The 57213-nt window shown below is 62.6% G+C and carries 54 protein-coding genes and 2 tRNA genes (2 of these 56 only partly in view); 40 read left to right on the top strand and 16 right to left on the bottom strand.

Annotated elements, in window-relative coordinates; genetic code table 11:
- Positions 1-78: the 5' portion of a glycosyltransferase gene (locus tag JV18_RS0103555; protein ID WP_033073442.1), read on the bottom strand. It extends 1089 nt beyond the left edge of the window; the window shows 78 of its 1167 coding nt (coding positions 1-78); it begins with the start codon at positions 76-78; the stop codon falls past the left edge of the window.
- Positions 75-962 (bottom strand): alpha/beta fold hydrolase, encoded by an 888-nt coding sequence (locus JV18_RS0103560; protein WP_144243937.1) that lies wholly within the window; start codon positions 960-962, stop codon positions 75-77. Before JV18_RS0103560 ends, JV18_RS0103555 begins: the two co-directional genes overlap by 4 nt.
- Positions 963-1152: 190 nt before the next feature.
- Here JV18_RS0103560 and astD point away from each other — a divergent pair, with 190 nt between their 5' ends.
- The 6 genes from astD to JV18_RS0103590 all read left to right on the top strand — a co-directional run bounded on the left by astD (position 1153) and on the right by JV18_RS0103590 (position 6634).
- Positions 1153-2604, top strand: coding sequence for a succinylglutamate-semialdehyde dehydrogenase (astD, locus tag JV18_RS0103565; RefSeq protein WP_033074901.1), 1452 nt, complete (start codon positions 1153-1155; stop codon positions 2602-2604).
- 92 nt (positions 2605-2696) lie between these two features.
- Positions 2697-3506, top strand: coding sequence for a uroporphyrinogen-III C-methyltransferase (gene cobA / locus JV18_RS0103570; RefSeq protein WP_052071704.1), 810 nt, complete (start codon positions 2697-2699; stop codon positions 3504-3506).
- Positions 3503-3799: a DUF2849 domain-containing protein gene (locus JV18_RS0103575; RefSeq protein WP_033073443.1), complete on the top strand. Its 297-nt coding sequence runs from the start codon at positions 3503-3505 to the stop codon at positions 3797-3799. Before cobA ends, JV18_RS0103575 begins: the two co-directional genes overlap by 4 nt.
- A gap of 1 nt (position 3800) precedes the next feature.
- Positions 3801-5432, top strand: coding sequence for a nitrite/sulfite reductase (locus tag JV18_RS0103580; RefSeq protein ID WP_033073444.1), 1632 nt, complete (start codon positions 3801-3803; stop codon positions 5430-5432).
- A complete protein-coding gene (locus JV18_RS0103585; protein WP_033073445.1) occupies positions 5425-5838 on the top strand; it encodes a DUF934 domain-containing protein in 414 nt (137 codons plus the stop codon). Before JV18_RS0103580 ends, JV18_RS0103585 begins: the two co-directional genes overlap by 8 nt.
- Positions 5831-6634 (top strand): phosphoadenylyl-sulfate reductase, encoded by an 804-nt coding sequence (locus JV18_RS0103590; protein WP_052071705.1) that lies wholly within the window; start codon positions 5831-5833, stop codon positions 6632-6634. The genes JV18_RS0103585 and JV18_RS0103590 overlap by 8 nt, the downstream gene beginning before the upstream one ends.
- A gap of 108 nt (positions 6635-6742) precedes the next feature.
- On the opposite strand, the gene JV18_RS0103595 is transcribed toward JV18_RS0103590, so the two are convergent.
- Entirely contained in the window at positions 6743-8254 is a 1512-nt protein-coding gene (locus tag JV18_RS0103595; protein ID WP_033074904.1) for a replicative DNA helicase, read from the bottom strand.
- Between the two features lie 152 nt (positions 8255-8406).
- Here JV18_RS0103595 and JV18_RS0103600 point away from each other — a divergent pair, with 152 nt between their 5' ends.
- Genes JV18_RS0103600 through dcd form a run of 4 tightly spaced genes read left to right on the top strand, consistent with a single transcriptional unit; the run spans position 8407 to position 10726 of the window.
- Positions 8407-8904: a UPF0262 family protein gene (locus JV18_RS0103600; RefSeq protein ID WP_033074905.1), complete on the top strand. Its 498-nt coding sequence runs from the start codon at positions 8407-8409 to the stop codon at positions 8902-8904.
- Positions 8904-9653: a GH25 family lysozyme gene (locus tag JV18_RS0103605; protein ID WP_081944665.1), complete on the top strand. Its 750-nt coding sequence runs from the start codon at positions 8904-8906 to the stop codon at positions 9651-9653. Before JV18_RS0103600 ends, JV18_RS0103605 begins: the two co-directional genes overlap by 1 nt.
- A complete protein-coding gene (locus tag JV18_RS0103610) occupies positions 9650-10132 on the top strand; it encodes a cytidine deaminase (protein ID WP_081944666.1) in 483 nt (160 codons plus the stop codon). Before JV18_RS0103605 ends, JV18_RS0103610 begins: the two co-directional genes overlap by 4 nt.
- 39 nt (positions 10133-10171) lie before the next feature.
- Positions 10172-10726 (top strand): dCTP deaminase, encoded by a 555-nt coding sequence (dcd, locus tag JV18_RS0103615; RefSeq protein WP_033073446.1) that lies wholly within the window; start codon positions 10172-10174, stop codon positions 10724-10726.
- 18 nt (positions 10727-10744) lie between these two features.
- On the opposite strand, the gene JV18_RS14570 is transcribed toward dcd, so the two are convergent.
- Entirely contained in the window at positions 10745-11200 is a 456-nt protein-coding gene (locus tag JV18_RS14570; protein WP_052071706.1) for an SRPBCC domain-containing protein, read from the bottom strand.
- A gap of 90 nt (positions 11201-11290) precedes the next feature.
- Between JV18_RS14570 and JV18_RS0103625 the strand changes: the two genes are divergently transcribed.
- Complete coding sequence (locus tag JV18_RS0103625) at positions 11291-12463, top strand: saccharopine dehydrogenase family protein (protein ID WP_033073447.1); 1173 nt, start codon at positions 11291-11293, stop codon at positions 12461-12463.
- A gap of 6 nt (positions 12464-12469) precedes the next feature.
- Positions 12470-13270 (top strand): acyl-CoA thioesterase, encoded by an 801-nt coding sequence (locus tag JV18_RS0103630; RefSeq protein WP_052071707.1) that lies wholly within the window; start codon positions 12470-12472, stop codon positions 13268-13270.
- A gap of 33 nt (positions 13271-13303) precedes the next feature.
- On the opposite strand, the gene JV18_RS0103635 is transcribed toward JV18_RS0103630, so the two are convergent.
- The 4 genes from JV18_RS0103635 to JV18_RS0103650 form a co-directional block, all read right to left on the bottom strand.
- A complete protein-coding gene (locus tag JV18_RS0103635) occupies positions 13304-14644 on the bottom strand; it encodes an ATP-binding protein (RefSeq protein WP_033073448.1) in 1341 nt (446 codons plus the stop codon).
- Positions 14641-15375 (bottom strand): response regulator, encoded by a 735-nt coding sequence (locus JV18_RS0103640; RefSeq protein WP_033073449.1) that lies wholly within the window; start codon positions 15373-15375, stop codon positions 14641-14643. Before JV18_RS0103640 ends, JV18_RS0103635 begins: the two co-directional genes overlap by 4 nt.
- Before the next feature lie 137 nt (positions 15376-15512).
- Positions 15513-16106 (bottom strand): EF-hand domain-containing protein, encoded by a 594-nt coding sequence (locus JV18_RS0103645; protein WP_052071708.1) that lies wholly within the window; start codon positions 16104-16106, stop codon positions 15513-15515.
- A gap of 178 nt (positions 16107-16284) precedes the next feature.
- A complete protein-coding gene (locus tag JV18_RS0103650) occupies positions 16285-17694 on the bottom strand; it encodes a hypothetical protein (protein WP_033073451.1) in 1410 nt (469 codons plus the stop codon).
- Positions 17695-17764: 70 nt separating this feature from the next.
- Here JV18_RS0103650 and JV18_RS15565 point away from each other — a divergent pair, with 70 nt between their 5' ends.
- Complete coding sequence (locus JV18_RS15565) at positions 17765-17998, top strand: hypothetical protein (protein WP_144243854.1); 234 nt, start codon at positions 17765-17767, stop codon at positions 17996-17998.
- Positions 17999-18554: 556 nt separating this feature from the next.
- On the opposite strand, the gene JV18_RS0103655 is transcribed toward JV18_RS15565, so the two are convergent.
- From JV18_RS0103655 to JV18_RS0103670, 4 genes are all read right to left on the bottom strand, one after another.
- Positions 18555-18631: transfer RNA gene (locus JV18_RS0103655), tRNA-Arg, on the bottom strand.
- Between the two features lie 55 nt (positions 18632-18686).
- Complete coding sequence (gene ppdK / locus JV18_RS0103660) at positions 18687-21344, bottom strand: pyruvate, phosphate dikinase (RefSeq protein WP_033073452.1); 2658 nt, start codon at positions 21342-21344, stop codon at positions 18687-18689.
- A gap of 148 nt (positions 21345-21492) precedes the next feature.
- Positions 21493-23760 carry a glycine--tRNA ligase subunit beta gene (gene glyS, locus JV18_RS0103665; RefSeq protein WP_033073453.1) on the bottom strand — a complete coding sequence of 756 codons (2268 nt, stop codon included), beginning with the start codon at positions 23758-23760 and terminating at the stop codon, positions 21493-21495.
- Between the two features lie 133 nt (positions 23761-23893).
- Positions 23894-24817: a glycine--tRNA ligase subunit alpha gene (locus JV18_RS0103670; RefSeq protein ID WP_033073454.1), complete on the bottom strand. Its 924-nt coding sequence runs from the start codon at positions 24815-24817 to the stop codon at positions 23894-23896.
- A 224-nt stretch (positions 24818-25041) separates the two neighbouring features.
- Here JV18_RS0103670 and JV18_RS0103675 point away from each other — a divergent pair, with 224 nt between their 5' ends.
- The 10 genes from JV18_RS0103675 to ychF all read left to right on the top strand — a co-directional run bounded on the left by JV18_RS0103675 (position 25042) and on the right by ychF (position 34216).
- On the top strand, positions 25042-25254 hold the full coding sequence (locus JV18_RS0103675) for a helix-turn-helix transcriptional regulator (protein WP_033073455.1): 213 nt from the start codon (positions 25042-25044) through the stop codon (positions 25252-25254).
- Complete coding sequence (locus JV18_RS0103680; protein ID WP_052071709.1) at positions 25247-25681, top strand: hypothetical protein; 435 nt, start codon at positions 25247-25249, stop codon at positions 25679-25681. Before JV18_RS0103675 ends, JV18_RS0103680 begins: the two co-directional genes overlap by 8 nt.
- Positions 25682-25765: 84 nt before the next feature.
- Positions 25766-26704 carry a TraB/GumN family protein gene (locus JV18_RS0103685; protein ID WP_144243855.1) on the top strand — a complete coding sequence of 313 codons (939 nt, stop codon included), beginning with the start codon at positions 25766-25768 and terminating at the stop codon, positions 26702-26704.
- Positions 26701-27603: a TraB/GumN family protein gene (locus JV18_RS0103690; RefSeq protein ID WP_235302839.1), complete on the top strand. Its 903-nt coding sequence runs from the start codon at positions 26701-26703 to the stop codon at positions 27601-27603. Before JV18_RS0103685 ends, JV18_RS0103690 begins: the two co-directional genes overlap by 4 nt.
- 575 nt (positions 27604-28178) lie before the next feature.
- The gene (locus JV18_RS0103695; protein ID WP_052071711.1) at positions 28179-28829 is read left to right on the top strand and encodes a 50S ribosomal protein L25/general stress protein Ctc; all 651 of its coding nucleotides are present in this window, start codon (positions 28179-28181) and stop codon (positions 28827-28829) included.
- A gap of 70 nt (positions 28830-28899) precedes the next feature.
- Complete coding sequence (gene pth, locus JV18_RS0103700; protein ID WP_033073456.1) at positions 28900-29469, top strand: aminoacyl-tRNA hydrolase; 570 nt, start codon at positions 28900-28902, stop codon at positions 29467-29469.
- Positions 29466-29879 (top strand): GNAT family acetyltransferase, encoded by a 414-nt coding sequence (locus JV18_RS0103705; protein ID WP_033073457.1) that lies wholly within the window; start codon positions 29466-29468, stop codon positions 29877-29879. The genes pth and JV18_RS0103705 overlap by 4 nt, the downstream gene beginning before the upstream one ends.
- A gap of 146 nt (positions 29880-30025) precedes the next feature.
- Positions 30026-31036, top strand: a complete 1011-nt coding sequence (locus JV18_RS0103710; RefSeq protein ID WP_033073458.1) for an SDR family oxidoreductase — start codon at positions 30026-30028, stop codon at positions 31034-31036.
- 159 nt (positions 31037-31195) lie between these two features.
- Positions 31196-33043, top strand: a complete 1848-nt coding sequence (locus tag JV18_RS0103715) for a PhoX family protein (protein ID WP_033073459.1) — start codon at positions 31196-31198, stop codon at positions 33041-33043.
- Positions 33044-33118: 75 nt separating this feature from the next.
- Entirely contained in the window at positions 33119-34216 is a 1098-nt protein-coding gene (gene ychF, locus JV18_RS0103720) for a redox-regulated ATPase YchF (protein ID WP_033073460.1), read from the top strand.
- Positions 34217-34348: 132 nt separating this feature from the next.
- Here the strand turns inward: ychF and JV18_RS0103725 are convergent, their stop codons facing one another.
- Positions 34349-34750 carry a MerR family transcriptional regulator gene (locus JV18_RS0103725; protein ID WP_200879065.1) on the bottom strand — a complete coding sequence of 134 codons (402 nt, stop codon included), beginning with the start codon at positions 34748-34750 and terminating at the stop codon, positions 34349-34351.
- A gap of 64 nt (positions 34751-34814) precedes the next feature.
- On the opposite strand from JV18_RS0103725, the gene JV18_RS0103730 reads away from it, so the two are divergent.
- The 4 genes from JV18_RS0103730 (at position 34815) to JV18_RS0103745 (ending at position 39156) form a co-directional block, all read left to right on the top strand.
- Complete coding sequence (locus JV18_RS0103730) at positions 34815-35552, top strand: MauE/DoxX family redox-associated membrane protein (protein WP_033073462.1); 738 nt, start codon at positions 34815-34817, stop codon at positions 35550-35552.
- Between the two features lie 70 nt (positions 35553-35622).
- Positions 35623-37188, top strand: coding sequence for an alkaline phosphatase D family protein (locus JV18_RS0103735; protein ID WP_033073463.1), 1566 nt, complete (start codon positions 35623-35625; stop codon positions 37186-37188).
- 96 nt (positions 37189-37284) lie between these two features.
- Positions 37285-38481, top strand: a complete 1197-nt coding sequence (locus JV18_RS0103740; RefSeq protein WP_033073464.1) for an alkaline phosphatase family protein — start codon at positions 37285-37287, stop codon at positions 38479-38481.
- Positions 38482-38640: 159 nt separating this feature from the next.
- On the top strand, positions 38641-39156 hold the full coding sequence (locus JV18_RS0103745; protein ID WP_033073465.1) for a DUF1993 domain-containing protein: 516 nt from the start codon (positions 38641-38643) through the stop codon (positions 39154-39156).
- 72 nt (positions 39157-39228) lie between these two features.
- Here the strand turns inward: JV18_RS0103745 and mutL are convergent, their stop codons facing one another.
- Positions 39229-41058, bottom strand: a complete 1830-nt coding sequence (gene mutL, locus JV18_RS0103750; protein WP_033073466.1) for a DNA mismatch repair endonuclease MutL — start codon at positions 41056-41058, stop codon at positions 39229-39231.
- 198 nt (positions 41059-41256) lie between these two features.
- Between mutL and JV18_RS0103755 the strand changes: the two genes are divergently transcribed.
- From JV18_RS0103755 to JV18_RS0103780, 6 genes are all read left to right on the top strand, one after another.
- The gene (locus JV18_RS0103755; RefSeq protein WP_033073467.1) at positions 41257-42303 is read left to right on the top strand and encodes a rod shape-determining protein; all 1047 of its coding nucleotides are present in this window, start codon (positions 41257-41259) and stop codon (positions 42301-42303) included.
- A 17-nt stretch (positions 42304-42320) separates the two neighbouring features.
- Positions 42321-43214: a rod shape-determining protein MreC gene (gene mreC, locus JV18_RS0103760; protein WP_052071712.1), complete on the top strand. Its 894-nt coding sequence runs from the start codon at positions 42321-42323 to the stop codon at positions 43212-43214.
- Positions 43211-43732 (top strand): hypothetical protein, encoded by a 522-nt coding sequence (locus JV18_RS0103765; protein ID WP_033073468.1) that lies wholly within the window; start codon positions 43211-43213, stop codon positions 43730-43732. The genes mreC and JV18_RS0103765 overlap by 4 nt, the downstream gene beginning before the upstream one ends.
- Positions 43733-43736: 4 nt before the next feature.
- The gene (gene mrdA / locus JV18_RS0103770; RefSeq protein ID WP_052071713.1) at positions 43737-45671 is read left to right on the top strand and encodes a penicillin-binding protein 2; all 1935 of its coding nucleotides are present in this window, start codon (positions 43737-43739) and stop codon (positions 45669-45671) included.
- A complete protein-coding gene (gene rodA, locus JV18_RS0103775; protein ID WP_033073469.1) occupies positions 45668-46774 on the top strand; it encodes a rod shape-determining protein RodA in 1107 nt (368 codons plus the stop codon). The genes mrdA and rodA overlap by 4 nt, the downstream gene beginning before the upstream one ends.
- 124 nt (positions 46775-46898) lie before the next feature.
- Positions 46899-46974, top strand: a tRNA-Lys gene (locus JV18_RS0103780).
- A gap of 85 nt (positions 46975-47059) precedes the next feature.
- On the opposite strand, the gene JV18_RS0103785 is transcribed toward JV18_RS0103780, so the two are convergent.
- On the bottom strand, positions 47060-48541 hold the full coding sequence (locus JV18_RS0103785) for an oligosaccharide flippase family protein (RefSeq protein ID WP_160174158.1): 1482 nt from the start codon (positions 48539-48541) through the stop codon (positions 47060-47062).
- 455 nt (positions 48542-48996) lie between these two features.
- On the opposite strand from JV18_RS0103785, the gene JV18_RS0103790 reads away from it, so the two are divergent.
- From JV18_RS0103790 to JV18_RS0103800, 3 genes are all read left to right on the top strand, one after another.
- Complete coding sequence (locus tag JV18_RS0103790; protein ID WP_144243856.1) at positions 48997-49413, top strand: hypothetical protein; 417 nt, start codon at positions 48997-48999, stop codon at positions 49411-49413.
- 46 nt (positions 49414-49459) lie between these two features.
- Positions 49460-50485 carry a GNAT family N-acetyltransferase gene (locus JV18_RS14575; RefSeq protein WP_081944667.1) on the top strand — a complete coding sequence of 342 codons (1026 nt, stop codon included), beginning with the start codon at positions 49460-49462 and terminating at the stop codon, positions 50483-50485.
- Positions 50486-50559: 74 nt separating this feature from the next.
- Positions 50560-51756, top strand: coding sequence for a carboxylate--amine ligase (locus tag JV18_RS0103800; protein ID WP_235303327.1), 1197 nt, complete (start codon positions 50560-50562; stop codon positions 51754-51756).
- A 317-nt stretch (positions 51757-52073) separates the two neighbouring features.
- Here the strand turns inward: JV18_RS0103800 and JV18_RS15570 are convergent, their stop codons facing one another.
- Positions 52074-53912, bottom strand: coding sequence for a tetratricopeptide repeat protein (locus JV18_RS15570; protein WP_081944668.1), 1839 nt, complete (start codon positions 53910-53912; stop codon positions 52074-52076).
- Between the two features lie 426 nt (positions 53913-54338).
- Between JV18_RS15570 and JV18_RS0103815 the strand changes: the two genes are divergently transcribed.
- The 4 genes from JV18_RS0103815 to JV18_RS0103830 form a co-directional block, all read left to right on the top strand.
- A complete protein-coding gene (locus JV18_RS0103815; protein WP_033073475.1) occupies positions 54339-55106 on the top strand; it encodes a hypothetical protein in 768 nt (255 codons plus the stop codon).
- Positions 55107-55355: 249 nt separating this feature from the next.
- Positions 55356-55811 carry a BglII/BstYI family type II restriction endonuclease gene (locus tag JV18_RS14810; RefSeq protein ID WP_081944669.1) on the top strand — a complete coding sequence of 152 codons (456 nt, stop codon included), beginning with the start codon at positions 55356-55358 and terminating at the stop codon, positions 55809-55811.
- Positions 55812-55813: 2 nt separating this feature from the next.
- On the top strand, positions 55814-57121 hold the full coding sequence (locus JV18_RS0103825; protein WP_144243857.1) for a hypothetical protein: 1308 nt from the start codon (positions 55814-55816) through the stop codon (positions 57119-57121).
- A protein-coding gene (locus JV18_RS0103830) for a DEAD/DEAH box helicase (protein ID WP_200879066.1) crosses the window boundary here: on the top strand, positions 57114-57213 show its start. Its footprint extends 1730 nt past the window's final position; only the first 100 of its 1830 coding nucleotides appear in the window; the start codon lies at positions 57114-57116; its stop codon lies beyond the right edge, outside the window. Before JV18_RS0103825 ends, JV18_RS0103830 begins: the two co-directional genes overlap by 8 nt.

Consider the following 57213-nt stretch of genomic DNA (forward strand, 5'->3'; position numbering starts at 1 on the left):
CCCGCCGAGAGAGAAGCTGGAATGCAGGTGGAGGATACGCACCGGACCCCCACGCTCCCTGTGGCCCGCGTCGTTCATGTCGCTGGCAGTTCCTTCACCCACAGGTCGAGCGCTGCCCGTGCTTCTGGTTCATCAAGCGTGGGGGCGTGTCCGACACCCGACACCTCGACAAGCCGCGCATGCAAAAGCTGGGCAACCATTTTTTCCGCCGCCTCGTGCGCCAGAATGTCGGACAATTGCCCCCGCAGCAGCAGGACGGGCACCTCGCCGAAAGCCCGGTAGGCCGGCCACAAATTGACTCCGTCATCCCCGCCGCTGGGCAGTCGCAGCGGCGCTGCGATCTGCTTGTCATAATCTGCGACGATCCGCCCCTCGGGCGTCAACCGGTGGGTGCGCTTTGTCAGGCGCAGCCAGTCGCGGATGCCATAGCCGGGATAAACCGCGGCATTAAGCTCGCCATAAGCGCGTGCGGCGTGCATCCACGTGGGCTGGCTGCCGCCTGCACCGATATAGTCGCGAATACGTTCCAGGCCGGCCGGCAGCAATTCGGGCCCAACATCATTCAGCGCAGCCCCGACGAGACGCCCCGAGATGCTCGCAGCCATCAGCATGGAGACGAGACCGCCTAGGGAAGTACCAAGCGTCGCAAAGCGATTGATTTTCAGATCGTCGAGCAAAGCCACCATATCCTGCACATAGGTTAGTGGCACATAGGTCATCGGATCCTTTGCATAGGCGCTGTCGCCGCGGCCGCGAAAATTGGCAACGATGACTCGGCGCCTTTTCGCAAGAAACGGCGCGACATCCTCAAAGTCGCGCGCATTTCGGGCAAGGCCCGGCATACAGAGAATGGGCGGCGCCCCGCGGCGGCTTTTCGGTCCGTCATAGATCCGGGCATGAAGGCGCACGCCGTCCGCCGACCACCAATAATGGTCCGACCATCTGCCCGTTTCTTCCTGGATCGAAATAGGGTATCCCCGGCTGTCTGATTGGCTGAACAATGGCGGCTTGGCGGTGACACGACCTTTCGCGAAACCGACACCGTCTATCGCAAAGGGCGAGTCCCGGCGCAAGCTGCGAGCGACAATCCATCGGCCGCTCCCTTACAGGCAGTTGCCGCCAAGCTTTTTCGCCGATATGAGGCGTTTGACCATGAGCGACAATCTGCTTTCCTTTGAGCCTGCAACCGGCGAGGAGTTGTGGCGCGGCCCGGTAAGCGACATTGACGCCGAGGTCGCCGCCGCGCGCGCCGCTTGGCCCGATTGGGCTTCAAAAGCCGTCACCTATCGGACCGAATCGCTGCGGCGTTTTGCCGACCGGGTCAAGGCCGAGGGCGAAGCGCTCGCCGACCTGATCGCCCGCGAAACCGGCAAGCCCCTGTGGGAAGCGCGCACCGAGGTGGAATCGGTCGCGAACAAGGTCGACATTTCGGTCAAGGCCTATGCCGAACGCACCCCTAACCGACGCAGCGAAGGTGCCATGGGACTGCGCACCGCCGTGCGGCACAAGCCGCATGGCGTGCTCGCCGTACTCGGCCCCTATAATTTCCCGGCACATCTGCCGAACGGGCATATCGTTCCCGCGCTGATCGCGGGCAATACGGTGGTGTTCAAACCATCGGAAAAGACCCCGGCGACCGGCGCAAGGCTCGTCGAGCTGTTCCACGAGGCCGGGGTGCCCGCCGACGCGTTGCGACTGGTGGTCGGCGGTCCCGAGGCGGGCAAGGCGCTCGCCGGCCATGCCGGGATCGACGGGCTCCTTTTTACCGGATCGGTCCGCGCCGGTATTGCGATCAACCGGCAATTTGCCAATAATCCGGGCAAGATCGTCGCGCTGGAAATGGGCGGCAACAATCCCGTCGTCGTATGGGATACGCCCGACATTCGCACTGCCGCGACATTGGTCGTCCAGTCCGCCTTTCTGAGCGCCGGGCAAAGGTGCAGTAATGCGCGGCGACTGATCGTCAAGCAGGATCTGGCCGAGCCGCTGCTGCAGGAAGTGCGCGCGCTTGCCAATCGGCTGATTGTCGATCATCCCCATGCCGACCCTGCGCCCTATATGGGGCCGGTGATCGACAATGAGGCTGCCGACGGGCTGACCGAAAGCTTCCTCATCCTGATGTCGAACGGCGGGCAGGTCATTCGACACATGACGCGGCCTGACCCCGACCGGCCGTTCCTGACCCCCGGCATCATCGACGTCACCGCCATGCCCGAAAGGCCCGATATCGAGCTGTTTGGTCCGCTGCTCCAGGTTGTGCGGGTCAACAGCTTCGAAGCCGCCATTGCCGAAGCGAACAACACCGCCTTTGGCCTGTCGGCGTCGCTGATCGGCGGGTCACCGCAGCTTTATGACCAATTCTGGGCCAATGTGCGCGCGGGCGTGATCAACTGGAACAAGCCGACCAACGGCGCTTCTTCCTCCGCCCCCTTTGGCGGGGTGGGCCTGTCGGGCAACCATCGCCCCAGCGCTTTTTATGCCGCCGATTATTGCGCCTATCCTGTGGCGAGTTCCGAAAGCGACGCCATCCGCGCGTCGATCGGTGTAGGGCTGCGCGACGACCCCGCCGATGCGCCCAAGCTGGTGCGCAAAGGCTTTCTGTAACGCGCTAGCGTAGCGCGCAGGAAATTTTACCTTCACCGCGGCCAAAAAAGCCTGTTTTGCGATTTTTCTCCGCTACGCTCATCTTGGCGGCCATGAAAGAACACGCATATCCTGCTGCTGACCCGACATCTACTGAGGGCAAATTGTGGCTCGTCGGCGCCGGGCCGGGCGACCCCGACCTGCTGACGCTGCGGGCGGCGCGGCTGCTGGAAAGCGCCGATCTGGTCGTGCACGACGGGCTGGTCGGTGACGGCGTGCTTGCGCTGATCCCGCCAGATGTCGAACGGATCAGTGTCGCCAAACAACGCAGCCGCCACACGATGAAGCAGGAACTGATCAACGAACTGCTCGTGCGCGAGGCGCGCGCCGGCAAGCAGGTCGTGCGACTGAAAGGCGGCGATCCGTTCATTTTCGGGCGCGGCGGTGAGGAACTTGACGCCGCGCGCGAAGCGGGGGTCGCGTGCGAGGTTGTCCCCGGCATTACGGCGGCGGCGGGCTGCGCGGCGCAGGCGGGCCTTCCCCTCACCCACCGCGAGGATGCGAGCGCGGTGAGCTTTGTTGCAGGCCAGTGCAAGGATTTGACCGACCAGGACTGGTCGGGCCTTGCGGGACATGGCCGCACGCTCGTCATCTATATGGGCCTCGCGACCGCATCGGCAATTGCCGACAAGCTGATTGCCGATGGTGTGTCGCCCGACCTGCCCGTTGCGGTGATCGAGCGCGGAACAACGGCGGACGCCCGCGTGCTCCGCACCTTGCTTACCGATCTTGGCGACCTGGTTGTGCGCGAACGGGTGGCGAGCCCGGCGCTGATCATCGTCGGCAAGGTCGCTGCGCGCGCCGACGCGCTCGATTGCCTCGGCGCGCCCGGCGTCGCCGAACAGATAAGGGGTTTTTCATGAAGCTATTGACGGGCAACGACCTGAAAACGGGCGCTGTCACCTGGTGGACGGGCAGCGACTGGTCGATCCATATCGAGGACGCCGCCGATGTCGGCGAACAGGGCGAGGCGATCTTGCACGCCGAGGAAGGCGCACGCCGCGTCAACGCGCCCTATATCATCGCGGGCGAAATGACCCCCGACGGCCCGCGCCCCGCGCATATCAAGGATCGTATCCGCGCGCTCGGCCCCACGGTGCGCCCCGACCTGACATTGAAACCCGCCGATCCCACGGCCGGCGACTGGGTGATCTGACATGTATAAATATGACCAATATGACCATGCGATGGTCGAAGCGCGCGTTGCGGAATTCAGTGACCAGGTTCGGCGCCGTTTGGCGGGCGAGATTACCGAGGATCAGTTCAAGCCGCTGCGGCTGATGAATGGCCTCTATCTCCAGCTGCACGCCTATATGCTGCGTGTCGCGGTGCCTTATGGCACGCTCGACAGCCGGCAGATGCGGATGCTCGCGCATATCGCGCGCAAATATGACCGCGATTATGGCCATTTCACCACGCGCCAGAATATCCAGTATAACTGGATCAAGCTGGAGGATGCGCCCGCGATCCTCGCCGACCTCGCGTCGGTCGAAATGCATGCGATCCAGACGAGCGGCAATTGCATCCGCAACATCAGTTCGGACCAGTGGGCGGGCGCCGCTGCCGACGAGATTACCGATCCGCGCCCCTGGGCCGAGCTGCTGCGCCAATGGTCAAGCTTTCACCCCGAATTCAGCTATTTGCCGCGCAAGTTCAAGATCGCGGTCATCGCTGCCGACGAAGATCGCGCCGCGATGCGCCTGCACGACATCGGCATCCAGATTGTCGAGAAGAACGGCGTCCACGGCGCGGCCTTTTATGTCGGCGGCGGCATGGGGCGTACGCCGATGATCGCGCCGCTGATCAAGGATTTCGTGCCGCTCGAGGACCTGCTCAGCTATACCGAGGCCTGCCTGCGCGTGTACAACCGCTATGGCCGGCGCGACAACATCTACAAGGCGCGGATCAAGATTCTGATCCACGAGCTGGGCGCGGAAGAATATGCGCGCCAGGTCGAGGAAGAATGGGCGCATGTGAAAACGCTGGGCATCGACCCGCCGCGCGCCGAATTCGACCGCATCGCCGCGCAATTTGCGCCGCCGCCGCTCGATGCTTCGGCGCCGGAGGACGTCGACCGGAGCGATCCCGATTTCGCCGTCTGGCTCGACCAGAATGTCGCCGCGCACAAGGTGCCGGGTCACGCGATCGTCAACATCAGCCTGAAGCCCGTCGGGGGTATCCCCGGCGACGCAAGCTCGGCGCAGATCGAGCTGATGGCCGATCTTGCCGAACGCTATAGCCACGACGAATTGCGGGTGACCCACGCGCAGAACATCGTGCTGCCGCACGTCCGCAAGGCTGACCTCTATGCCATCTGGCAAAAGCTGGACGAAGCGGGGCTGGCGACGCCGAACCTCGACCTGATCAGCGACATCATTGCCTGCCCCGGGCTCGATTATTGCAGCCTCGCCAATGCCCGTTCGATTCCGGTCGCGCAGAAGATCGCGACGCGCTTTGCCGACCTGGACCGCCAGAAGGAATTGGGCGAGCTCAAGCTCAAGATTTCGGGCTGCATCAATGCCTGCGGCCACCATCACGCGGGCCACATCGGCATCCTGGGCGTCGACCGCAAGGGTACCGAAAATTACCAGCTGCTGCTCGGTGGTTCGGGTGCAGAAGATGTGTCGCTCGGCGCGATCACCGGTCCCGGCTTCGACGAGGACGGAATCGTCGATGCGATCGAGCGCGTCACCGACAAATATCTCGCCGAACGCACCGAGGGCGAACGCTTCGTCGACACCTTCCGCCGCGTCGGCATGGCGCCGTTCAAGGAGGCGATCTATGGTTGAGCATCATCACAGCGACGGCGAAGAACCCTGCGTCACGCTCGACGCATTCCTGTCGCAGTCGAACGCGACCGCGGTGCGGCTCGAAAGCGACGAGGATGCACGCGCGCTCATCCCCTATCTCGACCGGCTCAAGCTGATCGAGATCGCCTTCCCCGCCTTTCGGGACGGACGCGGCTATTCGTCGGCGCGTATCCTGCGCGAGGCCGGATACACGGGCGAATTGCGCGCGCAGGGCGACGTCCTTGTGGACCAGATCGCCTATATGAAGCGCTGCGGGTTTGACAGTTTCGCTGCCGAAAAGCCGCTCAACCCGGCCGATGTCGAGGCGGCGCTGGCGCGCTGGCCCCATCATTACCAGGCCGCAGCCGACGCAGCGGTGCCGATATGGAAATTGAGGCATGGGTGACGTGACTGCCTCTCCCCAACGCAAGGGCGAAGACCGGACGCGCGACCGCATCGACGTCGCGCCGCGTTTCACCAACGCAGACGTCATCCGGCTCAACAACCTGTTTCGCGGTCAGGACGCCGCCGAGGTCGTCGCGAGCGTCATCGGCGCCGGGCTGATCGGCGATACTGCAATCGTGTCGAGCTTCGGCGCCGAAAGCGCAGTGCTGCTGCACCTCGTCACGCGCGTTGCGCCCGGCATGCCGGTGCTGTTCCTCGACACGGGCAAGCATTTCCCCGAAACCCTTGCCTATCGTGACGAACTGGCCGCGCGGCTTGGTCTCAACCTCGTCAACCTGGCCCCCGACGCCGAGGAGCTCGCCAAGAAGGACGCGACCGAACTGCGCTGGTCGTACGACCCCGACGGCTGCTGCGAAATCCGCAAGGTCAAGCCGCTCGAAAAGGCGCTCGCCGATTTCGACACGTCGATCACCGGGCGCAAGGGGTTCCAGTCATCGACGCGGCAGGGCCTGCCGCGCTTCGAACTCGACGGGTCGACCGGGCGGCTGAAGTTCAACCCGCTTGCCAACTGGACGCGCGCGATGCTCGACGATTATTTCGCCGAGCACGACCTGCCCCGCCACCCGCTCGAAGCCGAAGGCTATCCCTCGATCGGTTGCTCGCCGTGCACGTCAAAGGTCAAGCCGGGCGAAGACCCGCGCTCGGGCCGCTGGCGCGGCTGGGACAAGACCGAATGCGGTATCCATGAAGCGGTGACGCCGCTGGATGATGATCCGGCGAACGATCCGGCGTTTTGACCCATCGTCATTGCGAGCGAAGCGAAGCAATCCACCTCAGGTCGTACCAACTCCGGATTGCCGCGTCGCTTCGCTCCTCGCAATGACGACCTTATATAGTCGTAACCCTCACTCATAATCCTCATAGGCTTGGCTGTCATCGGCGAGGTCCTGGAACTTGGTGGTTTTGGCGTCAAAGTGCAGACGCACCTTGCCGGTCGAGCCATGACGCGATTTGGCGACGATCAGTTCGGCCAGGCCAAAGACGCGCTCCATTTCGGCGGCCCATTCTTCATGCGCCGCATGAATTTTGACATCATCACCTTCGACCGGGCGCTTGGGTTCGCGCGCCGCGACATAATAATCCTCGCGGAACACAAAGAGGACCATGTCGGCGTCCTGCTCGATCGAGCCGGATTCGCGAAGATCAGACAATTGTGGGCGTTTATCCTCGCGGCTCTCAACCTGACGGCTAAGCTGGGACAGCGCCATGACAGGGACGTTCAATTCCTTGGCAAGTGTCTTAAGTCCACGTGAAATTTCGGAAATTTCCTGCACGCGGTTATCGCCGCTCCGCGAGGACCCTTGCAGAAGTTGAAGATAGTCAACGATAATAAAGCCAATCCCATGCCGCCGCTGCAGGCGGCGCGCGCGGGTGCGCAAGCTGGCAATCGTCAGGCCCGGGGTATCGTCGATGAACAGCGGAAGTGTCTGCAGTTGCTGCGCGGCGCGCGAGAGTTGCTGAAATTGCTCCTTGCTGATCTTGCCCATTCGCAGCGCTTCGCCCGACACTCCCGATTGTTCGGCCAGCACGCGGGTCGCAAGCTGGTCGGCGGACATTTCGAGGCTGAAGAACGCGACCTTGGCGCCCATATTCTTTTCGGGCGGGATTCCATCTTCCTCGTCGCGGCGCCAGCGTTCGGCGGCATTAAAGGCAATGTTGGTGGCGAGCGAGGTCTTGCCCATGCCGGGACGCCCCGCGAGGATCATTAAGTCCGAATTGTGCATGCCGCCAATCTTGGCGTTCACGCTCGAAATACCCGTGGTGATCCCCGACAAATGCCCGCCCGAATTGAGGGCGCGTTCTGCGGCCTGCAAGGCGGTGAGGCTGGCGGCGTTGAAGCTTTTTACCGATCCCATTTCAGCTTCGCCCCCGGCGACGCGGTAGAGGGCAGTCTCGGCTTCTTCGATTTGTGCTTGCGGATCAACGCTTTCGCTGGTGTCGAGCGCGCCTTCGACCAGGCCGCGCCCCACCCCAACCAATTCGCGCAGCAGCGCGAGATCATAGATTTGTCGCGCAAAATCGCGTGCGCCGATCAAACCCGCGCCGCTGCCTGTCAATTGCGCCAGATAGCCGACACCGCCCACCGCCTTCATCGCCTCATCGGCTTCGAAATAGGGTTTCAGCGTCACCGGCGTTGCGATGCTGTTGCGCTCGATCAGCGCCATGGTCTGCGCGAAAATGCGGCCATGGAGCGGTTCGAAGAAATGCGCGGGCGTCAATTGTACCGGCAGATCCTCCACGACTCGATTGTCGATGAGAATCGCGCCCAGAAAGGCCGCCTCCGCCTCGATATTACGCGGTAACTGGCGCTCATCCCCGGCATTGGCGGGGGGCGAAAACAGGGCTACTTCCGGCATAGCCCCTTCATGCGACGAGGCGCCCTGGGTTGCAACGGTGGAAGCCATTCCGGCGATATATCCTGTGGATGATTTGGGGAAATATTTGCGTTCGGGAAAGAAACCTGACGCCCCTTGCGCCTGTGGCGCGCGCCTTTACAAGCAGCCGCATCATGGCCGACGCAGATCGCACCCTTCAACGGATTATCGCCGTAGAGCTGGACGAAGGCTCGATCGTCTGGCGCAGCCCCGATGTGGAGCAGGAGCGGCGGGTCGCGATTTTTGACCTGATCGAGCAAAATTATTTTGCCCCGCAACGCGTCCAGCCCGACGGTTATGCGGGGCCCTATCGCCTGACGTTGCGGGTCGAGGACGGGCGGCTGGTGTTCGATATCGGGCGCGAGGACGGCTCGCCGCTCGAATCGATCATATTGGGACTGGGCCGCTTCCGGCGACCCATTCGCGATTATTTCGCCATTTGCGACAGCTATTATCAGGCGATCAAGACCGCGACCGCGCAGCAGATTGAAACGGTCGACATGGCGCGGCGCGCGCTTCACAATGAAGCGGCAGAGATGCTGGTGGAACGGCTCGACGGCAAGATCGAGGTCGATTTCGATACTGCGCGGCGGCTCTTCACATTGATCTGCGTGCTGCATATCAAGGGCTGATGATGGCGAAACGGGGGATGACAAGCGGCGCGCCGCGCGATTGGCGCGCGAGCCTGTTGCGCTTGCTGCACCGGGTGGGGGCTGCCCTGGTCCTGCTTTTGCTGGGGATGGGCCTCGCGCTTTGGTGGGCGGCGCGTTGGACCCCCGATCGCGCCATCTATCCCACCCAGGGCGTTACCATCGATGCCCGAAATGGCGAGGTGCGCTGGGGCTCGATCAAGGCCGCTGGCGCTGACTTCGCTTATGTTATGGCGACATCGGGCAAGGATGGGCTCGACCCGGCTTTTGCCCGTAATCTGGCAGCTGCCCGTGAGGCTGGGGTGCAGGTGGGCGCCGTTCACCGATATAGCCTTTGCGAATTGGCGACCGATCAGGCGGCCAACTTCATCCGGCATGTGCCGCGCCGTACCGATGCTCTGCCTGCCGCGGTCTGGCTCGATTTTGACGATGATTGTCCCGACCGGCCGACGCGGGCGCTGCTCTTGTCGGAACTCGCGACCTTTCTCGCGCAGATCGAGGCGCATCTCGGCAAGCGCAGCCTGATCGCCCCCGGCCCCGCCTTTGAAGCCGAATATCGGGTGACGAGCGGGATTGCCCGGACCATCTGGCTGCGCCGCGATTTCTTCGAACCCGATTATGGCGCGCATGATTGGGCAATGTGGCAGGCCAATGACTATATCCGGCTGGCAGGCGCCGACGGCACTGTCGGCTGGAATGTGCTGCACGCGCCGCAAGGAGTGAGAGAGTGAGCGAAGTCAGGAACGGCAGCGAGCAGGCCGGAGAGGAACGCGAGCCGCTGATCGCGGCGGCGCGCGAGGCGGCGACGCGCGCCTATGCCCCCTATTCGGGATTTCATGTCGGCGCGGCGCTGCTCCTCAAAAATGGCGATATCGTCACCGGCGCCAATGTCGAAAATGCCAGCTATGGCCTGACGCTTTGCGCCGAAACCAGCGCCATCGCCAAAATCGCCAATGAAGGATGGATCGGCGAGCTGGTCGCGGTCGCCATTGTCGGCGGCCGTCCCGACGGGGACGCGCTGATCGGCAGCGATCCGGTGCATCCGTGCGGACGCTGCCGCCAGATATTGAACGAAGCCGCCGAACGGTCGCGGACCGATATTATCGTTCATTGTTCGTCGGGCGATGGCCGTTCGATTGCCTCCTACCGGCTGAGCGAGCTGCTGCCCGCCGCCTTTGGCCCGAAGGATCTGGGCCTGATAACCGACTGACCGCTTGCGCTGGGCGGCGCGCATCGACAAGGGAAATATATGGCCATTCTTTCCGATATCTGGATTCGCGAAGCCGCCCAAACGCAGGGCATGATCGAACCGTTCGTGGAGGCACAGCGACGCGACGGCTGTATCAGCTATGGCCTGTCTTCCTATGGCTATGATGCGCGGGTCGCGCCCGAGTTCAAGATTTTCACCAATGTCGACAGCGCCGTCGTCGACCCCAAGAATTTCGCGGCGAACAGCTTTGTCGACCGCGAAACCGATGTGTGCATCATCCCGCCGAACAGTTTTGCGCTGGCCCGCACGGTCGAATATTTTCGCATTCCGCGCGACGTGCTGGTTATTTGCCTTGGCAAATCCACCTATGCGCGCTGCGGCATCATCGTGAATGTCACCCCGCTGGAGCCGGGCTGGGAGGGGCATGTGACGCTGGAATTTTCCAACACCACCCCCCTACCCGCGAAAATTTACGCCAATGAGGGCGCGTGCCAGTTCCTTTTCCTGAAAGGCGAGCAGCCCTGCGAGACAAGCTATGCCGACCGCGCGGGCAAATATATGGGGCAGCAGGGCGTCACACTGCCGAAGCTGTAGGCGCCCCGCTTCCCTCGCTCAGTTGAGCGAAGTGGTAACGGCCAGCGCGGCAAGATTATCGAGCGCCGCCGACCAACCGTTGCTGTAATCCCCGAACAACTCTGGTCCGGCGAGGCTGGTGATCTGCAGGGTGACGCGCAGCGCACTGCCCTTTGCGCTGGGGGAAATTTCGTGGCTACAAAGCGATATGGAAATCAAATCCTGCCCGACCGTCAGCGTTTCGGTGAACGACAGAAACTCCGGCGTCACCACATGGAAATTCCCGCTGGTATGAAATTCGGGCGCTTCTTTCGGGCCGCACCGCGTCTTTTCATGCCCGCCGGGGCGGCAATCATATTCGTCAATGATGACGACCGCATCGTCACCGGGCGTGCTCCATTTCTGGCGCAGTTCGCGTTCGGTCATCACGCGGAAGAGATTTTCGGGCGAGCAGGCAATGTCGCGTTCCAGAACGAGGGTTTTATAATCAGGCATTCATCGCTCGCTGTTCCCCGCCATCGCCCCTTGGCACCCGGCATCATCTGCGCTAGCAATCACTTAACGTTTACGTAAAGGGAGGGGCTGATGGCCGAAGCACGCGAATATGACATCATCGTCTATGGCGCGACCGGGTTTACGGGTCGGCTCGTCGCCGAATATCTGGCCCATCATTATGCGGGCCGGGCCGATGCGCCCAAATGGGCGATGGCGGGGCGGAGCGAGGCGAAGCTTGCCGAGGTGCGCGACCTGATCGGTGCGCCGAAAGACACGCCGCTCGTAATCGCCGATGCGAGCGACCCGGCGAGCCTTGATGCGATGGCGGAGCGCAGCAAGGTCGTGCTGACCACCGTTGGTCCCTATCAGCTGTACGGGGCCGATCTGGTGGCGGCCTGCGTGCGCGCCGGAACCGCTTATGCCGATCTGTGCGGCGAGCCCGGCTGGATGCGCGAGATGATCGACGCGCATGAACAGGCCGCCAAGGCGTCGGGCGCGCGCATCACCTTTAGCTGCGGTTTTGATTCGACCCCCTTTGATTTGGGTGTCCTCTTTTTGCAGGCCGAAGCGGTGAAACGGCACGGCAAGCCCGCGCCGCGCGTCAAGGGCCGGGTTCGCAAGATGCAGGGCGGCGCTTCGGGCGGCACCGTCGCCAGCCTGACCGAAACATTGAAGGCGGTGGCGAAAAATCCCTCGCTTGCCTTGTTGCTTAGATCCTCCTTTGCGCTGACGCCCGGATTTGAAGGCCCCGCGCAGCCAACGGGGCTGGTGCCCGAATATGACAGCGCGACCGGAACCTGGACGGCCCCCTTCATCATGGCGCCGATCAACACCAAAAATGTCCATCGCACCAATATGTTGCTGGGGCACAAATGGGGCGCGGACCTTGTCTATGACGAGATGGTGATGACGACGATCGGCGAGGCCGGAAAAGCCATGGCCGAAGCGATGGCGAAGGCGAATCCCTTTGGCGAATCCAGGCTGAAGCCCGGCGAGGGGCCCAGCAAGGAAGAGCGCGAGGCGGGATTTTACGACATATTGTTCATCGGCGAATATCCCGATGGGACGACGATCCGCGCAAGCGTTCAAGGCGACCGCGATCCCGGCTATGGCTCGACGTCAAAGATGCTGGCGGAGACCGGCATGGCGTTGCTGGGCAATGAGGGCGCGGGCGGCATCTGGACGCCGGGCGCGCTGCTGGGCGACGCCCTGATCGAGCGGCTGACCGCGCACGCCGGCCTGACTTTCCAGATCGAGGAATAAGCGGGCATGGACAACAGGATGAGCGCGCTCGACCTTCTGCTCGCCAGCGTTGAGGTCGACGGCGATGGCGCGCGCGCGCATATTGACGAAGGCTGGATGCAGGGGCGCACCGCCTATGGCGGGATCAGTTCCGCCGTCGCGCTGGCCGCGACGATGAAGCTTCATCCGACCGAGACTCCGCTGCGCTATGCCCAGATCAGCTTTGTCGGCCCGGTGGGCGGCGATTGCCGGATCGCGACGCGCGAGCTGCGCCGATCAAAGTCGAGCCTGTTCATCGACGCGGGCGTTTCCAGCGAACAAGGGTTCGGCACGGCGGCGGTCTTTGCCTTTTCGCCCGACCGCAAAAGCCATGTCGACCATGACCGGCTGGCCATGCCCGACGCGCCCGACCCCGACAGTCTGGAGCCCGTGCCCGACCACCGGGTGCGCCCGCCCTTCACCCGTCATTTCGATATGCGGCCGACCAGCGGCCCGCGGTTCGACTGGAAAAGCGACGTCGGCGAATATCTGACCTGGGTGCGCTTTGCCCAAGAGCCCGCCTGTCACCCGATGATCGCGCTGCTCGCCATGGGCGATGCGTTGCCGCCCGCGGCGATGGCGCTGTTCCGTGAGTTTGGCCCGATCAGCTCGATGAACTGGACGGTGAATATGCTCACGGGCGCCCCGCAGACCGAGGATGGCTGGTGGCTGCTCTCGGCCAAGACCAGCTATGCGCGGGCGGGTTTTTCGGTTCAGGACATGATGATCTGGAACCGCGCGGGCGAGCCGGTGATGAGCGGCAGCCAGGGCATCGCCATCTACGCCTGAACTCACCGCCCTCCTCGCCCTTGGGGGCAGGACTCAGGGGCGGGGCAGCGCAATGATCGCGTCAAGTCCGCCGCCCGCGCGGTTGGCAAGGATGAGCGCTCCGCCCTCCCCCGCGGCGATTTCGCGGGCGATGGATAATCCAAGCCCCGCCCCGCCGGTCGCGCGATTGCGCGATTGTTCACCGCGCGCAAAGGGTTCGATCAACGTGTCGATCTGCTCCTCTGACAGGCCGGGGCCATCGTCGGAAACGACAAGCCGCACCCGCCCCTCTGCCATTTGCACCTGGAGGCGCGCGCGGTGGCCATAGGCAATGGCGTTGTCGATCAGGTTTCGCATGGCGCGGCGAAGCAGCATTGGCCGCGCCGCGACTGTCACATCCGCCACATCGGTCGCCAGCACGGCCTTGCCCTGCTCCTGGTAATCGGCGGCGAGCCGCTCGACAAAGGATGCGAGGGCGACCTGCTCCTGCGCTTCGGTGCCCGAGCCTGATCGAGCCAGCGCCAATATATCGGTCAGCATCGCGGTCATTTCCTCGATGCTGGCGATCATCTTTTCCCGCAGCGGCGCCTCTTCCACCTGTTCCACCCGCACGCGCAAGCTTGCCAGCGGGGTGCGAAGATCATGGCCGACCGCGCCCAGCATCCGGTCCTTGTCCGCAAGCATGGTCGCGATGCGGGCACGATAGCTGTTGAAGGCACGGATAAGCTCGCGCACGTCCGAAGGACCCTGCTCCTCCAGCGGAGGCGCATCGCGGCCGATCGGGTCGGCGCGGGCGGCGCGGGTCAAAGCGCGCAGCGAGGCAGCAGCGCGCCACGCGATAAGGATGACGGGCACCAAAAGAAGAAGGTAGAGCGATAGCGTCTGCCAGACCAGAAAGCCCTGAAGCCGGTCCCCCCCGGCGGGAATGCGCCCCTTTACCAGATAATGCCGGCTGCCGACCTGCGCGACGACGAGGACCGACTGGGTGGCGATTTTACCCTCTCCCACGGGCATGCGGCGAGGGACGGCCCAGGCGTCGACATGCTGAACCGGGACATCGGCTTCGTTCAGCAGATTGGCGACATAAGCGGAAAGTTCGGGCAGGCGCTTTCCCCCGACCGGCGGTGGAGGGGAATGATCCAATGCCCGGACGCGCTGGGACCGGTGCTGCTGGGGCCGCACATCGCGTCCCTGGGCATCAAATAAGCCGCGTCGGTCGCGGTCGATGGCATCAATGATGCGGGCGACCGCCATGCCCCCGCCATGGGCAAGAAGCTGTTGTTTCTGGCCGCGCACCAGCAAGGCGAAGTTGATCGCCTGCGCCAGGAAAAGCATCAAGGCGACAGCGACGACCAGTTGCCAGACAAGGCTGCGAGGCCAAAGGCGGAGCCTCATGCGCTCGCTCCGATCCGCTTTACCTCGCATGCGAGTGTATAGCCGCCGCCCCATACGGTCTTGACGATCTGGGGATGGGCGGGGTCGACCTCGATCTTCTTGCGAAGCCGGCTGACGAGATTGTCGATGGCGCGGTCGAAAATATCGGCCTCGCGCCCGCGCACGAGATCGAGCAGGCGGTCGCGGCTCATCACCTGGCGCGGATGGCGCACCAGCGCATGCAGCAGATGATATTCGCCCGAGGACAGGGCGACTTCCCGTCCCTCTCCATCCACCAATATCCGCTCCACCTCGCGCAGCACCCAGCCCGCAAAGGCATAGCTGGTCCCGCCGGGATCGAGCGCGCGTCCATTGCCCTGGGTGCGGCGCAGGACCGTCCGAATGCGGGCAACCAGTTCGCGTGGATTGAAGGGTTTGACGACATAATCATCGGCGCCGATTTCCAGTCCGATGATCCGTTCGGTGTCTTCCGCGCGTGCGGTAAGGAGGATGACGGGAATCTCGCTTGTTTCGCGAAGATGGCGGGTCAGCGACAAGCCGTCCTCACCCGGCATCATGATATCGCTGACGACCAGGTCGATCCCCTTGGCCTGCAGCACGGCGCGCGCTTCCGCGGCGCTCGCTGCGGCCATTACCGAAAACCCCTGCCCTTCCAGATATTCGGACAGGGGTTCGCGGATCGACGGTTCATCGTCGATCAGCAATATGCGGGGGGCATCGCGCTCGATCATCCATCATCCTTAAAAGGCATATTCGCCAGACAAGTTCGCCCACCGGCGTAAAGCCGGTGGGCGATTGCTGGCAGGCGGCGGCGACAAAGGCAATGCCAGGGAGGGGAGAGAACGACCTCAGACGCCGCCGGTGCCAATCAGTTGGAGGGGGCCATGCGCCCTGCACGATGCTTTCCGCGCATCGCGCTGCGTGCTGCCTCGCGCTCTTCCGCCGTGACCTGACCGTCCTTGTTCGCATCCATCTGGTCAAAGCGCGCCATGGCGGCGGCCCGGAATTCGGCAAGGCTGATCGCCTTGTCGCCATTGGTGTCGGCCTTCATCATCATGGCCGCGGCCATGCGGTGACCGCCGCGCTTTCCGAAATGACCGCGCTTGCCCTTGCGCTCGCCAGCGCCCGCCTTGTCGGACCCGGCGCGCTTCGCATCGCGGGCAGCGGCATGCTGATCCCACTCCGCCTGGCTGACCTGGCCATCCTTGTTGGCGTCGAGCCGTTCGAAACGCTTTTTCTGCATTTCCGCGCGGCGCGCTTCGCGATCGGTGGCGTCAAGCTTTCCGTCACCGTTCACATCCAGGCGCTGGAAACGCTGGGTGGCCGCAGCATCGGCTTCGGCGCGGGTGATCACGCCATTGCCATCGGCATCGGCGCTGGGGCGCTTGTCCCCGGGGGCGGCAAATGCGGGCGCAGCCATCAGCGCGGCGCCAAGCGTTAGAAGCATCATCTTGCTTTTCACGTCATAAACTCCTTCTTCGCGAAGCCGGGCAAAACGCCGCTGCTTCCGATGAGGCGCTTTTAGGAAGCCTTTGTCCCAAGGACGTGCCGCCTGAACGCAAAATTGTCGCAAAATGTCGCGAAAAGAAGCGCACGTTCATGGGCGCGCAAGCTTTCTGGCGCCGTACGTCCAATACGCTCTATCCATTGCAGGGGATGTTTGACGCACTTCTAAGAACATCCGAACGGCGCAGCGCGGCGAGATCGTCCGAACCCTGATTTTCCCAAATCCATTCGCAGGATAGCCTGAGACAAAAGCGAGCCAGTCCCTCTGCCATGCTTCGGGTTCCCTGCCAATCGTGGCCGTGACAGTCAGTTGAGCCATGAATGGCGCGACTTCGTGCGTCGCTATAGATTTCCTTCACAACCTCCCGCATGGTGCGTCCGCCCATCGTCAACGGATCACTGGGAGCAATCGAGAGCCGTGCACTCACGAGTTCCTGTATGCCGCGCATTCCGCCGCCGCCCGCCAATGCGTCCAGAGAGGCTGCGTATTTGACTATGGCAAACAGCGGGGCTTCCTCACGGCAAGCCTCATGAAACCACCACAAGCTCATGAAGAGCGCATTATTGATGCACGGACGTGAGGAGGTTTTATTGGGCTGGACGTAAGCGCTAAGTGCATCTCCGATCGGTCCGATGAGCCAATCGAGCGATGGCCACCGCAAAAGCCACTCGTCAGTCACGAACTGACCACCGATATGCGACACTTGTGTAAAGAGGCCGGACACATGTGTTGGCGCGAAACTTATTGCACGCTTCTTGTAGATCGGGCCATCAACCAGAAGGCCCATCCGGTCCAGCGCTCTGGAGGGGGTTTCCCATGACAAGGCCAGCGCAGTAAGCGCGAGGCGGGCCGCCAGCGGAGCCTTGTGCTTGGCGACCTTTTGCGAGAGGCCCTTCGTTACAATTGAGCAGACGGTCGAACAGTCTTCGACGGTATCGATAACCATTCGTTCCTTCTCATAGTCGAGAGACGTGACGCGGCGGGACAACGAACCGCCATTCCACTTCTTGCGGATACGCTTTGCGGAAATTTGAGAGATGCGCCCGAGTTCGGTCTCCCGTGCGAGCCAATTCTCGCGCGCCTCGATACGCACCGGGCCAATAGTCAAATCATCGGTCCCGGGACCGGTGAGCGCCCAGCAACCGAAGACAAATTCCTCTTCATGCTTTCCCGGCGCCAATTCCTTTTCCAGATACTCCTGGACCGCCTCCATGGTCCGGTCATGGACCTCCTCATCTGGTCGATCGATATCGACCGTCGCAAAAGCGCCGCCAAAGGCGCGTCCGACAATATGACTAATTTGCTCATCGGTGTGCGACAGAGCCAGCGCAGGATCGTTGCTCCGAAGGATGGTCCCATATGCCCAGATGTCCTGAAGAGCTGCCTTCGTGACCGGTATAAAGCGGCCATTCCCGACCGGAAGCTGCGGCGGAAAACTCAGCGGTAGCGTATCGTCGCACCGCTCAGCGAACGGGGTCGGTTGCCGCTGCTCGTTGAGCATGTCGGCAACGATACGGCGGGAAAGCTCATTCTTCGTTGTCATGCGTGGCCTTCGATTGCCAAGAAACCAGAAGTGTAAGCACTACGTCCGGCTGCTGCCAAGCGAGGTTCGAGTGAACAATGAGGAATATGTCAAAAGCCGTATTGGCCCGAAGTCCGACCGGGGCGTCAGCATGACCACGCCCGCAGTTCTCTCTTTTGTTCGGAAATGGCGCACCCGGAGCCGCCACTTTGCTGGCAATCTGCCATTTTTCGCTGATTTTTGGATCGTGCCAAACTGGCACGATCTAATGGCAATTCAGATGGCCCGATTTGGCACGAAAGGTACGCTAACAGAAGTGAATTGAGGCGCGATCGTGCCAACGAGTTTTTGTCACGGCCTATCGGTTGGGATTATCCCTCTCCGAAAGATCTTCCAAATGCATTGCAACTCGTTCAATCAACTTGCGGCCTTTCGGCGTCAGCCGAAGGAAAAACACGCGATTGTCGCTAGGATTTACCTCCCTACGAAGGAGGCCCAGTCCATTAGGATAGGCTTTGCACTTCTCCAGCAAAACTCGATAGGTTGAGTGAAGTGAACGGTCCAAGGTCTCACCTATCTCATTTCTTATCTGGCTGTATGTGGGTTGATGCCCCTTCAAATCCGCTGACGCTGCCGCAACGAAGAAGACCAACTGTGACGCAGTCATTCGCTTGGGCATGTCCTCACTCAGCAAGATTATTGCTTTAGCGAATGCGTCGAGCGATTTGACGTGGGCGTAAAGTCTAAATGGCAAGGCCCAATTAACTCACGAAAGCAACGGCGCATGATCCGTCATACGGAACCTTCGCGCCACTAGAACTATTCGTGCCAAAACAACTTTTGGCACGATCCACGAATCCCGCAGAAGTCCTCGAAAGAAATGGCGCACCCGGAACGATTCGAACGTCCGACCCCCAGATTCGTAGTCTGGTGCTCTATCCAGCTGAGCTACGGGTGCGTGGAGCGGTGCGTTTAGGGGGTAGCGCGGAGTCGCGCAACCCCCTTCTGCACGATTATTTTCGCAAGGCTGCCTGCGCTGCCGCCAGGCGTGCGATGGGCACGCGATAGGGCGAGGCGCTGACATAATCGAGCCCGGTTTTCTCGCAGAAATTGATGCTGGGCGCATCACCGCCATGCTCGCCGCAAATGCCGAGCTTAAGCCCGGCGCGGGCGGTGCGGCCACGATCGGCGGCGATTTCGATAAGCTGCCCCACCCCTTCGACATCAAGGCTGACGAAGGGGTCGGTGACGAAGATCCCCTTGTCGACATATTGGGTGAGGAATCGGCCCGCATCGTCGCGGCTGACCCCCAGCGTCGTCTGGGTGAGGTCATTGGTGCCGAAGCTGAAAAATTCAGCCGACTGGGCAATCTCGCCCGCCATCAGTGCGGCGCGCGGCAATTCGATCATCGTGCCGACCAGATAGGCGATTTCGCGCCCCTTTTCGGCAAAGACCGCCTTTGCCGCCTTGTCGACCACCGCCTTCATCAGATCAAATTCGCGGCGTGTGGCGACGAGGGGGATCATCACTTCCGGGATAGGCGCCGCACCGGTTTCCGCGGCGACATCGCAGGCCGCCTCAAAAATGGCGCGCGCCTGCATCTCGTAGATTTCGGGATAGGTCACCCCGAGGCGGCAGCCGCGATGGCCGAGCATCGGATTGAATTCATGCAGTTCGTTCGCGCGCGCCTTGAGCGCTTCCACACCGACACCCGCGGCCTCAGCGACGACGGCAAAATCCTCTTCGCGGGTGGGGAGAAATTCGTGAAGCGGCGGATCGAGCAGGCGGATGGTGACGGGAAGCCCGGCCATCACGCCGAAGATAGCCGCGAAATCGCCCCGCTGTTCGGGAAGCAGCTTGGCAAGCGCGGTGCGGCGACCCTCTTCATTGTCGGCGAGAATCATCTCGCGAACGGCGGCGATGCGCGCTGCGTCGAAAAACATATGTTCGGTGCGGCAAAGGCCAATGCCTTCCGCTCCGAAATCGCGCGCGACCTGTGCGTCGGCCGGGGTTTCGGCGTTGGTGCGCACCTTCATGCGGCGGACCTTGTCGGCCCAGACCATGAGCGTACCGAAATCGCCGACCAGTTCAGGCTGAAGCGTGGGAACTTCGCCCGCCATGACTTCGCCAGTCGAGCCGTCGAGAGTGATCACCTCCCCTTCCCGAAGCTCGCGCCCGCCGACGCGCAGCACACGCGCCTGACCGTCGATGGCGATGCCGCCCGCGCCCGAGACGCAAGGACGCCCCATGCCGCGCGCAACGACGGCGGCATGGCTGGTCATCCCGCCGCGTGCGGTCAATATCCCCTTGGCGGCGTGCATGCCGTGAATATCTTCGGGTGAGGTTTCGACGCGGACGAGGATCACCGGCTCGCCGCGTCCCGCCAGTTTCTCTGCGCTGTCGGCGTCGAACATGATCTTGCCCGATGCGGCGCCGGGGCTGGCGGGCAGTCCCTTGGTCAGCACATCGCGCGGCGCGTCGGGGTCAAGCGTCGGGTGGAGCAGCTGGTCGAGCGCGCCGGGGTCGATGCGGCAAACCGCTTCCTCTTCGGAGATCAGCCCTTCGGAGGCCATGTCGACGGCGATTTTCAGCGCCGCCTTGGCGGTGCGCTTGCCCGACCGGGTTTGCAGCATCCACAAGGTGCCGCGTTCCACGGTGAACTCGATATCCTGCATGTCGCGATAATGATTTTCGAGCGTATCGAACACGCGGCCCAGCTCGGCAAAGGTTTCAGGCATCGCCTCTTCCATGCTGAGCGGCTTTGCCCCGGCCTTTTCGCGCGCGGCTTTGGTCAGATATTGCGGGGTGCGAATGCCGGCGACGACATCCTCGCCCTGCGCGTTGATCAGCCATTCGCCATACCAGGCGCGCTCGCCGGTCGCGGGATCGCGGGTGAAGGCAACGCCCGTGGCCGAGGTGTCGCCCATATTGCCGAACACCATCGCCTGCACATTGACCGCGGTGCCCCATTCGCCGGGGATCGAGTTGAGGCGGCGATAGACTTTCGCCCGGTCGCTTTCCCAGCTGGCAAAGACGGCGCCGATCGCGCCCCAAAGCTGATCCTTCGGCTCCTGCGGGAAGGGCGCGCCGGTTTCGCGCTCGACGATCGCCTGATATTCGGCGACCAGCTTTTGCCAATCCTCTGCCGTCATCTCGGTATCGAGATAAAAGCCCTTGTCCTCCTTGGCGATTTCGAGGGCTTCCTCAAATTCGGCATGGTCGAGACCCATGACGACATCGGCATACATCTGGATGAAGCGGCGATAGCTGTCCCAGGCAAAGCGCGGATCGCCCGACGCTTCGGCCAGCCCCGCGACGGTCGCGTCGTTGAGGCCGAGGTTGAGCACCGTGTCCATCATGCCCGGCATCGATACGCGCGCACCCGAGCGGACCGAGACGAGCAGCGGATTGGCGGCATCGCCAAAGCTTTTGCCCGTGATCGCCTCGATATGGGTGATGCCCGCCGCGACTTCGGCGGCCAGGGCGGCGGGATATTCCTCCCCATTGGCATAATAAGCGGTGCAGACTTCGGTGGTGATCGTAAAGCCGGGAGGAACCGGCAGGCCGATCGAGGCCATTTCGGCAAGGTTCGCGCCCTTGCCCCCCAGCAATTCCTTCGAACGTTCAGCCGTGGTGGCTGCGCCGCCGAACAAATGCACCAACTTCGTCATGTCTCGCTCCTGCTGCCCCGGGGAGGCGGGTTTGCGGGGAATAATAATCTTGCCCTTTTGGGTCGATTCACTTTTGCTTTAGCGCGCTCAGCCGCTTCTACCTGTGCCATACGAATGCCGCTGCCGATTTTCGCGGGCGCGCCATGGATCAGCCCTCAATCTTCGAGAAATCGGCGACGCTGTGCACCGCATCGGTGAAGCGGGCGAGCAGGCCAAGGCGGAAGGCGCGCACCGCTTCGTCGGGGTCATTGACCATCACCCCTTCGAAGAAAGCATCAATGGGCGCGCGCAAACTGGCGAGCGCGACCATGGCGTCGGTAAAGCGTTCGTCGGCAACGGCGGCGGAGGCGGCAGGCTCGGCGCTGTCGAGCGCGGCGAGAAGCGCGCGATCCTCATCCGTCGCCCCCGCGAAGGCGGGGGGCGTTGGCGTGGGTGCGCCGTCTCCAGCGGCCCCCGCCTTCGCGGGGGCGACGGACATGTCCGCCTGCTTCAGGATATTCGCCGCGCGCTTGTAGCCTGCGAGCAGGTTGGCGCCGTCGTCGGTGGTCATAAAGGCTTGCAGCGCCTTCACCCGGTCGAGCAGGCGGACGAGATCATCCTCTCCGCCGAGGGCGAATACCGCGTCGATCAGGTCGTGACGGACGCCCGCTTCGCGTTGCTGGACTTTGAGGCGGTCGGCGAAGAAGTCGAGCAAGCCGTCAACCACCATTGGCAACGTCTCAAGCGGATCAGGGAAACGCTCGTGCGGGATGTCCCAGCGATACTCCTGATGAATTTCCGAGCGTGTCCGAGACCAAAATTTTTGCCTCACAATGGCGTACATGTCCGAGGAACCGCCGCTCAACATGATCTGGCCAGCGATGATTGGCCACAAAGGCAATCTGATCTCGTTAGCCTCAATAATGCGCGAGACGGCGATCGCAGCACGACGGAGAGCAAACGGATCCTTTGACCCTGTCGGCAATTCGCCGATTTCAAAGAATTTTGAGACTGTATCCAGCTTATCCGCCAGCGCCACAGCCACCGTCACCGGCGCTGTCGGCACGTCATCGCCCTGCCCGACCGGCTTGTAATGGTCGCGGATTGCGTCGGCGACGGCGTCGGGCAAGCCTTCGGCGCGGGCGTAATAGCCGCCCATCAAACCCTGAAGCTCGGGGAATTCGCCGACCATTTCGGTGACGAGGTCGGCCTTGCACAGGCGTGCGGCCAGTTCGGCCTGGTCGGCCAGTTCTGCTTTCGTCAGCGTTGGCGCATTGTCGCCCTGGGTTCCCGCCTGCGCGGGAACACTCGAGGATTTGACGACGCCTTCTTCCACCAGCCAGCGCGCGAGTTTCGCTACGCGTTCGACCTTGTCGGCGACACTGCCGAGCTTTTCATGGAAAGTGATGTTCGCCAGTTTTTCGGCATGCTGCTCCAGCGTCTTTTTCTGGTCCTGTTCCCAGAAGAAGCGCGCGTCGGAGAGGCGGGCGGCGAGGACTTTTTCATTGCCCGCGACAATCGCCGCGCCGCCGTCGCTGGCGGCGATATTGGCGGTGCAGACAAAGGCGTTGGCGAGCTTGCCGTCGCTGTCCTCGACGACGAAATATTTCTGGTTCACCCGCGCGGTAAGCTGGATGACTTCGGGCGGAACCTCCAGAAAGGCCGGATCGAAGCGCCCCAGCAGCGGCACCGGCCATTCGGTGAGACCGGCGTTTTCGACGACCAGCCCTTCATCCTCCACCAGCGTCAGACCGGCAGCAGCGGCGGCCTTGGCAGCGCCGTCGCGGATGATCGCCGCGCGTTCCTGATGATCGACGATGACATGGCAGGCGCGCAACTTTTCGGCATAGTCGGCCGCCGAACCGATAGTGATGTCGCCGGGGCAATGGAAGCGGTGGCCGCGCGTTGCGGTGGCCGCGCGGATGCCGTCGATTTCGCATTCGACCAGTTCGTCGCCAAACAGCGCGACGATGCCCGAGAGCGGGCGCACCCAGCGCAGGCTTTCGCTGCTGTAGCTGTCGCGGCCCCAGCGCATCGACTTGGGCCAGGAAAAGCCGCGAATGATGGCGGGAATCGCCTCGGCGAGCACATCGCGCGTTGCCCGCCCTGCCCGTTCGATCAGCGCGAACCAGATGCCATCGCGGTCCTCCAGCTGATCCTGCGTCAGCCCGGTCTTGCGAAGAAAGCCTTCGAGCGCCTGTGGCGGGGCGCTGGTGCGCGGGCCTTTAAGTTCCTCGCGCACCGCCTCGGTCGCGTCCGGAAGATCGCGGGCGATGAGCGCCAGGCGGCGCGGGGTGGACCAGATGCGGAGGTCGCCAGTGGCGAGCCCCGCCGCCTTCATCTGGGCGCTGAACAGCTTTTCCAGCTCGGCGCGGGCGCCGGCCTGCATCCGCGCGGGGATTTCTTCACAGCGCAGTTCGAGGAGGAAATCGGTCACAGCAAATTCTCCGAACCCCGAACCCCGCTCGCATCGAGCGAAGTCGAGATGCCACAAAGGATTGCGCTATTCCGCCGGGTGTCTCGACTTCGCTCGACACGAACGGACTGAAAGGAAATCACGGAACGGGCCATCACAGCGTCCACCCCGGATATTTGGCGGACCAGCTATCGGACTGGCTGTCGATCCACGCCTTGCAGCTTCCCTTGGCGAGATCGCGGACGCGGGCCATGTAATTGGCGCGTTCCTGCACGCTGATCACGCCGCGCGCTTGCAGCAGGTTAAACAAATGGCTGGCCTCGATCGCCTGATCATAGGCGGCGAGCGGAACCCCCGCTTCGATCGCGCGCTGGCATTCGGCCTCGGCGGCCTTGAAGCCCGCGAACAGGCTGTCGGTGTCGGCGACTTCGAAATTCCATTTCGAGAATTGCTTTTCATTCTCCAGAAACACATCGCCATAGCTGACCCCGGGAACATCGCCGACGGGGTCGGAAAAGCGCAGGTCATAAACGTTGTCGACGCCCTGAATATACATGGCGAGGCGTTCGAGACCGTAGGTGAGTTCGCCCGCGACGGGCTTGCAGTCGAAACCGCCCATTTGCTGGAAATAGGTGAACTGGGTGACTTCCATCCCGTCGCACCACACTTCCCACCCCAGCCCCCAGGCGCCGAGCGTCGGGCTTTCCCAGTCATCCTCGACAAAGCGGATGTCGTGGAGCAGCGGGTCGATGCCGATGGCGGCGAGGCTACCGAGATATTGTTCCTGAAGATCGGCGGGCGACGGCTTTAATATGACCTGATACTGATAATAATGCTGAAGGCGATTGGGGTTTTCGCCATAGCGGCCATCGGTCGGGCGGCGACTGGGCTGGACATAGGCGACATTCCAAGGCTCCGGCCCCAGGCTGCGCAGGGTGGTCGCTGGGTGGAATGTCCCGGCGCCGACGCGCATGTCATAGGGCTGCAGGATCGCACAGCCGCGCGCACCCCAATAGGCGTGGAGCGTCAATATGATGTCCTGAAAGCTGAGGGGTTTCTTTTCCGCCGCGTCCGCCACGCTTTTTCGCCCTTTATTCGCAGGTGCAACAAGTGTCGCCGCCCTTGGCGCAGCGGGGGCGCAGGGTCAAGGGCGGGGAAGCTGCCGAAGTTTGCGAAAGTGCCACGCAAAACAACATGGCTGGGTATTTTCGAGGTTGACAAGGTCATTGATGCGCGACATTTAGTCAATAACACCTGACATTTTGTCAGGGAGAGGTGGCTGATGCCCGCGATTGGAGTCGGATGAAGAACCAGCTGAAAGTGCTGCGTGCGATGCGAAGCTGGAGCCAGGCCGAACTGGCCGAACGGCTGGATGTGTCGCGCCAGGCGGTGAATGCGATCGAGACGGGCAAATATGACCCGTCGCTCCCTCTCGCCTTCAAGCTGGCACGGCTGTTCGACATGCCGATCGAGGAGATTTTTGACGATGGCTTTACAGGAGAGGCCGATGACTGAGCCCCATGATCCCCACAGCTCCGGCTCGCACGCCGGCCAAGCCCGGCCCCGCTGGTCGGCGCGCAAGAAGCTTTACTGGACCAGCCTGATCGGGGCGGGCCTGTTGGGGGTCGTCATCGGCGTCGTCAACCCGAGGCCATATCTGGACGCCGGCGCCCTTACGCAATCGAGCGCAATCGCGCTGTCGGCGGCCTGGATTGTCGGGCTTTTGCTGGTCATGGTCCTGTATCACCGCGCGGTCGATGACCATGAAGAGCGCGCCATGCTGTGGGCCAATAGCGCAAGCTGGTATTTTCTGTTCCTGGCGGCGCCCGTCTGGTGGCTGCTCCACCGGGGCGGTCTGGTGCCGCCGATTGATCTGGTGGCGCTGTTCTTCGCATCCATCATCGTCAACGCCGCGGTCTGGGCGTGGCTGAAATTCCGGTAAAGCGGCGCTTCATCCCCCCTTCCCTATCTTTCCTTCCTGTCCGCGCCGTCACCGGTTCGGCTTATCCAAGAGAGGCAAATTCCCGTGAAAAAATTCGTTAAAGCCCTTGCCCTGAGCTGTGCAGTGGTTCCCCTCGCGCAAGCCGCGCTCTTTTTGGGCAATCCGGCCTTTGCCGCAGAAGCCGCGGCGCCTGTTGCCGCGGCGCCCGTCACCGAAGCCAAGCCTGCCTTGTGGGCGGTGAAGGATGCGGACACGACCATCTATCTGTTTGGTACCATCCATGTGCTGAAGCCCGGCCTTGGCTGGTTCGACGAAGCGGTGAAGGATGCGTTTGACAAGTCGGACGAGCTGGTGCTCGAACTGGTTCTGCCGGAAAATCCGGCTGAAGTGGCACAGAAGATGATGCCACTTGCCATCGACCAGACGGGGACGCCGCTGTCGTCGCTGCTGAGCGACGAGGAGCGCGCCGCCTATGCAGCGATGCTCGCCAAATTCGGTGTCGCGCCGCAGCAGTTCGACATGTTCAAGCCGTGGTTCGTCGGCGTGACGCTGACGACGATGCCGCTGCCCCAATTGGGATATAATCCCGAAGAAGGGGTCGAGAAAAAGCTGACGGCTTTTGCCAAGAGCGCGGGGAAGCCGGTGAGCGGGCTGGAAACGGTCGAGGAGCAGCTTGGCTATTTCGACAATCTGCCGCAGGCCGACCAGCTGAGCTTTTTGAACGGCGTGGTCCGCGATCTTGATAAAATGGGGCCGATGCTCGACACGCTGGTCACCCAGTGGAGCGCGGGCGATCCCGAAGGACTGGCCGAGACGATGAACGAAAGCATGAAGGAATCGCCGAAGCTGACCGAAATTTTGCTGTGGAACCGCAATCATCGCTGGGCCGAGCAGATTGAGGAAAAGCTGGAACAGCCCGGCACCTTCTTTGTCGCCGTGGGCGCGGGCCATCTGGCGGGCGAGAAGAGCGTGCAGGATTATCTGGCCGAACGCGGGCTGACCGCCGAGCGGATCGACTATTGATCCGCGGCGCTTCCGTTCGCACGCCGGGGCGAGCCGGGTGGCGCGGGGCGGCGATCGCTGCCCTGCTACTGCTCGCCGCCTGTAGCCCCGGCGCGCCGGAGCGCGATGCGCGGCCCGCCATGTGGCTGGCGTCAGATGACGACACGAAAATCTATATTTTGGGGACGATGCACGCCCTGCCCGCGCGCACCGACTGGGCGGGCGGCAAAGTTGCGGGGGCCATCGCCGAGGCCGACGAGCTGGTGATGGAATTATCGCCCGCCGAATTGGCGCGCGCGGGCGAAATCTTCGCCGAACTCGCCCCGCGCAGCGCGCCGCTGGCGATGGAAAAACGGCTGAGCCCGGAAGAGCTGGCCGATTATCGCGCGCTGGAGGAGGGGCCGCATCCCGAGGCGGATCGGCTCGACGATTGGGCGATATTGGTGCTGATGGGACAAAGCGCCGCCCAGCGCGCGGGGCTGAAAGCGGCTTATGGCGTCGAGACGGGGCTGCGCGAGCGCTTTTCCGCCGCGGGCAAGCCGATGACGGGGCTGGAGAGTGCGCGCGCGCAACTGATGATGTTTGAGAATTTGGACGCGCGCACCCAGCGTGCGCTGTTGAAGGCCGCCGTCGCTGATGCGGATGAAGCCGTTAGCGAGGTGGAGGCGCTGACCGACGCCTGGGCAAAGGGCGATGTCGCAAAGCTGGCGGCGATGATCAATGAGGATATCGACGCGGTGCCTGCGGCGCGTGCGGCGATCATCACCGAACGCAACCGCCGCTGGGCGGCATGGGCGCGGCAACGGATGGAGGTGCCCGGAACGCTGCTGCTCGCCGTAGGTGCCGGGCATCTGGTGGGCGATGACGGCCTGCCTGCGCTGTTGGAGGCGCAAGGGGTGAAGGTGGTGCGGGTGCAGTGATCGGGCGGCGGTTGACTTGGCGGGGTGTGGGCAGAAATCCGGAAATTTAGCGGGCGTTGGCCGTGGCCCGCTTGGCCATGTTTTTGGATTCGCACAAAGACACGAAGACACAAAGGGGGGCCGGGGTTTGAGGTTTTGCGCGCCCTCTTCTTTTGGTTGAAGCCGCCACGCCCTTGAAATGGTTTCGCGCAGAGGCGCGCGGGGGATTGTGGAGCGCGGAGCGCATTTACTCCCCCTCCTCTGCATCCTGATGCCAAGGTTTGGGGAGGAAGCCGCTTCGCGGCAGGGGACTCTTCTTTGTGGCTTTGTGCCTTTGTGCGAAATAATTGGCACGGCGATCCGGTATTCGCGTCGTCGGCGTCAGGAGGCGGGCTGGCGATTGCTTCGCCCGGCTTTGCCGGGCTCGCAATGACGGGGATGGGTGGCGTGTGACATATGGGCCGCGCGGACCGGATCGACGCGCGCGAGCGGCATTGCTTGCATTTGGCTGCATTCCCCGCTATGCGCCCGCGCTTCCGTCATGGTCATCCCTGGAGGCGTGGCGGAACTGTGTAACTGTTTCTCGGAGAAATAATATGAGCGATCAGCTGACGCTGACGGCCGAGACGCGCGAACGTGCTGGCAAGGGAGCCTCACGTGAACTGCGTCGTAATGGCCGCGTCCCCGCCGTTATCTATGGCGGCAAAGAAGAACCCCAGATGATCCACGTCGAAGAAAAGCTGCTGATGAAGCAGCTGATGACGGGTCATTTCATGAACTCGGTCGTGATGATCGAAGTGGGCGGCAAGAAGGTCCGCACCCTGCCCAAGGACGTCGCGTTTCACCCGGTCAAGGATCGTCCGCTTCACGCCGACTTCCTGCGCATCACCAAGGATGCCAAGGTGCAGGTCGCGGTTCCGGTCGTGTTCGAAAATGAAGAGCTGTCGCCCGGCCTGAAGCGCGGCGGCGTTCTGAACGTCGTGCGCCACGAGCTGGAACTGATCTGCGACGCGGACAAGATGCCCGACCAGATCGTTATCGATGCGGCCGGCTATGACGTCGGCGACTCGATCCACATCAGCAATGTCACCCTGCCCACCGGCAGCGAAAGCGCGATCACCGACCGCGACTTCACCATTGCGACGATCGTCGCCCCCTCGGCGCTGAAGTCGAGCGATGGCGACACGACCAAGGATGAGGGCGAAGCCGCCGAAGGCGAAGACGCCAAGGGCGAAGGCGAAGCCTGATCCCGATCAACGGATAGCCCCCTTCGCGCCCATGCGAAGGGGGTCGTCCCAACCCGGAAAAGGCAGGATCATGCAGCTCTGGGTCGGCCTCGGCAATCCCGGGCCCCAATATGCGATGCATCGCCACAATGTCGGCTTTATGGTCGCCGATGTCCTCGCCGATGTTCACGACTTTTCCCCGCCTGCGAAGAAATTTCAGGGCTGGGTGCAGGATGGCCGCATCGGATCCGAGCGCGTCCTGCTGCTCAAACCCGCGACATTTATGAATGAAAGCGGCCGCAGCGTGCGCGCCGCGATGGATTTTTACAAGCTGACGAGCCGCGACGTCACGGTATTTTACGACGAGCTGGATCTCGCCCCGACGAAGGTGAAGGTCAAACAGGGCGGCGGGGCGGCGGGCCATAATGGCATTCGCAGCATGATCGCGCATATCGGCGAGGATTTCCGCCGCGTCCGCATCGGCATCGGCCACCCCGGCAGCAAGGCGCGGGTGACAGGCCATGTGCTGGGCAATTATGCCAAGAGCGAGATGGAGCCGCTGGCCGACCTGCTGGGCGCGATTGCCGCCGAGGCAAGCTGGCTGGCCGACGGCGATGATGTGCGCTTTGTGAGCGACCTTGCACTGCGGTTGCAGGGGTGACGGCGATCCGCCCGGCGCGCGCGGCCGACCGCGATGCGGTGATTGCGCTGTGGCACGGCTGCGGGCTGACGCGACCCTGGAATGACCCGGTTGCCGATTTCGAGCGCGCGCTTGGCTATGCTGCCTCCACGATCTTTGTTGCCGAAAATGACGCGGTGATTGTCGGGACGGTGATGGCCGGCTTTGATGGGCATCGCGGCTGGATCTATTATCTGGCCACCGACCCCGCCCGCCGCGGACGTGGGCTGGGGCGACAGCTGCTCGATGCCGCGTGCGACTGGCTGCGCGGCGAGGGCTGCCCCAAGGTCGAGCTGATGGTGCGCGACGATAATGAGGCGGCGGATTTTTACGCGCATCTGGAGTGGGAAAAGCAGGCGGTTGCGGTGTTTGCGCGGCGGTTGCAGGGGTGAACCTCCCTCTGGCGACGCCTCAGCATTGAGGGCGGGTCATGGATTCCGGATCAAGTCCGGAATGACGATAAGAGAAGAGCGACAAGGGGGATTGGCGGCGGGCTTTTGTTGAGTCATGTTCCGGCCCCGAAAGGAGCCTTGCCATCATGACTGACTTTCCTGCCCCGAGCCGCCGTGACCTTTTGGCGGGAGCCGCCGCGCTGACCGCTGCTGCCCCATCCCTCCTCCGTGCCGCCGAGGCGACTGCGCCGCTCGGCGCCGATGCGCTGAAAGGGCGGACGGTGCTGATCACCGGCTGTTCGAGCGGGTTCGGGCGATTGGGCGCGCTCCACTATGCCCGGCTGGGCGCGAAGGTGATTGCGACGATGCGCAATATGCCGCGCGCCGAAGCGACGAGCCTGGCGGAAGAGGCCGCGAAGGAAAAGCTCGACCTGCAAATCGCCGAGATTGACGTGACCAGCGATGCCTCGGTTGAAAGCGGCACGGCGAAGGCGCTGGAACTGGCGGGCGGGCGGATCGACACGCTGGTCAATAACGCCGGGATCGGCATCACGGGGCCGGTCGAAGTGCAGGATATGGAAGCGACGCGCGCTATCTTTGAAACCAATATATTGGGTATCCAGCGGATGCTGCGCGCGCTGCTGCCGCAAATGCGCGAAGGCAAGGGCGGGCAGATTTTCAACATCTCCTCGCAGCTGGGCCGGGTGATTGCGCCCGGAAGCGGCCATTATTCGGCGACCAAATTCGCGGTCGAGGCCTTGTCCGAGCAAATGGCCTATGAACTGGTGCCGCATGGCATCGACGTGACGATCATCCAGCCCGGCGGCTATCCCACCAAGGTCTGGGTCAATCGCAATGTTTATACCGGCGCGCTGAAGGAACGGAGCGATCCCGCGCTGCTCGCGGCCTATGAGCCCTTTACCAAGGGCATGGGCACGGAAGATGGCAGTGGGCGGAGCGCCGACCCGATGGACGTGCCGCGCGCCATTGCCGAGATCATGGCGATGCCCGCCGGGCAGCGCCCGCTGCGCTGCGCGGTGCATCCGGGACCCAAGCCGCAGGAAGCGATCAACCGCGTGTCGGCGGAAGTGCAACTGGCCTGGCTGGGCAGTTCGCGGCTGGGGCCGCTGGTGAAGGCGGTGCATGGGGCGGGATAGGGCGCACGCCCCCGCTCCCTGCAACATATTCGTCATCGACAATCTTCATTCTGACGCCATAGCGCAACAGGCGTGACACCCTGCCCTGCGAAGGGGCTGGTCGACCGCATCGGACGATGATCCGGGCGGAGACCAACCCCAAAGGGAAAAGGGACCTGCATGTCACATCTGACCGACGAAGCGCGCGCGCCCTATCGCCGCGCCACCGACGACCTTAATGGACCGAACAGCCTGGAAGCGCTGGTCGGTGAAAATCCTTCGCGCCGGTCGATCCTGCGCAATGGGCTCTTCGGCCTGTCGGTCCTGCCCGCCGCCGCGCTCGCCGCCTGTTCGGACGATGATGGCGGCCCCGTCGTGACCGTTCCCCCGCCGACGCCGACCCCCACCCCGACCCCGACGCCCCCGCCGGTGAGCTATGCCATCGCTTTCACCCCCGTTGCCGCCAATCAGGCCGACCGCGTCACCGTGCCCGAAGGCTACACGGTCGATGTCCTGCTGAAAGCCGGCGATTCGATCGAAAGCGGCACGCCCTGGTCGGGCAGCTTTCCCACGGCCGATCAGGCCGAAAAATGGGCGGGCGGCAATCATGACGGGATGGAATATTTCCCCCTGCCCAACACCGATCCCAATGTCGGCGGCCTGCTCGCGATCAATTTCGAGTATCCCGATTTCAATATATTGATGAACGGCAGCTATAATGCCGCCACCGCGACCGCCGAGCAGAAGGCGCTCGCTCTCTCCGCCGTCGGCATCGGTGTCGTCGAAGTGGCCAAGGGCAGCGACGGCAAATGGGCGGTGAAAGCCGGTTCGAGCTATAACAAGCGCTATACGGGCAACAGCAGCTATCGCGCGGGCGGCCCCGCTGCAGGCCTGCTGTCGGGTTCGATCAAGGGGATGCTTAATAACTGCGCCAGCGGCCGCACCCCCTGGAACACTTATCTCACCTGCGAGGAAACGACCGACAATTACCTCGACCCGACGCAGCCCGAGCAAAATTACGGTTGGGTGGTCGAGATCGACCCGCTGCGCGAACTGGCGCCGCCGACCAAGCGCACTGCCATGGGGCGTTTCAGCCACGAAAATGTCGCCTACATGGCCAATTCCGACCGCCGCGTCGCCTTTTACATGGGCGATGACTCGACGCCGGGCTGTATCTATAAATTCGTGCCTGACCGGGCGTTCAGCACCTCGAACCGTGCGGCGAACACCGACCTGCTCGATTATGGCACGCTCTATGTGGCGCGCTTCAACGCCGATGGTACGGGGGAATGGCGCGCACTGGTCGTCGGGCAGAATGGCTTGACTGCAGGCGCGCAGGACCCCGGCAATGTCAGCCAGAGCACGACGCCCCCTGCGCCCACCACGGTCAATTTCAACAATCAGGCCGATGTGCTGATCAATTGCCAGTCGGCAGCGCGCGTCGCGGGCGGCACGGTGATGGATCGCCCCGAATGGCTGACCGTCGCACCCGACAATAGCGCTGTTTACTGCACGCTGACCAACAACAGCCGCCGTCAGGTCACCGACCCTGCCAACCCGCGCAAGACCAATTTGCACGGCCACATCGTCAAATTTGTCGAAGATGGCAATTCGCCGCTGGCCACCAAGTTCAAATGGGACATCTTCCTGCTGGGCGGAAGCCCCACCCTGGCCGAAGAGCATTTGAAGGGCGATATCAAGGGCGACCCCTTCTCCAGCCCCGATGGCCTGCGGATCGACCCGCAGGGCCGCCTGTGGGTGCAGACCGATGCGAGCACCAGCAGCTCCACCACATCGGTGTTCGGCAATAATTCCATGTATTATGTCGATCAGGTGACGAAGGAATCGAAACGCTTCCTCGTCGGCCCGGTGGGATGCGAAATCACCGGCCTTGCCTATACGCAGGATCTGAAGACCTTCTTCATCAATATCCAGCACCCCACGGGCGACTGGCCGGTTGCAGGGCAAAAGCCCCGCTCCTCCACCATCGTCGTCAGCCGCACCGACGGAAAGCCTGTCGGCGCCTGATAAGTCATCGCATCTGGAAAAGGCCCGCTCCTGCCGCTAAGGGGCGGGCCTGTTTCCAGATGATCGGATTTATTCATGGGTTTCAAATGCGGGATCGTCGGGCTGCCCAATGTCGGCAAGTCCACCCTGTTCAACGCGCTGACCGAGACGCAGGCAGCGCAGGCGGCCAATTATCCTTTTTGCACGATCGAGCCGAATGTCGGCAATGTCGCGGTTCCCGATGAACGGCTCGACAAGCTGGCGGCAATTGCGGGCAGCGCGAAGATCATTCCGACGCAGCTTGCCTTTGTCGATATTGCCGGGCTGGTGCGCGGCGCGTCGAAGGGCGAAGGGCTGGGCAACCAGTTCCTCGGCAATATCCGCGAGGTCGATGCCATCGTCCATGTGCTGCGCTGTTTCGAAGATGACGATATCCAGCATGTCGAAAACAAGGTCGATCCGGTAGCGGATGCCGAAACGGTCGAGACCGAATTGCTGCTCGCCGATCTGGAAAGCCTCGAAAAGCGGGTTCCGGCCTTTCAGAAGAAGGCGACCGGCGGCGACAAGGAAGCCAAGGTTGCAGCATCAGTGCTGGGACAGGCGCTGGAACTGCTGCGCAGCGGCAAGCCCGCGCGGCTGACCGAGCCCAAGGACGCCGAGGAAGAGCGGGTGCTGAAGCAGGCGCAATTGCTGACCAGCAAGCCCGTGCTTTATGTCTGCAATGTCGAGGAAGCCAATGCGGCGACCGGCAACGCGCATAGCGCCGCGGTCTTTGCCCGCGCCGAAGCGGAAGGCGCGCAGGCGGTGATCGTATCGGCGGCGATCGAGGCCGAGCTGGTCGGGATGGACAGCGAGGAACGGATGCTGTTCCTTGAAGAACTGGGGCTGAAAGAGACCGGCCTCGCCCGCGTGATCCGTGCGGGATATGAGCTGCTGCACCTGCTGACTTTCTTCACCGTCGGGCCGAAGGAAGCGCGCGCCTGGACCGTGCACAAGGGCGCGAGCGCGCCCGAAGCGGCGGGGGAAATCCACAGCGATTTCCAGAAAGGCTTTATCCGCGCCGAGACCATCGCCTTTGACGATTATGTCGCGCTGGGCGGCGAGGCCAAAGCCCGCGAAGCCGGCAAGCTGCGCGCCGAGGGCAAGGCCTATGTCGTGCAGGACGGCGATGTGATGCACTTCCTGCATAGCTGAGGGGGCGGGGGCACCTTTGGCAGGCCGCCCCCCTTCGTCATTCCGGACCTGATCCGGAATCCCTGGTCGCGCCGAAGTCGTGGATCCCGGATCAAGTCCGGGATGACGAGGGTTGCGACTTATGTGCTCCGCCTAGCCTTCGAAGGCCGACAGGATCGGGCATGGGCCCTGGTCGCTCGTGGCGCATTGGTGGGCGAGGCGCGCGAGGGCGGTGCGGCTTTGGGTCAGTTCGGCGATTTTTTGGTCGAGGGCGTCGATGCGCTGGCGGGCGAGCAGGCGGACTTTTTCGCGTTCATCCTTTTCTTCGAGCGCCAGCAACTCGCCGATTTCGGCGAGGGTGAAGCCCGCCGTCTGTGCTGACCGGATGAAGCGCAAGCGCCGCAGATCCTGTTCGTCATAGCGGCGTACACCGCCGCCCCAGCCGTCGCCGCCGCTGCGTACCGGGGTCGCGATCAGGCCGCGCCGCTGGTAATAGCGGATGGTTTCGACGCCAACTTCGGCGGCCTTGGCGAGTTTCCCGATTGTCATCTGCACCGCTTGACTCCGTACCATGGTACGGATGCGATATGGGGTTCAGGATCAACAGAGGCAATATGTGATGACAAAAGAAGCAACGCTTTATCGTATGGTCATGCCGGGGCATGTCTGCCCCTATGGCCTGAAAGCCAAATATCTGCTGGGCAAGAAAGGCTATAAGATCGATGACCGCTGGCTGACGACGCGCGCCGAAACCGATGCCTTCAAGGCCAAGCATGATGTGAAGACGACGCCGCAGACCTTTATCGGCGGCGAGCGGATCGGCGGTTATGACGATCTGCGCCGTCATTTCGGACTGAAGGTGCGCGACCCCGGTGCCACCAGCTATCGCCCGGTGATCGCGCTGTTCGTGATGACCGCGCTGATGGCGCTGGCGACCAGCTATTCGGCCTTTGGCGACCCCTTTACCTTGCGGGCGGCCGAATGGTTCATCTCGTTCAGCATGGTGGTGCTCGCGCTGCTCAAATTGCAGGATGTCGACACTTTTGCGACGATGTTCCTGAACTATGACCTGCTCGCCAAGCGCTGGGTTCCCTATGGCTATGTCTATCCCTTTGCCGAAGGACTGGCGGGGATATTGATGACCGCCCATGCCCTCCCCTGGCTGTCGATCCCGGTTGCGCTGTTCATCGGCATCATTGGCGCGGTATCGGTGTTCAAGGCGGTGTATATCGACAAGCGCGAGCTGAAATGCGCCTGTGTCGGGGGCAGCAGCAAGGTGCCGCTGGGCTTTATCTCACTCACCGAGAATCTGGCGATGATTGCTATGGCGGTCTGGATGCTGCGCGGCCTGATCTAGCGGTCATTGCAGTTACGCCGGGCTGGGCTATCGAGGGCGGGTGATTCGTCCCCCTCCCCGGAGCCCAGCCATGCTTAACCGCCGCCTTTTTATTGCCAGCGCCGCCGCCACAGGGCTGGCCGCACCTGCCATCGTGCGGGCGCAGGGGATTTTGCGCGACTATCCCTTTCAACTGGGGGTGGCGTCAGGCGATCCGGCGAGCGACGGCTTCGTCATCTGGACGCGGCTGGCGCCCGAGCCGATGGCGCGCCATGGCGGCATGCCGCCCGCCAATGTTGCGGTCGAGTGGGAGGTGGCGAGCGATGGCGGCTTTCGCGACGTGGTGGCCAAGGGCACGGCGCTCGCCCGGCCCGAATTGTCGCACAGCGTCCATGTCGAGGTGGCGGGGCTGAAGCCCGATCGCCCCTATTATTACCGCTTTACCGCTGCTGGCGAGCGCAGCCTGCGCGGGCGCGCCCGCACCCTGCCCGCCCCCGGCGCGCGGGTCGATGCCGTGAAATTCGGCGTGTGCGGATGCCATCATTTTGAATCGGGCTATTTCGGCGCCTTTCGCCATCTGGCGCGCGAGGATCTGGCCTTTGTCTATCATTATGGCGACTTCATTTATGAATATCAGCAGGATTATCTGTTCGACGGCGGGCTTCCGACCAAGCCGGTGCGCCGCCATGCCCACCGCGCGCTGAACGATATTGACGATTTCCGCCGCGCCTATGCCCAGCAACTGGGCGATGTCGATTTGCAGGCGGCGCGTTCGGCGCAAGTGTTCCTGTCGAGCTTTGACGACCATGAGGTGGTCAACGACTGGGTGTCGGACGTCGCCAACTGGAAGCTGGGGCTCGACGGCAATGACCCCGATGCCGCGCCAAGCGATGTTTTCCTGATGAAGAAAGCGGCGGCGATGCAGGCCTGGTATGAGCATATGCCGGTGCGCCGCGCGCTGTTGCCGCGCGGCGGGATGGTCGCGCTGAACCGCGAATTTCGCGTCGGCGATTTGCTCGCCATGCAATTGCTCGATACGCGCCAGTACCGCGATGACCAGCCGTGCGGCGACGGGTTCAAAACCCCCTGCCCCGAAGTCTTTGCCAAAGAGGCACAGGTGCTGGGCAAGGCGCAGGAGGAATGGCTGGTGCGCAATTTGAACCGCGGCGGGGCGACATGGAATACGCTGGCGCAGCAGGTGACGATGATGTCGCTCGACCGGCGGCGGCGGCCCGATGAGCCGGAAAAGATCGTCAATCTGGATAGCTGGGCGGGATATGAAGCGCCGCGCGAACGGATGCTGTCGCGCATGGCGGGGCTGGAGAATGTCGTCGTGCTGACGGGCGACGAGCATCAGAATTTCTGCGGCGACCTCGTCCACAAGGACAAGGTGGTCGGCGCCGAATTTGTCGCCACATCGATGTCGAGCGGCGGCGATGGCAGCGACCAGCGCGCGGGCACCGACCAGTTTCTGGCGCGCAACCCCGAAGTGAAATTCGCCAATGACCAGCGCGGATATCTGGTGTGCGAGGTTAATCGAGAGGCGTGGCAGACGCATTATATGGTCGTCGACAAGGTGACGACGCCGGTGAATAATTTGTCGCGCCGCGCGACGGGCGTGGTGGCGCGGGGCGAGAAGGCAATCCGGATGGCGTAGGGCGGGGTCGACTGCGACGCCGGCCCACCCGCGCCCCTCCCGCTTGCGGGAGGGGAGTCGCATTGCTGTCACTTTTGGGCCATAGCGCGGCGCGATATGGCACGTTTTCTGATTATTCTGCTCGCTGCGACGCTTGCGCCCCTGTCCTCCCTTCATGCAGCGGAAGAGGCGCGCAAGCCCCTCACCCTGCTGATTTCCATCGACGGTTTTCGCACCGATTATCTCGACCGGGAGATCACCCCCAATTTGTCGCGGCTGGCGGCCGAAGGCGCGCGCGGCAAGCTGCGCCCTTCCTTTCCCACCAAGACTTTTCCCAATCATTATACGATCGTCACCGGCAAGCGGCCCGACCGCAACGGCATTGTCGGCAATTCGATGATCGACCCGCGCCGCCCGGAGGTAAAGTTCAGCCTGGGCAATGCCAAGCAGGCGCTCGACCCATTCTGGTGGGATGAGGCCGAGCCGATCTGGGTGACCGCCGAAAAAGCGGGGGTGCGGACGGCAACGATGTTCTGGCCGGGAAGCGAGGTCGCGATCCATGGCACGCTGCCGTCGGACTGGATGCGGTTTGACCAGCGCATTCCCAACGCGCAGCGGGTCAATGCCGTGCTCGACTGGGTGCGGCGTCCGGCCGATATTCGCCCCGCCTTCATCACCCTTTATTTCGACACGGTCGATACGCAGGGGCATCGTTTCGGTCCCGACAGCGCGGAGGTGAATGCCGCCCTTGCCGAGGTGGACGCGCGGATCGGCGATTTGCTCAGCGGGCTTGCCGCGATGGAGCAGCCGGTGCGGATCATCGTTACCGCCGATCACGGGATGCGCGCGGTCGATGCCAGCCGGGTGATCCAGCTTGCCGACCTGATCGACCTCGACAGCTTTATCCCGGTCGAAACCGGTCCCTATGCCGCGATCGAACCCGCCGCCGCGACCGATGCGCGTGTCGCCGAGGCGCTGTTGAAACCGCATGAGCATATGGACTGTTACCGGCGCGAGGAGCTGCCCGAACATCTTCATTATGGCAAAAACCCCCGCGTCGCGGCGATCATCTGCATCGCCGAACCCGGCTGGACGATCCTGGCGGGCGAGCCCGAGTGGCCGGTTGCGGGCGGCGCCCATGGCTATGACAATCGCGACCCCGATATGCTGGGGCTGTTCATCGCCTATGGCACGCGGCTGAAAGGCGATGTGGGGACGATCGACAATGTCGAAGTCTATCCGTTGCTCGCGCACTTGCTGGGGGTGAGGCCCCTGGCGAGTGATGCAGCGGGGGTGTTGGTGGAGGGGCGCTGAGGCGTTCTTCTGCCGCTGTGGCTGGGCTGGTTCAGTCTCATACGAAGGCACGAAGAAGAGGCTTGGGCGCGCGAAAAGAGGCACGCGCCCTCCCATAAATATTGACCAGCGCGCTCCAGCGATTAGCGTTCGCATTCCTTCCGCTGCGAAAGGCCCGCGATGCGTTACGCCCATTCCACCCGGACAAGCTTTGGCGATATGCTCGGCACGCTCGACCATCTGGTCGGCAAGGCCATGGAGGCCGGGCTGAGCGATGATGTGCTCGCGGTCAAGCTGACCGAGGATATGTTTCCGCTGGAATTGCAGTTTCGCGTGGCGCTCAACCAGATTTTGCTCGCGCTGAATCAGGTCGGGGGACAGACGCTGCCGCTCGAGGAAAACAGTTATGGTTCACTGCGCGAGATAAGGGAGCGGATCGCCGCCGTTCGCGCGTATCTGGACGCGGCCGATCCGGCGGATTGGGTAGCAGGGGATGCCGAGGTCGATCTGACGCTTCCCAATGGCGTGCGTTTCCTCATGTCGGCGAAGGAAGATATCCGCGACTGGATCCTGCCCAATTTCTATTTTCACGTGACGATGGCCTATGCCCTGCTGCGCCATGCGGGGCTGAACGTCGGCAAGATGGATTTCATGCCGCACATGCGCCGTTACATGGTGGCGGTTGCCGAAAGCTGAGCGCTCTGCAGTCGTGGATCCCGGATCAAGTCCGGGATGACGAAGGGGGTTGGCGGGCCGCCTCTGCCCCCCCTATTTCCGCCCGAATAATTTCTCCACATCGTCCATGGCGAGCTTCACCCAGGTGGGGCGGCCGTGGTTGCACTGGCCCGAATGGGGGGTGATCTCCATCTGTCGGAGGAGCGCGTTCATTTCGGGGACGTTGAGCGTGCGTCCGGCGCGGACCGATCCGTGGCAGGCCATGGTGGCGGCGACGAGTTCTATTTTCTCGGCAAGCCCCAGCGCGGCGTCATAGCCGGCGAGGTCGTCGGCGATGTCGGTGACCAGCTTGCGGCAGTCGATATTGCCGAGCATGGCGGGGGTCGCGCGCACCATGACGGCGGCGGGGCCGAAGCGTTCGAGTTCGACGCCAAGCGCGGCGAGCTGCGGTGCCGCGGCCTCCAGCCGGTCGCAGGCGGGTTCGTCCAGCTCGACGACTTCGGGCATGAGCAAGCCCTGCGCGGCGACCGGCTGGCCCGCCATGCCGCACCTTAATTGTTCGAGCACCAACCGTTCGTGCGCGGCGTGCTGATCGACGATGACGAGGCCATCCTCGGCTTCGGCGACAATATAGGTTTTGGCGATCTGCCCGCGCGCGATGCCGAGCGGATGCGCCTCTGCCGCGGGGGCTTCGGCCTCGGCCACTTCGGCGCGGCCCGCGAGCGGCGCGGGGGCGAAAGGCGTTTGCCGGTCATAGACATAGGCGGTGTTCGGCGGCGGTGGTGCGGGGAGTGTTCCGGCTCCTGCACCCGGCGCGGGCGCCGCCCAGGCAGCGCCGCTGCCGCCGCCGAACAGCGAGCCGGTGGCGGGCGCCGCCGGAGCGACCGGCTCCTGCTGCCACGCGGCGAGCGCTGCCTCTGCCGGGCGCTGAACGCTCCGAAAGCCATGCTCGTCAAGCGCGCGGCGCAGCCCGCCGACGATCATGCCGCGAACAAGCTGCGGATCGCGAAAGCGCACCTCGGTCTTGGCGGGGTGGACGTTCACATCGACCTCCTGCGTCGGCAGGTCGAGGAAGAGGGCGACGACCGGGTGCCGGTCGCGCGCGAGCAGGTCGGCATAAGCCCCGCGCAGCGCGCCGACGAGCAGCCGGTCCTTTACCGGGCGGCCATTGACGAACAGATATTGATGATCGGCAATGCCGCGATTGTAGGTCGGCAGGCTGATCACCCCGCCCAGATGCACCTCCCCCCGGTCGAGATCGACGCCGATGCTGTTCGCGGCAAGCTCGCGGCTGGTGAGTGCAGCGACACGGGCGAGCCGGTCCTGCCCGCCCTGCACATCGAGGACGCGGCGCCCGTCATGTTCGACGCTGAACCCCACATCGGGGCGCGACATGGCGAGGCGCCGCACGACATCGAGGCAGGCGGCATATTCGCTGCGCGCGCTGCGAAGAAATTTGCGCCGCGCGGGGATGCGCGCGAACAAATGTTCGACGCGCACGCGGGTGCCCTTGGCCAGCGCCGCGGGACCTTCGCCCGCAAGCGCGCCATTGTCGATGATGCGGCGCCAGCCGTCGCCGTCCGCCGTCCGGCTTTCGAGCGTCAGATGGGCGACGCTGGCGATGGACGGCAGCGCTTCGCCGCGAAAGCCAAGGGTGGTGACGGCGTCAATCGCCTCGTCGGGCAATTTGGAGGTGGCGTGGCGTTCGAGTGCGAGCGCCATTTCAGCGGCGGTCATTCCGCAGCCGTCATCCTCCACCTCCAGCAGGCCGATGCCGCCCTCGGCGATTCGCACCGAGATGCGAGTCGCCCCCGCATCAATGGCGTTTTCAACCAGTTCCTTGAGCGCGGCGGCAGGTCTTTCGACCACTTCACCGGCTGCAATCCGATTTACGAGCGTTTCCGGCAGGCGGCGTATTGACATGGGCGCTGTCCTAGCGCAGTCGGACGAAAATCGCGACCCACCGCGCGACCAATCTTTTTCATCCGTTCCTTCCAATTGGCAGCGTCGGATTTTCTTTACAGATTTGGTTCAAAAGGCGACGGGGACCGAAGATCATGTAAAAACGGTGGGGCCGATCCCTTTGAGCGGCCACGCTGCCGAAGACAGGAACTATACCGGATGTCCTTCTTTTCCCGCTGGCTTAAATTCAACTCGCAAGACATGGCGATTGACCTCGGCACCGCGAACACCGTTGTTTATGTGCGCGGCAAGGGCATCGTCCTGAATGAACCCTCGGTCGTGGCGGTCGAAACGCTGAACGGCATCAAGCGCGTGAAGGCGGTCGGCGACGACGCCAAGCTGATGATGGGCAAGACCCCCGACAGCATCGAAGCCATTCGTCCGCTGCGCGACGGTGTCATCGCCGACATCGACGTCGCCGAACAGATGATCAAGCATTTCATCACCAAGGTGCATGGCGGCAAGCCCAATGCCTTTCGTAGCCCCGAGATTGTGATCTGCGTCCCCTCTGGCTCCACCAGCGTCGAACGCCGCGCGATCCGCGATGCCGCGTCGAACGCGGGCGCGAGCGAAGTGTGGCTGATCGAGGAACCCATGGCGGCGGCGATTGGCGCCGACATGCCGGTCACCGAACCCATCGGGTCGATGGTCGTCGATATTGGCGGCGGCACCACCGAGGTTGCGGTCCTGAGCCTGCGCGGCCTGGCCTATACGACGTCGGTTCGCGCCGGCGGCGACAAGATGGACGAAGCGATCGTTTCCTATGTCCGCCGACACCATAATCTGCTGATCGGCGAATCGACAGCCGAGCGGATCAAGAAGGATTTCGGCATTGCCCGCGTCCCCGCCGACGGCAGCGGCATGACGATCCACATCAAGGGCCGCGACCTGGTCAATGGCGTGCCCAAGGAAATTTCGATCAACCAGGCGCAAATCGCCGAAGCTTTGTCTGAGCCCATCGGCACGATTGTCGAAGGCGTTCGCATCGCGCTGGAAAATACGGCGCCCGAACTTGCCGCCGACATTGTCGATCAGGGCATTGTCCTGACCGGCGGCGGCGCGCTGATCGCCGAACTGGACGAGCTGCTGCGCGATGCGACGGGCCTGCCCGTCACCGTCGCCGACGATCCGCTGACCTGCGTTGCCATCGGCACCGGGCGGGCGATGGAAGACCCCGCCTTCCGCGGCGTATTGCAGCAAGCTTGATCGAGGGTTTTTGAACCATGGTTCGCCCGGCACATCGACGTCCGGGGCAATCCCGAAAGGCTCAATACAGCCTGTTCGCGGCCTATGTCATTGCCGTGACCGGTGCGGCCGCCGGGCTGTTGCTTGCCATATTGTCGGTCGCCGATCCGATCGGCTTTGCCCAATTGCGCGTCGCGGCACAGGAGCTGGCGGCGCCGGTGGCGCGCGTCACCCGGTCCGTCACCGGATCGATTTCGGGTATCGACGATGCCGTGTCCGCTTATGTGCGCGCAGGTTCGCAGAACCGGCGCCTGCGCCGCGAACTGGCCGAAACGCGGCGCCAGCTGGTCGAAACCAGCGCACTGCACGAAGAAAACCGCCAGTTGAAGGCGCTGTTGAAGCTGGAGGAAACGGGCAAGACCGCCATTGCCAATGGCTATCTCCTCACCTCCACCTCCACAAGCAGCCGCCGTATTGCCCTGCTGAGCATCGGGCGCAATCGGGGAATTGAGGCCGGGCAACCGGTACGCGGCGCCGACGGGCTGATCGGCCGTATCTTGAGTGCGGGGCCGACGACGTCGCAGGTGCTGCTGCTTACCGATGTCGACAATATCGTGCCGGTGCGCCGCGCGCGCGATGGCCTGCCCGCGCTGTCGTCGGGTCATGGCAATGGCAATCTGGACATCCGCACCCTCAACATCGCCAATAATCCCTTTAAACCGGGCGATATTTTGGTGACGTCGGGCACCGGCGGGCTTTACCCCCCCAATATTCCCGTCGCCATCGTCGTGCGGCGGCAGGATGATGGCGCATTGGCGCGTCCGCTTGCCGATCCCGGCAAGGTCGATGCGGTGTCGGTGCTGCGCCCCTATACCCCCGATCATATCGAGGCGCAGCTTCAGGCGACCGAGGATGCGAGCGAAGGCGAATGAACGCGGTCGGCTCCCGCCTTGGCGAACCCGCATCCCCCTGGCGGATGCGGCTGGTCCCCATATTGAGTGTGATGATCGCTTCATCGCTGCCGCTCATGCTGCCGATCATCGCCAGTTCGCCGGTGGTCCCTCCCCTGGGCCTGATTTTCTTTCTGTGCTGGCAATTGCTGCGGACCGAGATGTGGCCAGTGTGGATCGGCCTGCCGCTTGGTCTGTGGGACGATCTGTTCAGCGGACAGCCCATCGGATCAGCCGTCGGATTATGGACCCTGGCCAGTCTGGCCATCCATTATTCGTCGGAGCGGATCTATTGGCGGGGCTTTTTTCATGACTGGGCCATCGCCGCCGCGTTGATCGCGCTTGTCCAGACGGTCGGCGCCCTGATTGCCCATCCGGGTGCGGGGATCGGGCGGATGATCATCTTGATCGGACCGCAGATTATCATCTCTGCGCTGCTTGTTCCGCTGATCATGCGAATGACCGGGGGGTTTGACAATTTCCGTCTGAAGCGCCGATAGACAGATGATGCAGCGCAAAGGCCCGCCAATCACCGAAGCCTGGAGGGGGATTACCTTCACGCGCCGCACGCTGCTGGTCGGCGGGGCGCAAATGGTCGTGGGCGGCGCGCTGGCCGCGCGCATGGCCTATATTTCGATCATCGACAATGATCGTTATGTGCTGCAATCCGAAAGCAACCGCGTCAACCTGACACTGATCCCGCCGCGTCGCGGCTGGATCGTCGACCGCAAGGGCAAGGCGCTGGCGAACAACCGCGTATCGCTGCGGATCGACGTTATCCCCGACCGTTTGCAGAAAAAGGATCTGGTGCTGGGCCAGCTCCGCACGCTGCTGCGGCTTGATGGCGATGCGATGGAACGGATCAACCGCGACATCAAGCAGGCGTCCGGCTTTCAGCCCGTGGTGATCAAGGAGGATTTGTCAGAGGCCGATTACGCCTCGGTCCTCGTCCGCCTGCCCGATCTGCCGGGGGTCGCGCCGCAGCGCGGTTTCGCGCGCAATTATCCAACCGGCGCCGCGGTCGGCCATCTGATCGGCTATGTCGGCACGCCGAATGCCGAGGAATATAAGGAAGCCAAGGACCCGCTTTACATCACCCCCGGCTTCAAGATCGGCAAGGACGGGCTGGAGAAATATTTCCAGCCGATGCTGCAGGGCAAACCCGGCGCGCAGCGGGTGGAGGTCACCGCGCGCGGCAAGGTGGTGCGCGAACTCAGCAGCCAGCCCGATATTCAGGGCAAGACGGTGCATCTGACCATCGACGCCGATTTGCAGGAATTTACCGCGCGCCGCATGGGACGCGAATCGGGTGCGGCGATTGTGATCGACTGCCTGACGGGCGATATCCTTGCCTTTGTCTCCATGCCCAGTTTCGATCCCAACAGCTTTTCGGACGGGATCAGCACCAATGAATATGCCTGGCTGCGCGAGGACGATCACCAGCCGCTGATCAACAAGGCGACGCGCGGCCTCTATCCCCCCGGATCGACGCTGAAGCCCATGGCCGCCATCGCAGCGGTCGAGCATGGCGTCGATCCCAGCGAGCGGCATACCTGCATCGGCGGCTATCGGCTGGGCAACCGCTTCTTCCGCTGTCTCGGCGTGCATGGCAGCATCGACATGAAAACGGCGATCATGAAAAGCTGTAACAGCTATTTCTACTGGCTCGCCGACCGGCTGGGCTATGACGCCATCGCACCCACCGCGCGCCTGCTGGGGCTGGGCGAGGAATATCAGCTCGCCGGCAGCAACCAGCGCTATGGCACCATTCCCGACAGCGCGTGGAAAATGCGCAAATATGATCAGCGCTGGACGGCGTCGGATTCGCTCAACGCTGTCATCGGCCAGGGTTATGTGCTCGCCAACCCGCTCCAGCTTGCGGTGATGACCGCGCGCATGGCGTCGGGGCGCTCGCTCTATCCGCGACTGATCAACCGCAAGTTCGACAATAATCCCCTGCCCCTGCGCCCCGAAGCGCTGGAGATTGCGCGCGCGGGTATGGATGCGGTGGTCAATGGCGCGGGCACCGCGGTACGCAGCCGCCTGCCGCTCGACGGCATCACCATGGGCGGCAAGACCGGCACCGCGCAGGTGCGCGGCCTTGCCTCGGGATCACGGGGGCAAAGCGGGGCGTGGAAATATCGCGACCATGGCCTGTTCGTCTGTTTCGCGCCGGTGGAAAATCCGCGCTATGCCGCGTCGGTCGTGATCGAACATGGCATGGGCGGTTCGCGCGCCGCCGCGCCGGTGGCGAAAGATATCTTCACCTTCCTTTATGATCGCGAAAAGGCGATGGCCGAGCTGGAGCGGCTGGAATCGGGCTGGGGCGGCACGATCAAGGAACGGATGGACCGCGACTATGCCGCGTGGAAAGCGGCAGCGAGCGGCGCGGCGCAAAGCGATGAGAGCGCAAAAGACGGTGAGGACAGCGACGCATGATCCCCGTCCCGCCCGCCATCCAGCGCATCCCTTGGAAATTAATCGCGCTGCTGACCGCCATCACCGGCTTTAGCGTGCTTGTGCTTTATTCGGTGGCCGGGGGAAGCTGGTCGCCCTGGGCGGGGCAGCAGGCGCTGCGCTTTACCATTTTTCTGAGCATGGCGCTGGTCATCGGGCGCTTCTCGCTGAAGCTGTTCGAGGATTTCTCCTATCTCGGCTATCTGGGCGTCGCAGTATTGCTTGTGGCGGTGGAAGCACTGGGCTTTGTCGGCGGGGGGAGCCAGCGTTGGCTCAACCTCGGCTTCATGACCCTTCAGCCGTCGGAGCTGATGAAGGTCGCGATCGTGCTGGCCCTTGCGCGTTTTTATGCGCAGCTTCCCCCCGGCGAAACGCGAAACTGGACCGCCCTATGGCCCGCGCTAATTCTGATCGGCATTCCGGCGGGACTCGTCATGCTGCAGCCCGATCTGGGCACCGCGCTCGCCATTTGTGCAAGCGGCGTGGTGGTGATGTTCGCCGCCGGTCTGCCTTTCTGGTGGTTTGGCAGCGCAGCGGTGGCGGGGGCAGCAGCGCTCCCCCTGCTTTTTTCGATGCTGCATGATTATCAGCAGCGCCGCGTGCTGATCTTCCTCGACCCCGAAAGCGACCCCTTGGGCGCGGGCTATCATATCAGCCAGTCAAAAATTGCCATCGGGTCCGGCGGACTGACCGGCAAGGGCTTTCTCAACGGGTCGCAAAGCCACCTTGATTATCTTCCGGAGGGGCATACCGACTTCATCTTTGCCACCATGGCCGAGGAATGGGGGCTGATCGGCGGTTTCGCGTTACTCTTTGGCTTTTTCCTGCTGTTGCGCTGGTCGACGCGTGTTGCCCTGAATGCCCGCACTCGCTTTGGGCAATTGACCGCTGCCGGGCTGACCATGACGATCTTCTTCTATATCGCGATCAACCTGATGATGGTGATGGGCCTCGCTCCCGTGGTCGGCATTCCCCTGCCCCTCTTTTCGCACGGCGGGTCGTCGATGCTGACCATCATGATCTGCATCGGCGTCATTCTCGCCATCGAGAATGACAGCAAAACCGGGACGCGGCGTTTTTACTAGGCAAAAAATTTCGGCAAAATGGGCAAAGCCCATTGCCAAGGGCAAAGCACCATGATAGCGGGCCGCTCGCTTTGCAGCAAAGAGGCCATCCTCCCGCTGCGGCGAATGCCCGAAACATGGCAGTGGACGCATAGCTCAGTTGGTAGAGCAGCTGACTCTTAATCAGCGGGTCCTAGGTTCGAGCCCTAGTGCGTCCACCATTTTCCGGATTGTGGCATATGTGACGGCAGCGCGCCAGGGCGGAACGGTGTCCGCTTTCCGCCTTGCAGATATTTTCCCCCATATTCATACGCCTCGCAGACGGCGCCACTGCGTAGTGAAGAGCGTCAGGGCATTGGCCTCGGCGCCCGGCGGCCGGCCGGTGATCAGCCATAGGAGGGTGGTGGTCGCGGCGTAGGTGATGGCGCCGGTAGCGGCGGCAGTGCACAGCGCGAACAAGGGCGAGCCGGTCCAGGGTCCGAGAAGCCGGATGGCGAGCAGCATGACACCGGCGGCAAGGAAGGGGCGCGCGGTGGCAAACATCAGCCCTGCCATACCGATGCGTTCGGCCAGCGCGAGTATCGCGATGGCGGCGATGAGGGAGAAAGCCACCGTAGCCAAGGCGACCGCCGCAACCTCAAGCGGCTTCGCCCCCAGCAGCACCGCGACGGCGATGGCCGCAGCCGCGAGGAACGCCGCACCCATGGCGAGGAAAGCAGCGAAGCGCGCGCGCCCGCTGGCCTGGAGGCACGAGATTATCAGCTTGAACACTGCATAAGCCGCCGAGGCCGGGGCAATGAGTTGGAGAAAGGGCGCGGCGCCCAGCCATTGTTTTCCGAGCAGAACATGCACCGCATTTTCCGCCGTCGCGGCCAGTCCCAGCCCCAGCGGCGCGGCGAGCAGTGCATAGGTTCCGAGCATCGACTGAAGCCGCAGCGGCGCCTGACCCAGTGCCGTCCCTGTCTGCGCCGTGGTGACAAAGGTTACACGGTTGAGCGCGGTCGCAATATCATGGGTGAAGATGGACGAAAGGTCGCGCGACACCGAATAAAAGCCGGTCGTACCAAAGGAACCGATCCGGCCGACGACGAAGCGTTCCATTTCGCTGTGCAGCGTCTGCGCCGCCGCAGCCAGGAACATCCACAGCGATGGTCCCAGCATTTCCGCCCGGCGCCGGAACGAAAAACGCGGTCGAAACGGGTGGAATATATAAGAAGCGATGCAATGCAATGCCCCCTGCAACACCGCCCCGATCACCAGCGCCCAATAATTGCGCAGGATAAGCGCCGCCGCGACGGTGAGGACGAAACTGGTAAGGCGCACCACCAGACGCATTTTCAGGTCGCGCCCCAGTTCCAGATTACGCTCGAAATCAACGATGCCGATATTGGCAAGGCCATAGAAGAGGAAACGGCTGGCCAATATGGCGATGATCCAGGCAAGCGCCGGTTCCTGATAGAAGGACGCCATGACCGGGCCCAGCGCGACAAGGACGAACGCCAGAAACGCAAGAAGGATGAGCTGGATCGTCCAGACCGTATCATAATAGGACCGGTCCGGGTCGGGGACGCGCAGCAAGGCCTTTCGCAAGCCGAGCGCGGAGAAAATATCGACGATCGCCAGCGTCACCATGGCCAGCGCGAAAACGCCGAAATCAGCCGGGGTCAGCGTCCGCGCGAGAATGAGGACCGAAACCAGCCCGATCAGCCGCATCGCCCACGCGATGGCGATGGCGATGGCGGCGCTGCGATAAAGCTGGCCGGATGGGGTGGCGTGGGAGCTATTCATATTCTTCATTCACTGACCGTCCACGCCCGCCCCACAAATGCGATGAGAAGGCTGGAGACATATTAGGACATCTAAGGGGGTAAAGCCGCGCCTCCCCTTTTCCCACTAGCGCAATCCTTTAAAGATTTTATAGCGATAACGGAGCGTTAGGAAAAAAATTCTAAGCATCTCAATTCTTTGACCGGTGGGATAATATGCGGCCAACTAGCTGGGCATTTTTTGCGATATTGGCATTTTACTCGGCAGCGCTGATGATTGCCGAGGCCAATACGTCGCAGGATTTCATTCGACACTATTTCAGTGACATAGAGGGGACCCGCCCCTTTTTCGCAATCAACACGACGCTGAGTACATTTTTATTGGCCGGGGCCGCACTTTTGCTTGTTTTTACGGCAACCTCCGGCCACGCAGAGCTTGCGCCCCGGACCCACGCCTTTTTATGGTCGCAAGCGGGAATGTTGAGCTTTCTGGCCTTTGACGATCGGTTCCAGCTACACGAAGCGCTGGCCTATCGCATCGGCATTGGCGACCATTTTATCATGGCGGCATGGGCACTGATCGAGGCCGGGCTGATATTGGCGCTGGCACGGCGGATCGACATTCCGCTGCGCGCCGCCCTGCTGGCAGCGGCAGGAGTGATGTTTTTCGGGGTGATGATGATCTTTGATGCGGTGGTGCCGCACGATATGCTGCTGCGCCTGTCGATCGAGGATCTGGCAAAAAGCTGGGCGGCGGCGCTGTTCCTGACAGGAAGCTGGTGCCTTGCACGCTATCATCTGGGGCTGGACCGGGCTGCAGCTACGCTAGCCGACTGGAACATAATGGCACAGTGGGCAAGCTCCATCCGTTCACGCGAGGCGGAAGAAAATTAATAAAACGCCGCTAGCCCCGCGCCTTTTCCCTTCCAACCAAAGCCTCATGACCCAGACATACCGCATTTTCCGGAACTTGAACGAAGCGATCGACGACGCGGGGGGCGCGCTCGACCGGGCGCGGCAGCCGTGGATGTTCAACCGCGCGCTGTGGTTCGCCATTGCGGAAAAACATACATGCGACGGCGCAGCGCTGGTCATCAAGGCCGAAGCGGGAACGTCGGCCTGCTGGCTGTTCCTCGACCATGATAGGGCGTCGACGCATTCGCTGAGCAACTGGTATTGTCTGCGCTATGACATTGTCACCGACGGTCCGAGCCCGCCTTTTGAGGCGCTGGTGGATGGGCTGAGGGCGGCGGGGATCAGCCATATCCGGCTGGAGCGAACGGGACCGATGGAAGAGTTTCTGTCCCATTTGCGGCAGCGCGGCTGGCTGACGCGGCGCGAGGAGACGAGCGTATCCTGGCGGATCGACACGCGCGGCCAGAGCTTTTCCGATTACTGGACCAAGCGGCCTTCGCGCCTGAAAAACACCTATCGGCGTAAGGCGAAGAAAGGTGAGCTCAGCTGCACCATCCACCGACAGATCACGCCGCAAATCTGGTCGCATGTCACCGACATATTCGACAATTGCTGGAAAAAGCCCGACGGAACGCCCGAACTGACCCACGATTTTTTCGCGTGCGAAGCCGATGCGGGGACGCTGCGTATCGGGCTGGCCTATCGAGAGGAACAGCCGGTTGCGGTGCAATTATGGACGATTGAGGATGGGGTGGCGATCATTCACCTGCTGTCCTATCGCGAAGATGCCAAGCAGCTGAGCGCGGGCACGATTTTAACCCACCACATGTTCCGCCATGCCCTGGATGAGGAAAAGGTGGCGATGGTCGATTTCGGCTATGGCGATCATGGCTATAAGCGCGACTGGATGGACGAGCGGGTGCCGCTTTATTCAGTAACCGCCTATCATGCGTTCAGCCTGTCGGGCTTGTGGGCCATCGGCAGGATGGTCTGGCGCAAGATCCGCCGACGGGCGCCCAGCATATCCACGGTGTCCGGCGGGCGCGAATGACGGGGGCCACCCGGCAATTACCCGCCACAGCCGCAGGTGGCGCCACAAACCATCCGGGCCGGGGAAAAGCCTTGGTGATTGCCGATGATATCGGCGTTTTCCTGTCCATCGCCCGGTCGCTGGGCCGCGCGGCTATCATGGTCGATGTCGCCACATGCGGAGAGGATTATCCGGGTCTTGCCTCGCGCTATGTCCACAGGGTTCACGCGCTGCCCCCCTATCTGACCACGCCCGAAGCCTGGGTAGAGGCGCTGATCGCGTTGGTTCGGAAAGAGGCCTATCGGTTGATCATTCCGAGCAGCGACAGCAGCCTCGACCTGCTGGCCGTGGCTGCCGCGCGGATGGAAGGCGAAGGCGAAGATATTGCGGCCTTTGCCATCGCGTCACCCGCCGTGCGACAGGCGTTCTCCAGCAAAGCGGCAACGCGCGCGCTGGCAGAGGCACAGGGCGTTGCCATTTGCCCGGGGCGGACGACCACTGCCGATCCCGCCGCTGGCGCGGCGTTCGACGACATGGCCCTTCCACTGATTATCAAACCCAGCGCCCCCTATCTGATAGGCGGACGCGAAGCGAAAGCCAGCGTGCGGATGATCAAAGATCGCGCAGCGCTCGTGCCGACTCTCGCCGAAATGGCGGGGCGCGAAATTGTCGTCGAGGAATTTTTCGATGGCGAGGGCGTCGGCCTGTCGGTGCTGGCCGAAGAAGGCGCGATCCGCCTCGCCTGGCAACATCGGCGGCTAGCGCAATCAAGCGCCACGGGCCGTAGCTCGCGGCGGGTCGGCGAACCCCCTTCCCCTGTGCTGCAGCGCGATGTCGAGCGATTGTGCAGGGCTACCCGGCTGACGGGCGTTGCCATGTTTGAGTTTCGGCAAAACCGCCGCAGCGGAGCGCATGTGCTGTTGGAGGTTAATCCGCGTTTCTGGGGCTCGCTGCCGCTGGCGCTCGCGGCCGGCGCGGATTTTCCCTTGATGCTGTGGCGGCTTTGGACAGGACAAGGCGCAGCTGCCGACCCCGGTTCCTTTGACTACCGAATAAGGAAAAGCAGCCTGCTCGCCGAAGTCGACCGACTGTCGGAAGAAGGCGGCGGTGTGGCAGGCGCGCTGCGCAAGGGAGGCGGCACCGCTTTGCTGTTGTTAAAGGCGCTGTTCCGCCCCGCACAATTTGATGGCTGGACCCGCGACGACCCCGCACCGCACCGGGTGGAGACCGCGCGGATAATAGGACGCTTGAAGGAAGCCATCCTGCGGCGGCTTCGATATATTTGGTCATGAAGCAAGTGGAGCGGGTAGCGGGAAACCCGCCTCTAAAGCTATGAATTGAAACAGAAAAAAATTATCCGATTTCGATCAAAATCGAGCCCCGATCGTAGCCCCAAGGCCGTTTTGCGAGACCGGTTCGGTTCCCAATGCGTGCTGAGACGTCTTAAACACCAGTGATTAATCATGGGCAAGCGCATTTTCTTGTCGACCGCCTTTGGTCAGGATGGCCGTTTCAGTTCAGGCAACTTTCAGGCCAGCAGACAAGTTAGCGGAGTTGCCGTTGGTAGCTTGTGCAGTTTGGTTCCGGATTGTCCACCGCGAGCCCGCGTCTATTCGTCTGCTTTGGCATAGCCCTCCTTCAGTGCAGCGAGCAGGGCATCGACTGTAGCGACCGACCAGCGCGCGAACGATGCGCTCAGGAGGCGCGCGGGCCAGCTATGCGGTACGTCGCGAAGCTCCACCTCGGGCGGTAGGCGCCGCAAGATTTCATGTAGATGCTTTGGCGCCGGCGAGACCTGCTCGAACTCGGCCGCCTTGAAATGGACGAGTTCGTTGCGGATCGAGACCAGCGTCGTGAACGCGCGCCACGCGTCCGGTGCGATCCATTCAGGCCCGGCAAGTGCCGCGCCAATGGCGGCCCATTTGAGCGTGAGTTCGGTGCCGCGCTGGTAGGCGAGTGGCTCGCCAACGATGGCGGCGGCAATGCCGAGACGCGACGACGCATCGGCCCCGGTGCCTTTTGCGGTTTCGTCGATGAAGAAACAGAGCGTGTTGATGAAGGCCTCCGCTCCGCAAACCGAGAGGACACAGGCGGCGAGCGGCTCGTCGAAACGCGTGAGGCCGGCATCGGTCGCCGCGGCCGCCATGCTCCGCGCGGCCTTCAGATGATAGTTTGCGACGTCGGGGAGCTCCGACACGCTCATCCAGCCGTCATGGCCTTCGGCGGTGGTCCAACTGAACCGATCGGTCGGGCCGGGAGCCAGGAGCGTGTCGAGCCGCCCCCGGTCACCGCGCGACCGCGCGTGACGAAAGACGAGGCCTTCCGAGCTCGGCGTTTCGTCGAAATTGATCAGCGGCGTATCTGGCTCGAAATCTGCACGGCCGCAGCAATCCTTGAAAATCTTGCCGCTGTCGCACGCGCATGGCGCCGCCTCGCCTACGGTGATGCCCCGCTTGCCCGCCTCGCGGCCTGCCTCGGCGGCGGCGGCGAGATTCGCCTCGACCATGCGGAGTGTATGGTCGTGGCCGAGACGGGTGCCGATATCGCGCGCTTCGAGCAGACATCGCCGTGCGGACGAGAGCTGGAGGGTCTTGATATAGATAACCGCAAGGTTGCCGAGCGTGGCCGTAAGCTGGTGGGCATCACCGATGAGGCGGGTCAGCCGGAGATCACGGCGAGCAAAGGCAATCGCGCGCTCCCAGCGGCCAAGACGCATATAATGGAGGCTCAGCGTCGAATAATTGTTCGACAGACCCTCGGCATCACCCAGGAGCGCCTTCGCGTCGGAGGTCTCGTACAGAATGCGCTCGCCCTCGGCGACCTCATCGGGATCGACGGACCGCAGCAGTGCGACACCGAGATTGGCGCGCACGCGCTGCAGATGCTCCTCGTCATCACCGCGTGCTTCGAAGACGTCGGCGGCTTCCCGCCACACGCTAACGGCGTCCTGAACGCGGTCGACCATCAGATAGGCACGTCCGATCTCAATGAGATAATAGTGACATTGCTCGGGCACATGCGCACGCAGCTTCGGGAGGACTTTATCGAACGTCGCCGCCGCCTCCTCGAAGCGTGCGAGCCGCTCGAAGGACCGCGCCCGCCAGTACATGCGCATTGCAGCATCAGTCTTATTCTTTGCCGGACCGAGTTCCTTCAGCAGGGCGAGTGCACCATGATGATCGCCGATCCGCTGTAGAGCCTGAACAAGAAGAATCTCGGCGCTTTGACGCTCGGCGCCATCGATGGTAGGCAGCGCGCGCAGGCGCCGAAGCTCGTCCACCGCCGCTTGCCGCTCATCGCCGTCGTCGTTCATCGATCGATACATCGCGGCGTCGAGGCGGGCCGCAAAATCCGGCTCACCATCAAGTCTTCCGCAGCAATGCTTGTACTTCGCCCCGCTCTCACAGGGGCAGGCGGCGTTCCGACCGACCTTCACGACGCGCGACATTCAGCGCGAGGGGCGCTGAGGCAATGCAACAGACGCCCGGCAGATGGTCTTGACGTAGCGCGGCAGGCGCCGCGCTACGCTCGCCGCGCCACCAAATCTCCCGCTGATTGCGGGATGGCCCGCCGAAAAGTGGTCACTCATGTTCGCAAGGCCCCATACCTCAAGGCGGACCGGCTCGGCGCTGGCCTTGCGGTGCCGGACGGCAAGCAACGGCCCATCGAGCAATGAGGCATCATCGAGACCTGTTTCATCATTGCCCTGCCCTATCAAGGTGGTTGCACAGTTGCACTCCCGATTGTTCCCCAATTCGGGCTAAAATATACTGTCATTTTCGAATAGGCCTGGTGAGAGGTCACCGTTCGTAATTCTTCTCCATCTATAGTTGATATCGAGAGTAACGGACGCTTCTGAAGGGGGAATGGGCAGGTGCGAGAGCATGAAGATTTCAGAGATGATCGACTAAAGACCTGGTGCATTCATTGCGGCGCCGCGATCGCTGATATCGAAAGCAATCGTGATCATGTTCCGACCAAGTCGCTCCTGACGAAAGCTCTTCGGGAGCGTGGCGCAAATTATGACAAGGGCGCGGGCGGTGTAATGGATTACCTGCCGCAGGTTGTCGTTTGCCGTCGGTGTAACTCGGGTTTCTCCTCCGACGAGAATTATCTTCTCTGCGTCCTGCACGCGGTCATGGCCGGAAGTCTCTACCCCGATCCGCAGAGCCATCCCGAAGCAGCGGCGATTTTGCGGAGCAACCGCAACGTGGTTCGGGCCCTTAAGCGAAGGCCGGACGGACAGCTGTTGTTGTTTGAAAACGTGGCCCCCTTCACCCTTTATCCCGATCCTGAGCGGGTATCGCGCGTCGTGGTCAAAAACGCTCGTGGGCACGCGTATCACGAGATCGGTGAGCCGCTGCTCGAGGCGCCCGATCACGTCGCTTTCGTGCCTCTCGAGCAGCTGAGTCCCGAGCAACGCGACACCTTTGAGGCCGCTGGTTCCGACGGGGAGCTTGCTGTTTGGCCGGAGGTCGGTAGCCGCATGACCGTACAGCTTTTCGACGAGCAAGCCATGGTCGGCGGCTGGCTCACGGTCGAGCCTGGACGCTATCGCTATTCTATAGACTGGTCTGACGCCGTCATCGTTAAAACCGTAATCTGGGAATATCTCGCTACCGAGACCCGCTGGGATCATTAATCGTTACTCGGGATCGCGGTGGCAATCCCGTCGTCGGCGACAATTTAACGACCGGCTGGAAGATCGCCATCTCCCGTCAACTATTCTGACCCGGTTGTTCTAAAATCAACTGCTGTTCGGATTGGTGCACATTGGATGTTTTGAACACCGCCGACCTGCGCTACGTCATTCCACATTGGGGGCGATACGTCGCGCGATTCTGTAGACGCGCGCGCCTTCCTTGGGCACATTTTTCAACTGGACATCATTATGAAGGTTTCGCTGCACAGTCACTGCGCCGGTTCGGAACGCATCCCGCCCCACATATTGGATGACGTCCTCGCGGCGGCAGCGGCGGTCGAGGTTCGTATTGAACGCGGTGCGGCCCCGCGCATTCGGGATCATTTCGTCGCGGCGCTTCGGTCGAGAGGCTGGTCGAGCGAAGTGACTGTCTCGCGCGGGTCCGACATGAGCATCACCTCGATGCGCGAGAATGTCGGCCTCTGTCTTCAGACCGGTAATATGGCGCGTATGTACGCGGATTTGATGAAGCTGCAGACGATGTATCTCGACGATGCCATCCAGGGCGCGGTTTTCGTTCTGCCATCCCAGCCCGTCGCATTAGCGATGGGCGACAATATCGCGCAAGCCGCGCGGCTCGAGCGCGAGCTCGAGATTTTTCGCAAGGTCTATTATGTTCCGACGCTGATCGTCGCACTGGAGTGAATATGCCGGAGATGGATTTGCCCGATACACCGAAAGGATCGCGGTTCGGTTGGCCGCGTCCTGCCCGCCTCGAAGAGTTCGAGGCTCGACTACAGATCAAGGGCCTTGCAACGGACCGGGTCGTGTTTCAGGGCCTCAACCAAGACCTGCCGATCATCCGCATTCCGATCGATCTCCCCAAATATCGCCTGGTCAATGGACGAACAGCCTCGCTGCAGGTCGAACATCTCGCCCTCAATCCGGACCTTCGCTCCGATCTTTTTTCCGGCGATCCCGAGATGTGGGACGCGCAAGAGGCTCAGCATGAGCTTTTGCTGAAACTCGGTCGCTTGTCGGATTTGGATGGCTATTTCGAAGATGCGGCCCACAAGCAGGTGAACCCGTTGCTGCTCGACGAGGAAGGTTTCGTCGTCAATGGCAACCGCCGCCTGTCGACGTGGCGCCAGCTCCTGCACGACGATCCCGAGAAATACAGTCATTTCGAGCATATCGAAGTGGTCGTCCTTCCCCATGCGACGGAGAAAGACATTAATCGTCTGGAGGCGCAGCTCCAGATCGAGAAGGACATTCGGGCGGACTATAGCTGGGATGCTCAGGCCAATATGATGATTGCGAAGATGGAGCGCGACAACATCAAGGCGGAAGAGCTCTGTAAACTTTACAAGATGAAGGACACCGAGTTCGCCCAGCTGCTCGACATGCGCGCCTATGCCGACGAGTATCTCCGGTCGCGGGACAAGGCGAATAGGTGGTCGGAAGTCTCCGGCCAGGAGCACACCTTCCAGCGTCTTGCTCAAAGCCGATCGAAGCTCACGGGCGTTGGACGGAAGGAAATCTTCAAGGAGGCCGCTTTCGCCCTGATCGACGATCCGACCTCGGTTGGCCGTCTCTATATTGCGATCCCGGAACTGGCGGCCAACCTCGACAAGGTCGTCGAACGCCTCGCCAGTGAAATGGACCTCGATATGACGGCGCCGGACGACGGTCTGGGCGACTTGTTTGGAGGCGACAAAGGCGATGAAAGCGATGTGCAGCAGACATCACTGATTCAGGCCCTGCGGAATCCCGATCAACGCACACAGGCTCGCGAAACGATCGGCGAGGTTCTGGAGACCGAGCGACAGGTCAAAAAGGATGTGAAGAAGGCGGGGTATCTCCTGGATCAGTGCGCCAAAGCGAACAGCTTCCTGACGGCAGCCGCGAAGGAAGGCCTCAGACCCGAATCCAAGATCACCGGCGTAGCCAAGCAACTCGATGAGATCGAGGCACGTGCCGCCGCTATTCGCGCGTATTTGGCCACACGTGCTTAATATTGCTTATCGCGCGAAGGATGGCCGGGCCGTCTTTACCTGGGAAGCGGGTGAGAGCGTCAGCACCTGGACGGCAATGCTCACACGGGTCG

The organism is Sphingopyxis sp. MWB1 (assembly GCF_000763945.1).
GTDB lineage: Bacteria > Pseudomonadota > Alphaproteobacteria > Sphingomonadales > Sphingomonadaceae > Sphingopyxis.

Bases quoted from the DNA above. Each gene is read 5' to 3' on its own strand.
- astD (WP_033074901.1), top strand. From the start codon at position 1,153: ATGAGCGACAATCTGCTTTCCTTTGAGCCTGCAACCGGCGAGGAGTTG.
- cobA (WP_052071704.1), top strand. From the start codon at position 2,697: ATGAAAGAACACGCATATCCTGCTGCTGACCCGACATCTACTGAGGGC.
- JV18_RS0103575 (WP_033073443.1), top strand. From the start codon at position 3,503: ATGAAGCTATTGACGGGCAACGACCTGAAAACGGGCGCTGTCACCTGG.
- JV18_RS0103580 (WP_033073444.1), top strand. From the start codon at position 3,801: ATGTATAAATATGACCAATATGACCATGCGATGGTCGAAGCGCGCGTT.
- JV18_RS0103585 (WP_033073445.1), top strand. From the start codon at position 5,425: ATGGTTGAGCATCATCACAGCGACGGCGAAGAACCCTGCGTCACGCTC.
- JV18_RS0103590 (WP_052071705.1), top strand. From the start codon at position 5,831: ATGGGTGACGTGACTGCCTCTCCCCAACGCAAGGGCGAAGACCGGACG.
- JV18_RS0103595 (WP_033074904.1), bottom strand. From the start codon at position 8,254: ATGCCGGAAGTAGCCCTGTTTTCGCCCCCCGCCAATGCCGGGGATGAG.
- JV18_RS0103600 (WP_033074905.1), top strand. From the start codon at position 8,407: ATGGCCGACGCAGATCGCACCCTTCAACGGATTATCGCCGTAGAGCTG.
- JV18_RS0103605 (WP_081944665.1), top strand. From the start codon at position 8,904: ATGATGGCGAAACGGGGGATGACAAGCGGCGCGCCGCGCGATTGGCGC.
- dcd (WP_033073446.1), top strand. From the start codon at position 10,172: ATGGCCATTCTTTCCGATATCTGGATTCGCGAAGCCGCCCAAACGCAG.
- JV18_RS14570 (WP_052071706.1), bottom strand. From the start codon at position 11,200: ATGCCTGATTATAAAACCCTCGTTCTGGAACGCGACATTGCCTGCTCG.
- JV18_RS0103625 (WP_033073447.1), top strand. From the start codon at position 11,291: ATGGCCGAAGCACGCGAATATGACATCATCGTCTATGGCGCGACCGGG.
- JV18_RS0103630 (WP_052071707.1), top strand. From the start codon at position 12,470: ATGGACAACAGGATGAGCGCGCTCGACCTTCTGCTCGCCAGCGTTGAG.
- JV18_RS0103635 (WP_033073448.1), bottom strand. From the start codon at position 14,644: ATGAGGCTCCGCCTTTGGCCTCGCAGCCTTGTCTGGCAACTGGTCGTC.
- JV18_RS0103640 (WP_033073449.1), bottom strand. From the start codon at position 15,375: ATGATCGAGCGCGATGCCCCCCGCATATTGCTGATCGACGATGAACCG.
- JV18_RS0103650 (WP_033073451.1), bottom strand. From the start codon at position 17,694: ATGACAACGAAGAATGAGCTTTCCCGCCGTATCGTTGCCGACATGCTC.
- ppdK (WP_033073452.1), bottom strand. From the start codon at position 21,344: ATGACGAAGTTGGTGCATTTGTTCGGCGGCGCAGCCACCACGGCTGAA.
- JV18_RS0103675 (WP_033073455.1), top strand. From the start codon at position 25,042: ATGAAGAACCAGCTGAAAGTGCTGCGTGCGATGCGAAGCTGGAGCCAG.
- JV18_RS0103680 (WP_052071709.1), top strand. From the start codon at position 25,247: ATGACTGAGCCCCATGATCCCCACAGCTCCGGCTCGCACGCCGGCCAA.
- JV18_RS0103695 (WP_052071711.1), top strand. From the start codon at position 28,179: ATGAGCGATCAGCTGACGCTGACGGCCGAGACGCGCGAACGTGCTGGC.
- pth (WP_033073456.1), top strand. From the start codon at position 28,900: ATGCAGCTCTGGGTCGGCCTCGGCAATCCCGGGCCCCAATATGCGATG.
- JV18_RS0103710 (WP_033073458.1), top strand. From the start codon at position 30,026: ATGACTGACTTTCCTGCCCCGAGCCGCCGTGACCTTTTGGCGGGAGCC.
- JV18_RS0103715 (WP_033073459.1), top strand. From the start codon at position 31,196: ATGTCACATCTGACCGACGAAGCGCGCGCGCCCTATCGCCGCGCCACC.
- ychF (WP_033073460.1), top strand. From the start codon at position 33,119: ATGGGTTTCAAATGCGGGATCGTCGGGCTGCCCAATGTCGGCAAGTCC.
- JV18_RS0103730 (WP_033073462.1), top strand. From the start codon at position 34,815: ATGACAAAAGAAGCAACGCTTTATCGTATGGTCATGCCGGGGCATGTC.
- JV18_RS0103735 (WP_033073463.1), top strand. From the start codon at position 35,623: ATGCTTAACCGCCGCCTTTTTATTGCCAGCGCCGCCGCCACAGGGCTG.
- JV18_RS0103740 (WP_033073464.1), top strand. From the start codon at position 37,285: ATGGCACGTTTTCTGATTATTCTGCTCGCTGCGACGCTTGCGCCCCTG.
- JV18_RS0103745 (WP_033073465.1), top strand. From the start codon at position 38,641: ATGCGTTACGCCCATTCCACCCGGACAAGCTTTGGCGATATGCTCGGC.
- mutL (WP_033073466.1), bottom strand. From the start codon at position 41,058: ATGTCAATACGCCGCCTGCCGGAAACGCTCGTAAATCGGATTGCAGCC.
- JV18_RS0103755 (WP_033073467.1), top strand. From the start codon at position 41,257: ATGTCCTTCTTTTCCCGCTGGCTTAAATTCAACTCGCAAGACATGGCG.
- mreC (WP_052071712.1), top strand. From the start codon at position 42,321: ATGGTTCGCCCGGCACATCGACGTCCGGGGCAATCCCGAAAGGCTCAA.
- JV18_RS0103765 (WP_033073468.1), top strand. From the start codon at position 43,211: ATGAACGCGGTCGGCTCCCGCCTTGGCGAACCCGCATCCCCCTGGCGG.
- mrdA (WP_052071713.1), top strand. From the start codon at position 43,737: ATGATGCAGCGCAAAGGCCCGCCAATCACCGAAGCCTGGAGGGGGATT.
- rodA (WP_033073469.1), top strand. From the start codon at position 45,668: ATGATCCCCGTCCCGCCCGCCATCCAGCGCATCCCTTGGAAATTAATC.
- JV18_RS0103785 (WP_160174158.1), bottom strand. From the start codon at position 48,541: ATGAATAGCTCCCACGCCACCCCATCCGGCCAGCTTTATCGCAGCGCC.
- JV18_RS0103790 (WP_144243856.1), top strand. From the start codon at position 48,997: ATGTTGAGCTTTCTGGCCTTTGACGATCGGTTCCAGCTACACGAAGCG.
- JV18_RS14575 (WP_081944667.1), top strand. From the start codon at position 49,460: ATGACCCAGACATACCGCATTTTCCGGAACTTGAACGAAGCGATCGAC.
- JV18_RS15570 (WP_081944668.1), bottom strand. From the start codon at position 53,912: ATGTCGCGCGTCGTGAAGGTCGGTCGGAACGCCGCCTGCCCCTGTGAG.
- JV18_RS14810 (WP_081944669.1), top strand. From the start codon at position 55,356: ATGAAGGTTTCGCTGCACAGTCACTGCGCCGGTTCGGAACGCATCCCG.
- JV18_RS0103825 (WP_144243857.1), top strand. From the start codon at position 55,814: ATGCCGGAGATGGATTTGCCCGATACACCGAAAGGATCGCGGTTCGGT.